The sequence below is a fragment of the Rhizobium sp. WSM1328 genome, assembly GCF_057653715.1.
Genome location: NZ_CM172788.1, coordinates 57672 through 112492, shown reverse-complemented (window position 1 = coordinate 112492; position 54821 = coordinate 57672). Strand labels below are relative to the sequence as shown.

Here is a 54821-nt window from a genome sequence, read left to right as displayed (position 1 = left end):
TCGCCTTCCTGCTCTTGCTGAGCGGCGAGTGCGGCAAACAGATCAAAGGGCTCGCCATTCGTCTGCAACAGGCGCAACGAGTTCCAGCCGGTCCGCACGATGAAGTCTGCACCGGCGTCGATCACCGGCCGCAGGTCGCGCGGTCTTGCATAGTAGCGATCGGCCAGCACGATATCGCCGGGTGCGTAGGTAAGGCGCTGAAGGTTCTCGGCACCATGGATGTCGGTCAACTCAAGCTGATCGACCTGAGCCGTTGCCAGATCGTAGCCGACATGCAACCGCCATGTCGTGCGGTCAGCGCCCGGATGGCAGATCGACGTTCCATCGAGCACACGCAAGCGATATCCCGCAAAGCGCCCCGTCGGCACTTTGGCCTGTTCGGCAATCAGCGCGGCCACGATGTCGCCAAGCCAAGGCGCCGCTTTGCACAGCCGCTCGAGCAGCGATGGGTCTGACAAACGGGCGATCCCGCCCGCTTCGGCCCATGCACAGGTCTCGCGTAGCGACATGCCAAGGCCGCCATAGGCAAGTGCCAGCCGCAACAGCGTCTCGGCATTCTTGATTTCCCGCACCCGCGTAAAAGCACCGCGCAACCGCGCCGTTGCTTCCAAGTCAAAACCCGCCGGAAGCCGCTCGCGCACTTCCGGCCAATGATCCAAAACCTCAGGACGAATCTTCATCCAAAGCTTGAATCACAACCAGATTCCTTATGTCCAGGGCTAAACCTAGCGCATATGAGGGTTAGGGTGAGGGGCAACCATCGGCGCGAACCATGCTCCTCGCAGTCAAATCTCCCCAGCCGATGGCCCCCACACATCCGTCAGCGCAAAACCGTTCGGATGCGGGTCAAAGGGGTCGAGTGCTACCTGGGTCAGGCCGAAGGTGAAGCCGCGGCCGGTGATGGTGGGGATGACGGCGGGGCGGCCGGCCACCTCGGTCACCGCCTGGAGGCCGACTTCGAATTCGGAGCCGATGATCGACTTCGAGGTGAAGGTGTCGCCGACCTTGGCCTTGCCGCGGGCATAAAGGGTGGCGAGATTGGCGGAATTGCCGGTGCCGCAGGGCGAGCGGTCGGCCCGGCCCGGCCACATGGTGGTGCAGGTGCGCACCGTGCCATCGGCTTCCGTGTCGCGGAACATCACATAGGCGACGCCCGAGATCGCCGGGATCTCGGGATGGACGACCTTGATGTCGCGGTTGATCAGCTCCTTGAGGATCATGCCGGCCTGGACGAGGCCGGCGGCATTGGCCTTCTCGATCGTCAGACCGATCTGGCCGACATCGACGAGCGCATAAAAGATGCCGCCATAGCTGATATCGGCCTTGATCCTTCCCCAATGCGGCGTGTCGATCGCGACATCGAGCTCATGCACGAAGGAGGGCACCATGGTGAGCTTGACCTTCTCGCAGCGCCCGTCTCGGCAGGTTGCCGTCGCCTTGACGAGGCCGGCGGCGGTTTCGAGCGTCACGATCGTCTCCGGCTCCTTCATCTCGACGATGCCGGATTCGAGCAGTGCCGTGGTGACGCAGATCGAGTTCGAGCCGGAGCTCGCATGCGCCTGATCGGGCTGCAGGATGATGAAGGCGGCGTCGGCCTCCGGGTGCCGTGCCGGCAGCAGCAGGTTGACCGAGCCGATCGGCGCGCCGCGCGGCTCCAGGCAAAGGAAGCGGCGCAGTTCGTCGCCCTTCGGATCGGTGTTCAGCCAATGCAGCTGGGCGGCGATGGTCTCGCCGGGGATCTTCGGCACGCCGCCGATCGCGACGCGGCCGATCTCACCTTCGGCGTGGACATCCAGCAGCTGGATCGTGCGCTTCCATCTCATATCGAAAACTCCAGATCAGACGTGACGGGTGACGCCGCCATCGACGCGGATATTCTGGCCGGTGATATAACCCGCGCCGTCGGAGAGCAGGAAGGCCGCGGTCTTGGCGATCTCCTCCACATGGCCGATGCGCTTCATCGGCACCTTCTCGGCGGTCTCGGGCTTGTGGTTGAGACTATCGATATAACCCGGCAGGATGCAGTTCATGCGGATATTATCGGCCGCATAACGATCGGAATAGAGCTTGGTGAAGGCGCCGGCAGCGGCGCGGTAGGTGCAGGAAACCGGGAAGACCAGCGTCGGCTCGTAGGCGGCGAAGGTGGTGATGTTGACGAAGGCGCCCTTGCCCTGTTTCAGCATAACCGGTGTGACCAGGCGGGCCATGCGCACCAGCGACAGGATCATCATGTCGGAACCGAGCGTCCAGTTCTCGTCTGAAATATCGAGCAGGTCGCCCTTCGGCGGATGGCCGCTCAGGTTGACGACGGCATCGATGCGGCCATAGGTCTTCATCGTCAGGTCGAAGATCGCCTTGAGATCCTCGGCCTTTTCGGCCACGCCGCGCGAAGCGACGCCGCCAAGTTCAGCCGCCAGCTTCTCGCAGCTTTCCGAAGGCGACATCAGCGCCAGCCGATAGCCCTGGGCCGAGAGCTCGCGGGCGATCGCCTCGCCCATGCCGCGGCCGCCGCCGGTGATCAGCGCTACGGGTTTGGCGGTATCGGACATCGGGGCCTCCTAATAACGGTCTATGCGGAACGGGGTCATATCGAGGGATGGTTTGAGCCCGGTCACCATATCGGCGATCACCAGCGCTGTCGTTGCCGAAAAGGTCAGGCCGAGATGGCCGTGGCCGGTCGCATAAAAAACGCCGGGCAGTTTCGACGACGGCGAAATGATCGGGATCGTATCGGGCAGCGCCGGACGGTGCCCCATCCATTCCGTCGTCTCCTCGACCTTCAGGCCGGGCAGCGCGCGCTGGGCATGGCGCACCAGCACCCGCGGACGGCGGAAATCGGGCGCGGCATCGAGGCCGGCGAGCTCGACATTGCCGCCAACCCGGATGCCGCCCGCCGTCGGCGTCACCATGAAGGCGCGATGCGGCCAGATCACCGAATAACGCATCGCGATGCCGGGCTTCATGATCTGCGTGTGATAGCCGCGCTCAGTTTCGAGCGGGATCGGCTCGCCGAGCTTTTCGGCGAGGAAACGGGTGTGGACGCCGGCGGCAAGCACGACCGAACCGGCCTCGATCCGCCTGCCATCCTCGAGGAGAACGACGGCCGTGCCATCGCCCCTGCGCTCGATATTCCTGACAGTGCCGGAGACGAAGGTCGTGCCCGCAGCCTTTGCGGCATCGGCGAGTTTGACCACCAGCTTGTAGGGGTCGCGGATCGACTTGTTGTCGGGGAGCAGTACGGCTTTGGCGATCGCCGGTGACAAAGTGGGTTCGTAATGTTGGATGGCGCCGTTGCTCAAAACCTCGAATTCGAGGCCGTAGCGCTGCATCATGGCGAGATGGCCACGGTCGGCGGCAAATTCCGCCTCGGTCTCGTAGATCGCGAGACAACCCTCCTCGGTCATCAACTCGGGTGCGCCAATCGCCTGGAGCATCTGCCTGAAATCGCCGAGCGCCCGGTTCGACAGGCGCATGCCGGCATCCTCGATCTCTCGGAGGCGCGAGGGCCGGCCGGCAGCGAGGAAGCGCAGGAACCAGGGCAGCATCCTGGCGGCATAGGAGGGCCGCAGCCAGACGGGACCTTCCGGATCGAGCAGCCAGCCGGGGATCTTCTTCCAGGTCGAAGGGCCGGAACCGGCGGCAAAATCGAGCGCGATGCTTGCCATATTGCCGAAAGAGGTGCCGCGACCCGGCTCGCCCTTGTCGATCAGCGTCACATCAAACCCGCGCCGCTGCAGCTCGAAAGCGATCGAAGCGCCGATCACGCCTGCGCCGACGACCGCTACCGTCTTCTTCGTCTCATCCGCCATGCCATCAACCCATCGCACGGCAGACAAAATTGCCGTCGTGAATCTGATATATCACATCAAGATGCGATGCCTAGAGAATTTCCGTTTTTTCCGAATCACGGAAATTCTCTATTTCTTTGTTTTTTTCGCAATTCCGAAACGCAAAACCGCTGTGCACTTTTGCTGGAATTGCTCTGTGGAATTTTTACTGGCTTGCCGGCAGGCCGGCGCCGACGCTGTCGCCGACCGAACCGACGGTATTGTTCATCGACTGGCCGAGACGTTTCAGCTGGGCATCGTAGTTGCGCCGGGTGCGCGGATCGAAGATCGCAATCGGCGTGCTGACGGCGACGCTGACGGCACTTCCGGCGGTCTGGGCAGCGCCCATCGCCACGGCGCCGACGGCCTCGCCGAGGCCGACATTGGAATCGGTGATCGTCTGGCCGGCAATCAGCCGGTCGCCGATCAGCTTCACCACTTCGGGGCTTTCGGCGAATTTGCCGTGGTTCAGCCGGTCGCCGCCCTTGAGCTTGGTGAGGTCGAGCACGGTGATGCCGGCCGCTTCGAGCTTGCTGCGATAGGGTTCGACGGAAGGATCGATCTGGCCGAGCCGGTCGACATTGCCGGAGATGCGCCGCGACAGCGCCAAAGCGCGATCGTCCTGCGAGACGAAGATGGTGAAGTGCGGCCTTTCCTTGCCGAGGCTGGCGAACTGGCGGCCGAAAACGTCGACATCGAGATCCGGCGAAGCGAGGATGACATTGTTGATCTTCGAGGCGACATGACCGTTGCGGATCGCCATCTGCCGCAGCGCTTCGACGGTGAGCCAGGTGCCCATCGAATGGGCCATGATGGTGACGTCGCTAACGGCGGGATTGGCGGCGGTGCGGGTCAACAATTCCTCCAGCGCGTCGCGGGAATAGTTGGTGCTTTCCTTGTCGTAATTATAATCGAAGATGCTGCCGCGCGAAGGCCAGGTGAAGACGACGGGCGCAACGTCGGCATGCGAATCGTGGACGATCTGCGCGAAGCGGTAGACGGCATCCTCATAACGATTGTTGAAGCCGTGGACGAAGACCAGTACGCGGCGGCTCTTCGGCATATGGGACTTCAGCCACGTCTCGCCGGCCCGCTCGCCTTCCAGCGGATCGACAGAAACTGTGACGAAATCGCGCAGCGGATCGGCCGGCAGGCGGCTTGGCCATTGCACCTGGCCGACCTTGCGATTGGCTTCCGGCGGAATGGAGACGTCGACGGCATTGACGGCAAGCCCGGTGCCGCGTTCGCCGGAGAAAAGCACGGCGGGATTGTCGTCGGCAGCGCGCGTCGTCGCGACGAGCAGGTCGACCTTGGAGGTGCCGGGGGCCGCGGTGCCGGCCGCCTGCATGACACCGACCGGCCTGCCGCCGCAGCCGGCGAGCGCCATCGTTGCAATCAGAAGACCTGTCAGAGCCGCGGGCAAGCCGCCTCTTTTGCCGATCATGACCAAACTCCAATCGGTTCACGCACCGGACAGGCGGCGCCCGTTCAAATAGTCCGACGAGGCTTGCCGAGTCAAACCGCGGGCGGTGGAAGCCTTTGTTTTGCGCAATCCCTCGTGAAAACGCAGGACTGGCGTTGCGCGGATCGGCAACCGATCGATTTCGATTTAGGGCGGAAGATTTGGGGGGGAAAAGAAAAAAGCCCGACGCGGGAGGAGGTGCGCCGGGCTCTTGATCCTGACTGACAACTGGGAGGAGGAGTGTTGTCAGTCCGATGTAAGAGCACTGGGAGGAGGAGTGCGCTGCTTACGAAGATAGTAATAGCCAATTCTTTTGATTCGGAATAGCGAAAATACCGCAATGCAGCAATGCGCTAGATGCAAAGCTTGCCCTCAAAATAACAGGTATCCGCCTCATTTTGCAGCATGTTTGACCAGATGGTCAAAATTATGCCGAAAATTGTGGCCCTCTCGGATCGCCGATAGACTCGCCCCTCATCCGCCTGCCGGCACCTTCTCCCCGCTCGCGGGGCGAAGGGGATATGCCGCACCCTCTCCGTTCCCCACCACCGATCGCACCATCGCAGGGCACGTCCCCTCGCCCCGTTTTTACGGGGAGAGGGTGAGGGTGAGGGGCTGCCATCGGCACAGACATCTTTCGCCGGTTTGCCCGTCAAGCAGCCTTGAAGACTTTGCTGCCCTCGGCGTCGAGGGCGGAGAATTCCTCGTCTGACAGCGCGATATCAACCGCCGCCACGTTTTCCTCAAGATGCTTGACCTTGGAGGTGCCGGGGATCGGCAGCATGACCGGGCTGCGCTTCAGCACCCAGGCGAGCGCGATCTGGCTGGGTGCGGCATTGTGCTTTTTGGCGATCGTATCGAGCAGCGAGCCGGGCTTGGCGAGATCGCCCGCGGCGAGCGGGTACCAGGGGATGAAGCCGATATTGTGCTTGGTGCAATAATCGAGCACGTCCTCGCTGGTGCGATCGACGAGATTGTAGCGGTTCTGGACGGTCGCGACCTTGAAGTGCTTCGAGGCGGCCTCGATGTCGGCAACGGACACTTCGCTGAGACCCGCATGGCGGATGAGGCCGGTATCGAGCAGCGATTTGATCGCATCGAACTGTTCCTTGGCCGGCACCTTCTGATCGATCCTGTGCAGCTGCCAGAGATCGATCTGCTCGACGCCGAGATTGCGCAGGCTCTTATGCGCCTGCTGGATCAGGTATTCCGGACGTCCCACAGGCAGCCAGATATCGGGTCCGTGGCGGGTCAGGCCGCCCTTGGTGGCGATGACCGACTTGCCGCCATAGGGATGCAGCGCTTCCTTGATCAGCCATTCGGAGACATCGGGGCCGTAGGAATCGGCCGTATCGATAAAGTTCACGCCGAGTTCCGGCAGGCGCTTCAGCGTACGGATGGATTCGGCATGATCGGAAGGCTCGCCCCAGATGCCCTTGCCGGTGACGCGCATGGCGCCGAAACCGAGACGATTGATCTCGATATTGCCGCCGATCTTGAAGGTGCCTGACTTTGCTGCGTTGTAATTGGACATGGTCTTTCCTCTCTTATCAATCAATCATTGAAATTCGGTGGAACGGTCGGAGGCGGTTAAACAGCGGCGGCACGAATGCCGAGGCTTTCGGAGATGCCTTCGAGCGCGAATGTCTGCCCTGATCGAAAGCGATGCCCGGCATGGTGATGATCCGCCTATCGCGGGATCAGCAGAATGTGGCCGCTACGACGCTTGCAGATATAGGACGGCCCAGTCCCGATAACAGGGCCCGATGACAGGGATGAGTGGAAACATCGACATCGAACCGACGCATCGGGCGAGCGCAGTGATCCTCAGGCGGGCTGGGTCAAAGCCTGGTCTTCGCCTCGTCGCCGAATTCCGCCAGCATCTTCCAGAGGTCGGCGAAGATCTCCCGGGCGAAATCCTCAAGCGAGGCGCCCGGCGGGCGCTGCTGCCAGAGTTCCGCCCCGACGCGCAGCGCACCGATGACGACGGCCGCAAGGACGCGCATGCGGGGCCGCTCAAGCGGATCACCTCCCTTGCGCAGCAGCAGCGCCTCGGCGAGCTTCTGTTCGAGCCTGGCGTATTTCAGCTGGTCGCGGGCCTTCAGCGCCGGCGTGCGATGGATGAGTTCGCCAAGCGCCAGGCCAGGCTCGTCGACGGCAGCGATGACGGTTGCCGTGATCGCCGCCTCGACGGCGGCGACCGAGGATTCTGCCGCCGGCCTTGCGGCGACCGCCGCCATCAAGCGATCGGCGAAGGCATCCTGCCAGGCGAAAACCACCTCTTCCTTGGAGGGGAAATAATCGAAGAAACTGCGCTTGGATACATCGGCCGCCTCGGTGATGTCCTCGATCGTCGTGCCCTCAAAGCCGCGCTGCAGAAAGAGGGACATCGCCGCATGCTCAATGCGCTCGCGCGTCTGCCGCCGCTTGCGTTCCCGCCTGCCTTCGGTTGTCTCCGTCCGCTTGTTCTCAGCCATTCCGGCCCGGCATCATCGTTCAGCCGCCGGTTTCGTTGGAAAAGGCGGCGACGTCGTCGATTTCAGTCTCGCTCTGGCGATAGCTGATGCGCTCGCGCGACAGTTCCAGCGGCTTGCGGCGTGAAATCCTGTAGACGGAGGCCGGCGGCAGGTTGCGCACCGTGCCGCCGATGCGCACCGCCTTCAGGCCGAGACGATCGAGGATCGGCCGCGGCACCGGGCAGCGCGGACCATAGGTAAACTGATAAATGGCCCCGCCCGGGCGCATATAGGCGAAGGCGCCGGCCATGATCGAGGCGATCTTGCGGGGCGACATGGAGAGCAGAGGCAGGCCGCTGACGACTGCGCCGACCGGTTCGCCCTCGAAAATATCGGCATGGGCGAGATGGGCGGCATCCATCTGCAACACGCGCGCCGTCGGGAACCGTGCCTGCAGCGAGGTGATGAACTCCGGGCCGTACTCGATCAGGGTCAGATCCGCTTCGCTGACGCCGCGCGCCAGCAGCGCCCGGGTGAAGACGCCGGTTCCCGGGCCGAGTTCGATGATCGGACCGTCGAGTGCGGCAATTTCACTGGTCATGATCCTGGCAAGCGAATCCCCCGACGGCGCGATGGCCGCGACCCGAAGCGGGTTGCTGATCCAGGAGCGGAAAAAATGCAGGAAATCGGAGCATGCGGCCTTTGCAGTCATGACTATCCCACCTGTCTGAAATTCGATTGATTATAAAATGCGACCATCGCGGCGAGCATGGCAATTCCAAGGCAGACGCGTCAATCGCTCTTGGCTGCGGCTTTTCGCAACACCCACTGTCACCAGTTTGCATGATTCTGTACTTATTGCATTTTTGCATTCGATGCAACATTTTCCAAACGGGCGACAATGGACCCAGCGCAACCAGTCACCCCGCATGCGAAAGGGCGACCCTGAGGCCGCCCCTTCAGCCCATTGCGGGCCGCTCACGATCGCGAAAACGCCGAAGCGCCTTGTCAGTAGTTGCAGCTAGAGCTGCTCGTCGGGTTGAAGCCGAGCTTGCAATCCTGGTTGAGCGGCTTCTTCGGGTTCATCATATAATGTGTCGAGCCCGTGGTTTCCGAGGCGCGCTCGCCGATCGAACCGGTGGTGCGCCTGTCGTGCTCAACCTTGGTTTCCTGTTGGGCAACCGGACGCGTCGTCGCACCCTGCTCCGTCGCGCTCGACTGAAGGGGAGCTGCCGTTGCCGAGAAGGCCGAGAGGCCGAGAATTGTGCCGAAGGCAGCGGCCATCAGGCCGTTCTTGAAAGTCGTGGTCATCATCGTCTCCTTGGGAGGATTCGGGGAATTTACGCCCCGGAGTTAGGAAGGCGATCTGTCACATACTACGGTGCGAAAGCAGAGGTCACGGACATGTGAGCGGCGGCCCGATCGAGAAAAAGGCGGCTCATCGCCGCCTTTTTCATTTGCCGGCTCAATAGCCGTTATCGCAAGGCATGCTACCGGGACCGATCGATCCAGAAAACGTAGGGTTGCACATTTCCGGAGCTGCCGGCCTGTTCACCGGCGGGCGGACGATGGAGCCTGTGGTGCCGGCCTCGACGCCGAAAGCAGCAAGCGGATACCAGTAGCCATCGGAATGGCGGCGGGTGCCGGGGCGCTCGGTGCGGAAACCTTGATAGCCATGCCAGGACCCGGGATGTGGTTTATATTGCACCATTTTCACGCCCGAGACAGCAGGCGGCCGAACCGCCTGGGCGGGCGCCGCCTGCGCGGGGATGATCGATGTGAGGGCGAGAAGGGCGCTAAGCGCGACGGTGGAAGGGGCAAGTCTGAGCATTTTCATGATAAACCCTCCTTACTGGATTTATCTCGAGAGAATGCCTTTCCCGCGTGCGGAGTTCCGCCGTTGCCTGCAGCTTCCAAAACTCGTGATTGCAGGCGATCCGGCGTGACTAAATCGCCGAAAAACGTGAAAAGTCGCGATCAGGAAGAGGGCTCAAACGGCGCTGGTGAGGAAAGCTGAATTCTCTGTTCTCAATTCGCGTATAATGTCCGGTAGCCCTGGCCGGAGAGGCAGGCGACATATTGGCGATGGGCGGCGGCGCGCGCTATCGTTTCGGCCTCCAGCTCATCGGCCCCGGCATATCCGGTCAGTTGGGCGCGCAGCTGATACTGCTTCCTTGCCTCGTCATACATGGCGTTGCCGTCGGTCATGCAAATGCCGTGCGCAACAACAGGCGGATTGACCGGCACGCCGACCGCCAGGAGTACGGGATCATTGGCATGGTCGATGCAGCCGCCAAGGGCCGTCATCATCGCCAGGGCAGCCAGAGCCCGAAAAATTCCCACCGTCATGCATTCCTCCGGCTGAAGCGCCTCAAAGATCATCAAACCTGCGGATACATCAGGAAGGTTGCGCGAAACTAGGCTGACGGCTTGCCTCAATTCCGGCCGGACGGCGCCGCCCGTCCCAGAGATGTTTAAAATATTTCTAAAATAGTATATTAATGCTTACTTATAGTCGTAGACGTTAATCTTTCAGGAGGGAAGGATTATGGCTTCGCCGTGGGTAAACGACGCGCTGTCGCACGCACAATCTGCGTTTTCCGGCAACAGCAACACAGATATCCTTGAGGTTGGAGGCGGCTCCCGCACGCATATCCCCTTGAAAGGTGCGAGATATACCGTCGTTGATATCTCCAAGGAGCAGCTGGAGAAGAACAGGGACGCGGCCGAGCGGATCCTCGGCGATGCTCAAACCATCGACTATGGAGATCGTCACTTCGACGCCTGCGTCTTCTGGGACGTTCTCGAGCATTTGGAAAGCCCGCGCTCTGCCTTGTTGAGAGCCCATGACACCCTGTCTCCCGGTGGTCTGGTGTTCGTCAAGGGTCCGATCCTGAACTCAGCCAAGGGGATCTTCACCGATCTGACGCCCTGGTGGACCCACGTCTTGTTTTATCGCTACGTTCTCAGGCAGAAAAACGCCGGAAAGCCGGGCTACGCCCCATTCCGCGTCGAGCACGCCGCAGAGGCATCCCATTCGGAGATTGCCGGGACATTGAAGGACCTCGGCATGGATGTCGTCTTCGTCGGCGAATATGTGTCGACACAGGTGCACGCGCTCAAGGACCGAATTCCCCCACTTTATTGGCTCTATGAAGCTTTCGGCCTTCTGCTTCGCACGACTTCGGCTGGGAAGATCGGGGGGCGGGAGACGGAGTTCCTGATCGTGGCAAAGTGCCTTCGTTAGGGACAGCCCCACCAAGATCTATATAGCACTTCGGAATCCCGAAATTGGTTGCGGCATTGAAATCATTGCCTGTTTCTTCACCTGCGCAGCTCACGAAGCGCGGCGAATTTCGGAATCCCGAAGCGGGGGGATTTCGGGATTCCGAAGTGGGGTTTTTTTCTTCCTGCCGACGCGTCCGCGTTTGTCGGCGGCAATCTTGCGGTCGGTCTCGGACCATTTCCGGCACCTTTCCGCCGTGCATCGCTTCCACTCGTCGGTGGGCGGCGCACCTTCATGGTCACCGACAAAAGTCAGCGTGAACCGGTTGGGATGCGCGACACCGCTGCCCGCCCGGCCGCGGCGAACTTTTATCAGCCCCTTATATTCGAGCTCATCGATCGCATCGGCCACATATTCGCCGGTCACGCCGTAAGACACGAACTGAGGATGGGTCACGACAAGCTTGCCGTTTTCCAAGGCGGCGTGCGACGTGTGCTCGATGACGATGCGGAAGAAGGCGCGGCAGGCATTCGCACTCAATGTCGTGAAGGCCGCAGATTCCAGCAACTGAATGGTGAACCATTGCCAGCGAAGACTGCCGTCATCCATGCCGCTCGGCGGAGCGGTATGCCTGCGCACCATCGCCCGCGTCTTTCCTTGACTGGTTCGGCTTTTGTCGCGAGGGTTGAATTCCGCCATCAGCCCCTCGCCCGTGTTGTCGATCGGTATCCGCCCGCCCTCCGGAGCCTGTTGCGGGAACTCCGTTCATGCCGCGCGTGACGGCCAAAGCTCGTCCACACCATCACCTGACCTCGGAGAAAAAATTTGCTCAACATCTAACAGTCCGTGGTTGCAATTGCGGCAAACCTAGCGCAAGAACGATCCGTGAACTAGGAAAATATTCTTAGTTATGATCTTCTATTATCCAGTCCCTTCTGATAGGATCCCTGCAATGAATCTCGGGGGTAGAAGCGCGATGCGAATAAGCTGTATGGGGGAGAAGAGCGTGGCCGTTTGCGTCCGGCGATTGTTGGCATTGATTTCGATCGTGCTGGGAAGCGCCGTCCAGGCTTTTTCCTGCGATCAGCCGATTGTCATATCCAATTGGTCGTTCTGTGCGCTCGCCAACGTGAGCGAAGAGGGCGGCGACGCTGATTGGAAAGTCGTTCCTGCCTGGACTCGCGAGAAAGCCATAAGCGCGTATTTCGGAAACGATCCGCGGCTCCTAGCAAACCACGGACTTTGCAACGCCAAATTCCATCACGTCGTACTCTGCCAGCCGGGATGGCAAACGGGCAACCCGGATGAGTGCTCATATCTGGTTTGCAGCGGCTATTACTCATCTTTGGTCGGGAAGGAAGAAAGGGAAGACTATTTGAGAGACCACCCGACCGCTCAATAGTTTTTCCCTTCGCTGCCTTGGTGAGACTGGAGCGGCCGACGAGAAGTGCTTATCGTTGATCTCCCGATCTCCATCTTGAAAACCTGAAGCAGTTTCGCGCAAAACGATTATCACAGTGTCGGTACTACCCATCCTCTTCGTCAGCCAATCAGCTCGCGGCCGGCAGCCGGAAGGCGCCGCTGGCGGAACAGTTGAGAGTTCCCGGGGCGAAGATTCTCGTCCGGTTACGCCCATGAGGGCGCCAGCTGTGTAAAGGCGGGCTTCAATCTTTCACTTCAGAAATCAGACGTATCAGAGTTCCATCATTCGCCGCAGCGCTAATTGCCGTTGCGATCTGCCGGAGCGGTCCACGCGCGACGAGCATCTCTGGCGGAGGAGGTTTTCCGGGACCCGGATCGATAAAGGCCGAACACAGGTGATCCGAGTCGCGCATCGCCATGAATGATGTGGCGACAATCGCTTCGCCGCAGGCGGCGCATCGGAGAATGTAGGAACCGCGGTGGACGATCGATTCTGTTTTGTCCAATCCGCAGGACGGGCAGGCCAACATATCGGTCATTGCTTCACCCCAGCCTGAGCACGCAGCTTATGAGGCAGCCGCCAGAACCACTGCGATCGCGAGCAGCAAGGGACCCATCCACTTGAAATGGCGAATCAACGGTGGCCGGCTGGCCGGCTTGCCTGGATATGGCAGATAACCAAAGCCGACTGATGTCATCCACAGGCCGGCGCAAAACATGATGATTTCATCAATATAGGCTGCGATCATGACTTTCCTGCCTTCGGAAGGGCTCGACGATATCTCCGTCTCCGCGCCCGATGCCACTCATCCTACCCATCAGCACGGCCAGACGGAAGAGAAGAGTGGAGCTGAGAGATTAAACTTGGGGTAGCATAATTACTTCGAATCCCCTAGGCATTCGAAACTCGCAACGCGCCAATCCGCGACAGCCACTCTCTCGGGAAAATATTCCATGCACAACGCCAAATTCATTCGCCACGCTGCCGTCTCCGCATGCGTCGCTTTTGCGGCATTTCAGGCCGGGCAGGTTCTGGCCGATTCGGCCAATGACAAATTCTTTGACGCAGCCCTTTGCAAACCACCCTATACGATGACATCGGCAATGAAGGTCTATGATGTCGTGGAAGCTTTGGCCAAGCCGGACACGTCATCCTTGGGCGCGGCGATCTACAAACTCCCGAACCAGATAGGCCGCGACGGCTTTAAATCGACCGAGATTTTCTTTGCTAACAACGCTGTTGGCGTCTTGGTCGAGGGCGAACGCGCCGACGATCTGGCCGTAAAATACGGTTTGAAGCCGGAGACCTCGGATCTACTGGGCACATCCACCAAGGGCTATTCGCGCGAGCTGCCGGCAGATCTGCAGCCGGAACCCGGAATGGCCGGGCCTGGAAAGGTCTCCATCGTTGCCCGCCAAGGCAACGCCTTGCCAGGAAAGACATTGCTGGCGTGTGAATTCGTTCAGGAGTTCTAGGCGTCGCATGCAAATGCGCGGTTATATTCGACTGCGGGTTTCATTGCTTCGAGGGCTCACACAGAGACTGTCGTGGGGGCGGCCATGAGTTTCCGGGCAAGACATGGGTCCTATAAGGCGGGCGACGATGTCCTCGCTGCTGGAGAAACTATCTCGTTCACCCGCTCACCTCGCCACGCTGGATGAACCGCGCTATGTGAGCAGCCTATAGAGAGCACGCAGCGGAGGTGCTGAGATCATGCAAACCATTTGGAAGAAGCCGGTGACGCTTGCCCTTGAAGGGCCGGATCAGTGGGTGGTGATCCAGACGACCCAAGCCGCGACATGGGCGCTGGTCGAAGACTGGCCGACCGAAGAGGGTCCTGCCCTGGATAGAGCCTGTGCGGTTTGCGCCGATGTGATGTCGGGCAAACGAAACCGGGAAGAGGCGCGGCAGGCGTTCATCGACGCTGCGATCGAAGCCGGAATCCCGATTAAGGAATGAGGCCACGACCCGTGCGGCGCCTATCTGGCGCTGGAAGGCGAGCGATCATCTCGGCCCGCCATCCAGCGTGATGATGCAGAGATTATGCGCGATCAGCCATCATAATGGCCCGACAATGCCGCGTCCGCAGACTTGACCACCACGGCCAGATTGACGCCCTTTGTCACGATTGCCCCGGTTGCTCGAAGGTCGGTTACCGCTTTCAGCCCGCCCGACTTGGGAGACGGAAGAGGCACCACCGTGCCGGCGTCCAGATCAGCGACCCAGAGATCATCGTCGCCTTCAACACTAATAACAACAACTCTAGCCATGCTTTTTCCCTCTTCTAATGATTGGTGTTTAAAATCCAGCTTTCTTCAGGCCTTCTCGGTAAAGATCCTTATGCCATTGCTCCTTACTCGGAACCGCAGACAGCCATTTGTCCACGTCGAAGTCCGGATTGACTTCGCGAAACCTCCTGACGAAGATCCGCGCCTTGTCCTGGTGGCCCAACATGGCCCAGCTTGCGGCCGCTAGCCTGTCGGCCAAACTGGCATCGGCCATCTGCCCAATGTAATCCAGCGAAGCTTCGAATTCGCCAAGGGCATAATTTGCGCCGGCAGCGGTCCAGAAATAGGTGTCGGGGCTGAGCGGGTTCAGCTCGATTGCCCGCTCGATCTTTCGCAAGGCGATGGCAGGGAGCGAACAATGAACCAAAGTGTCGGCGTAGTCGGCAATAACATCCGCATAGTGCGGGGCAAGGCTCTCCGCCACTTCCATTGCCTCGGCGCTTTCGTCAAATGCACCCTGCAACAATTTCGCCACGCCGAACTCGCGATATCCATCGGCAAAATCTGGACGCGTTTCGGTGGCCTGCTTTGCCAAGATCTCTGCCGTTTTCAACAGATCGATATCACCCCGCGCGGTCAACAACCATTCCTTGGAGTAAGTCCGCGCCATTGAACTCAGCGCCGGTGCGAAATCGGGGCTGAGGCTGAGCGCGGCTTTCATCTCCTTGCGCGCACGCCGTAGATTCGGAAGTGTCAGCCGCGCCAGATGCCGCCTGCCAACGAGATATCGATGGTAGGCAGCCGGGTTCAAATCCTCGCGCAACGCCTCATGGCGCTCGATTTCGCTGGATATGGAAAGAGCAATCCGTCGAGAGACAGTCCTCCTGTCTTTGACAAGATCCCGATGATCAAGGCTGAACCTCTCTGCCCAGACAATTTGATTCTGGTCAAAAAAGATCAGTTGGGCGAACAGGGTGACGTCATCGCCCGCATTGCTGATCCGAGTGTCGAGAATGTAATTGACGTGATGTCGTTCAAAGAAGGCCTTCTGGGTCTCCATGTGGTGGCCAATTTGCACCGCCGAATATGGGGCTATGACCTGCAGGCTGTTGAAGGCGCAAAATCCAATCGTGATATCCTCCACCAAAGACGCAGCTAAAAAACCGGCTTGGGGATGAATGGATTGATTTCTGGGTGGAAGCAGCACCAGGCGAGGAATTGCAATGCTGACGTCCTCGGGCTCAAGGGAAGCAGCGGTTACGTGTTTTTCCCTTGACGGCACTAACGCCGGGCGAACGGGTTTTGTGTCAGCGCCGTCGGATGCGCCGCGTACCGCGATCCCTCGCGAAATCGAATTACGCCGCTGTTCGAAATAGGTCCGAAGCGATTCAACCTCTTCCTCCGCCTTGAATATCTCTATCAGCAACTGCAGCGTATCCGGATCCTTCGGTTCCGTCCGAAACAGGATAATGGCGGCCTTTCGCAGGAGTTCTGATTCCGCTCTCGACTGCGCTCGTCGCGATACCGTTTTCAATGTATTTGCGAGAAGGTCGATATGGCATTTTTCGCGCTCGGCAAGCCACTGTTGAAACTCGCGGCTGTGGCAGTGAACCGGCCCCAGAAAGGGTTGGTTCAGCAGCTTCACAAGATGTTTAAGCAGAGAGAACGACGCGACCGCTTCGTCGGTCTCGGATAGCAGGAGGTCGGAAGACAAGGACTTTCGGTCGAGAGAGACCATGTTGCCCTGGGATGAGAGAATGTTTATTCCGAGTTCGGCTTGACGGGCCTTCACTCTCGAAATCAGCTTACGCAACGTCGAAAGCGCAACGTCCCTATCGGCATCGCCCCACAGAAAACGCGCCAAGGTCGTTCGATCCGCCGAACCTTCACCGGTCGTCAACAAATAGACGAGAAGCAGCAAACCTTTCTCGGGAAAGGCGACGAGGCTCCCCTCCCCGTCAACGAGCTGCAACCTGCCAAAGGTGTTTAGAACAAAAGCCATTTTGCCTTTACGTCACCACGTACCCGGGTATTCACATGAAAAGTGAAATGCACGCACTGCAATAATAAAGTCGCGAATTCGTTATGCGGCGGGCACTTTGTCCCAATGTCCTACGAAATTCAATATGCGCGAGAGACGCAAAGGTTGCGCTATGCTTGAGATCCTCGCCATTACGAATAGATTTTTCGCAAACCAGCTTATTGCCGGTTAGCTTTAGAATAATTCTATATGTAATATCGTTTTCCGAAACACCTGCGATAGCGGTGTTTAGGCATTTTCCGCGGGGTTGAAGATATCCTTAGGCAAATTACTGCAAAGCCAAAAACCCAAATCAATCAATCGAGCAGCGCTGCTCGCTCTGTTGCTAATGAAACTTCCACCTGATCGCCCGAACGAAGGATAGCGTCGGCAAAGCACCTGGAACGGCAAATTTCTTCCCGCGGTTCAACAGGTCGTGGCAGACTTTCGATGAAAAGAGAAATGGCGCACCCGAAGAGATTCGAACTCCTGACCCCCAGATTCGTAGTCTGGTGCTCTATCCAGCTGAGCTACGGGTGCGTGCAAAATGCGGCGGAGCCGCTTGCGTGGCGATCCTCTAAAACGTCCTTCGGGACAATGCAAGAGCATTTCTGAAAAAATCGCGTCTTTGTCTGCCAGCAGCCGCACCTTGCGAAACCCCGTCACTTTTCAATGTGCGCCCGGCTGCGGTAATCCTCCAGCGAAACCGGGCGATCGGGGATCTCGATGCGGAACTGCGTGCCGACCGTCGGTTTTTCCACCAGCGCGATCGTGCCGCCATGGGCGAGCACCAGCTCGCGGGCGATGGTGAGGCCGAGGCCGGTGCCGCCGGAGCGGGCCGAGCCGCGGAAGGCGGCAAAGAGGTTCTGGCGCGCCTTCAGCGGCATGCCGGGACCGGTATCATCCACGGTGATGCTGACGACGCTGCCGACACGCTGGGCGGAAACGGTGATGCGCCTGACGGAGCCCGGGCCGCCCTCGCCCGGCGAGGTCAGCGCCTGCAGCGCGTTGCGGCAGAGATTGTGGATGACGCGGAAAAGCTGTTCGCCATCGGCATCAACCTCAAGCTCGGCGCCGATCTGCTCGGCGAATTCGATGCCGCTTTGCGGATCGATCGCCAGCATGTCCTTGACGTCCTGGGTCAGTTCCAACAGGCGGATATGGCGGCGGCGCGGTGCGGATTCGCTCGCCTTGCCGTAGGACAGCACCTCGGTGGTGTAGCCGACGGCGCGGTCGATGGTGCGCAAGAGCTTCGGGGCGAAGCTTTTCACCATCGGGTCATCGACATCGACCAGCCGGTCCGACATCAGCTGCGCAGACGCCAGGATATTGCGCATGTCGTGATTGATCTTGGAAACGGCGAGGCCGAGCGCTGCCAGGTTCTTCTGCTGCTTCAGCGTCTTTTGCAGCTCCATCTGCATCGAGGTGAGGTTGCGGCCGGCGACCGCCAGTTCGTCGCGGCCGCCGTCGCCGATATAGATATGGGCCGGGTTGTCGGGATCGGAGGAGAATTGCTGCATGCTGCCGGTCAGCCGGCGGATCGGGCCGATGAGGATGCGGTTAATCGCAAAGAAGATCAGCGTCGCCGTGAACAACGAGATCAGCACCGACAGCAACAGGACATTGCGGGAATAGACGAACATCGCCCTACGCAGCGGCCTGTCCTTCATCACCACCTCGACGCCGGTATTGGTGTCGCCGACGGGACCATAGACGCGGATCATCCTGCCGCCGCCGAAAACCAGCGTGTCGAGCGCATCGCGGATTGCCGTTACCGGCGGCACGTCGGTCAGATCGTAGGCCTCATCGACGGAGGTCGGCATATCGGTCGTCGCCAGCAGCCGCGAGGTGCCGTCCTTGCGCAGTACGATCGCCTTGGTGCCGGTCGCCTCCAGCGTCTCTTTCTGCAGCGCGCGCGGCAGCTCGACCGGCTGCAGGCCATCGATGACGATGGCGGCGGCAGCGGCCGTATTCAGCCTGTCCTGCAGCCAGCGCACGCGCATGCTGGCGACCGAGGGAAAGAAGATCAGGATTTCGGCGAGCATGATGAAGAAGACGGTGAGCCAGAGCAGCTTGCCGGAAAGGCCGCCGAACAGGCCGGCAGACGGGCACGGCGCCCTTGCAGCCTCGCCGGCGGCCGGGCTTTCCGCCGAAGGATTATCGCCCTGATCTTGAATCGGCATTCTGGTCTCGCCCGATCGGCAGCACCCAGGCCGCCCTTACCGTTGAGCTCTATATTAGACCAAGATGCTCCGCTTTCAAATCTTTGCGAGCAGCGTCATGTCGCCACAAGAAAACGCCGCCCGGAGGCGGCGTTTGAAGGCACGTGATCAGGAAAGATCAGAACTCTTCCCAGCTCTGTTCGGCTGCGGCGGCATTGCCGCCGAAGGCGCGTGCGACCTTGGCGATTGCGCGGCGGGCGGGCGAGGCGACCGGCCGATGCGGCTCGTTGCGGACGAGCGCCGCGGGTGCCGGCGCATCATCCGACAGTTTGAAGCGGGCAATGAGGCGCACCAGGCCACCGGCTTCGGCCGAAAGCCTGTGCGTGGCGGCGGAGGTCTCTTCCACCATCGCAGCGTTCTGCTGTGTCACCTGGTCCATCTGGTTGACGGCGGTATTGACTTCCTTGAGGCCGGTCGACTGTTCGGTCGCAGCCGTCGCGATCGAATGGATATGGTCATTGATGGCGATAACGCGGGTGCCGATTTCGGCCAGCGCCTCGCCAGTCGCCTGGACCAGCTTGACGCCGACCTGCACCTCGTTGCCGGATTTGGTGATCAGCGCCTTGATGTCCTTGGCAGCCGTCGCCGAACGCTGGGCGAGTTCGCGCACTTCCTGCGCCACCACCGCAAAACCCTTTCCGGCATCGCCGGCGCGTGCCGCCTCGACACCGGCATTCAGCGCCAGCAAGTTGGTCTGGAAGGCGATCTCATCGATGACGTTGATGATCTGGCTGATTTCGCGCGAGGCCTGCTCGATCCGGCCCATGGCCTCGACGGCATTGCGAACGACGACGCCGGAGCGGCCGGCATTCTCCTTGGCTTCGGATACCATGATGGTGGCTTCATGCGCCCGCTCGGTGGAATTCTGGACGACGGCGGTGATCTCGTCGAGTGCCGCCGAGGTCTCTTCGAGGGCGGCTGCCTGCTGCTCGGTGCGCTTCGACAGGTCGTCGCTGGCATTGCGCAGCTCGGCGGTGTTGCCGTTCATCGCCTCCGTCGTCTCGCGCACTTCGCGCATCGTCGCCTGCAGGGTAACGAAGGTATTGTTGACGTTCTGCTGCAGCTCGGCGAAGGCGCCCTGGAAGTTGCCGCTCATCGTCTGGGTGAGGTCGCCTTCGGCAAGGCTTGCGATGACGCGGCGGGTCTCACCGATGCCGGCATCGACGCTCGATAGCAGCATGTTGATGTTGCCGGCGAACTGATTGAGGTTATCGTCCTCGTAATCCTTGCTGATGCGGTGGCCGAAATCGCCGGCTGCTGCCGCTGCCACGACGACAGACATGCTCGACTGCAGGTCGTCGCTCTTGGCGCGCATCGCCGCCTCCTGGGCGTTCAGGCGCTTGATGGCCAGGCCGTTCGCCTTGAAGACCGCAACCGCTGCGGCCATCTCGCCGATTTCATCCGGACGGCCGGCAAAGGGGACCTCGGCGTCGAAATTGCCGTCGGCAACTTCCTTGATCGCATGGGTGACGCGCTTGATCGGGCGGCTGAGATGGCTGGTGCCGATATAGAAGCCCATGCCGACGCCGACCGCGATGCCGATGCCGGTGATGCTGAGTACAAGCATCAGCACCCAGGAGCGGAAGCTCTCGATCTCGGCGTTGACGGTCTCCAGCGCTGCCTTGTCGGTGGCGACGACCGCATCGATTTCCGCCTGGAACGCCTTGCGGTTGGCGCGGTTGGCGTCATTGTTGCCCTGTTGGCCAGCGGCTTCGGGGCCGACTTCCGTGCCGAGACGGACCGTTTCCGTGCGGAAGGTGCGGAATTCCGCGGCGCGGGCGACGAGCTTGGCAAAGTCGGCCTTCTGGCTCTCGGGAACGAGCGGCGCCCAGCCCGAGATGACCTTGTCGATCTCGTCGAGATCGGCCATCAGGCCCTTGGCGAAGTTCGGCGTATCCTTGATCGTTTTGGCGGCATAGATGCCGCGCGCTTCCATGACCACCGCCGTGACGAAACGGTTGAGGCGTTCGCCCGCATAGGCACGGGCTGCGGCATGCTCGTAAGCCGTCAGGTTGCGACTGTATTCGTGCATGGCGGACAACGCCGTTGCGCCGATCAAAAGCGCCACCGCGCCCATCACGCAAACCAGCAGATTAATTTTGCCCCGGATCTTCAATGCAATGCCTCCTAGCTACGCTACTGCCTGGAAAGCAAATTCCCAGTCGATGCGTTGAATATCGGCGAAATTTATTAAAGTTCGATTTCTAATATTTACGATTGTGGCTTCGGAAATGATCCATGCCGAATACGGTTGTCCGACCTAAGCGCCTGAAAACAGGGGCAATCGATCTGCCACGACGAAAACTACAACCACTCGGGGCATGCCTCATTTCTTAACACCAGAGTGCGAAATTACTTTAGGGGCCGGCAGCGCAGAGCGAAATTATCCGGCATAATTGACTTTTACAGGCTTCATCCTTATAAGCCCGCGCACGTTCGGTCACTTAAGCCTTTCATGGCCCGCCCGTTCGAAAAACAACGCTCCTTGCATTATGCAAATTCAAGAAGGGCCGCACTCCGCGGTGTTTAAAATAAATGAAGCGTACCTACCAACCATCCAAGCTTGTTCGCAAGCGTCGCCACGGTTTCCGTGCGCGCATGTCCACGAAGGGTGGCCGCAAGGTCATCGCAGCCCGCCGCGCGCAGGGCCGCAATCGTCTGTCGGCGTAAGCCGGGCTGCCCGGTAAGAGATGGCGGGCGAATTGACGATCAGTGAGAAAAAACACACTGTCGGGCGGCTGAAGAGCCGCCCGCAGTTTCTTGCCGCGCGCGAGGGCGAAAAACGCCGGGGCGGCCTCTTCCTTCTCGAAGTCCTCGACCGGAAGGAACCCGACAGCCAGGCACGCGTCGGTTTTACAGTCACCAAAAAACATGGCAACGCGGTCGAACGGAACCGCATGCGCCGCCGCCTGAAAGAGGCGGTGCGGCTTCATGCGGGGTTTGCAATGCAGCCCGGACACGACTATGTGGTTGTCGCGCGCAGGGACGTGCTAGACGCGTCCTTCCAGGAATTGGCCGCGGAACTGAAATCCCGCGTGGAAACCAGGCCGAAACACCGGCGCTCCGGAGACGGACGCCCCAGGAACGTATGATGGAAAACAACCGCAATTACTTCATTGCGATCGCTCTCTCGGTGCTGATCGTCCTCGGCTGGCAATTTCTCTATATGAATCCACGCATCGAGGCCCAGCGCAAGGTGCAGGAAGCCCAGAAGGCGCAGCAGCAGACCGAGCAGGTGCAGCAGCCGGCAGCAGGCGGTCAGACGCCGGCCCAGCCGAGCGGTGCGGCACCTACCAGCCAGGCGGCCGCAACGGCGACGCTCGAGCAGGCGCTGGCAAAGAGCCCGCGCGTCGTCATCGACACTGCTGCCCTCTCCGGCTCGATCAATCTTGCCGGCGCCCGCCTCGACGACCTGAAGCTCAAGGGCTACCACGAGACCGTCGACGACTCGAGCCCGATCATCACGCTGTTCAGCCCGGCCGAAACCAAGGACGGTTACTTCACCGAGCTCGGCTATATCGGTAGTGACGCGACAGGCAGCGTTCCCGGTCCCTCGACGCTCTGGACGGCTCCGGAGGGCGCCAAGCTCACCGAAAAGACGCCGGTGACGCTTTCCTACACCAATGACAAGGGTCTGACCTTCACCCGCACCATCTCCGTCGACGAACGCTACATGTTCACCGTCGCCGACAAGATCGAGAATGCCGGCCAGGCTCCCGCCTCGCTCAATTCTTACGGCCGTGTCACGCGTTACAACAAGCCGACGACGCCCTCGGTCTACGTGCTGCATGAAGGCTTCATCGGCGTCATCGGCGACGACGGCCTCGTCGAAACCAAATATACCGCCGCCGAAAAGGAAGCCGTCAAGCCGGCCAAATCCACCGGTGGCTGGCTCGGCATCACCGACAAATACTGGGCCGCGACGATCGTTCCACCGCAGAGCGCTCCCTATGAGGCAAGCTTCTCGCATTTTGCCGACGGTCAGCCGCGCTATCAGGCCGACTACAAGGAAGATGCCTTCACCGTTGCGCCTGGCCAATCGATCGAGCTGAAGAACCTCGTCTTCGCCGGCGCCAAGGAAGTGCCCGTCATCGACGGTTATGAGGCCAGCTACTCGATCCCGAAGTTCGACCGGCTGATCGACTGGGGCTGGTTTTATTTCATCACCAAGCCGATGTTCAAGCTGATGGACTTCTTCTTCCGCTACTTCGGCAATTTCGGCGTGGCGATCCTGTGCACCACCATCGTCGTCAAGCTCCTGTTCTTCCCGCTCGCCAGCAAGCAGTACGCTTCGATGGCGAACATGAAGCGCATGCAGCCGAAGATGGAGGAACTGAAGGCGAAATTCGCAGACGACCGCATGGGGCTGCAGCAAGCGACGATGCAGCTCTACAAGGAAGAGAAGATCAATCCGATCGCCGGCTGCTGGCCGGTGGCGCTGCAGATCCCGATCTTCTTCTCGCTCTATAAGGTGATCTACATCACCATCGAGATGCGGCATGCGCCGTTCTTCGGCTGGATCAAGGACCTTTCGGCGCCCGATCCGACGACGATCGTCAATCTGTTCGGCCTGCTGCCCTTCGAGGCGCCGACCATTCTGCATCTCGGCGTCTGGCCGCTGATCATGGGCGTCACGATGTTCCTGCAGATGCGCATGAACCCGACGCCGCCCGATCCGACGCAGGCGATGATCTTCACTTGGATGCCGCTGGTGTTCATGTTCATGCTGGCAAGCTTCCCGGCCGGCCTGGTCATCTACTGGGCCTGGAACAACACGCTCTCGGTGGCGCAGCAGTCGGTGATCATGAAGCGCCACGGCGTCAAGGTCGAACTCTTCGACAATCTGAAGGGTCTGTTCCGACGAAAAACGGCACCGTCGAAATGATGCCTGCCAAGCCCCGCTCCGGCGGGGCTTTTCTTTTGCGGCAGCGGAAGAAGGAGGCAAAGCCATAGCCTGCAAACGGCCTCGAAGCTTGACATCCGCCTGCAAAACCACGAAGCCCGGTAAAAGACCCAACCCAGAGATTGCAGAGCCCGCATGCCCGAAACCGAAAAGCCGCTCTTCGGCCACCCGTGGATCTTCATCCGCGGCGTACCGTCCCTGAACTTCCTGCCGCCGGAAGGGCCGTTGGAAGTGGCCTTTGCCGGTCGCTCGAATGTCGGCAAATCCTCGCTGATCAATGCGCTGGTCGGTCAGAAGGGCCTGGCGCGCACCTCGAACACGCCGGGACGCACGCAGGAACTGAACTATTTCGTTCCGGACGGTTATTCCGGCGAAGGCCAAGACCTGCCGCCGACGGCGATCGTCGACATGCCGGGCTATGGTTATGCGCAGGCGCCGAAAGAGCAGGTCGACAAATGGACCAAGCTCGTCTTCGATTACCTGCGCGGCCGCGCGACGCTGAAGCGCGTCTATGTGCTGATCGACAGCCGCCACGGCATCAAGAAGAACGACGACGACGTGCTCGATCTGCTCGACAAGGCCGCCGTCTCCTACCAGATCGTGCTGACCAAGACCGACAAGATCAAGGCGGCTGGCGTGCCGAAGCTGCTTGCCGAAACGGCAGAAAAGATCCGCAAGCGCCCGGCCGCCTATCCCGGCGTGCTGTCCACCTCCTCGGAAAAGGGCGATGGACTGGACGAACTGCGCCAGGCGATCGCCGAAACCGTCGGTATCGCCCGCTGGAAGTAGAGGGCATACGCGCGCCGGACGCGGCGACTTGTCTGGTGTAAAGGCCTCAGCGACATCCAACAGTTGAATCTGCTTACAGTTGAAAACTAAAGGTTGACGAAGCAGCTTTGATGAGCTAGATAGCGAGCATCGAATTTTGCTTGCTGGCTTGGTTATCGCGCGATTGGCACCGCGCTCTGAACGAACTTCCTTTCAAAAATCGCTATCACCATCCGCATCGCCTTGGCGTTGCGGTTCTTCAATATTGCTATGAAAGGGTTCATCATCATGGCCACTGGCACAGTTAAATGGTTCAATTCCACCAAAGGCTTCGGCTTCATTCAGCCTGATAATGGCGGCGACGACGCCTTCGTTCACATCTCCGCCGTCGAGCGCGCCGGAATGCGCGAACTCGTCGAAGGCCAGAAGATCGGCTTCGACCTCGAGCGCGACAACAAGTCGGGCAAGATGTCCGCTTGCAATCTCCAGAACGCTTAAATCGGTATCTGCTTCCCTTTGACCACGGATGTACTGGCACTGCCGGAAGCACGTTATCAATCCAAGGCCAGGCGATTTGCCTGGCCTTTTTTGTTTTCGCTCGCGCGTCGAGCCCACCCGTATCGGAGCCAACATGACAGAGACATACAGCAAATCTCGACAGCGGGCGGAGATTGCCTTCGGCAACGTCCAGACCCAGTTCTTCGCGAAGAACCAGGCGGCCGAAGAGCTCGAATCCGACGCCCAGTCGCAACAGGCAAAGACGTTGCGGCTTCGGGAGGCCCGGCTTGCCAGGGAACAGAGTGACCGGGTGTCGGCAACCTCTGCCCTCATTGCAAAACGCGCCAGGGCCCGCTGAGATCACAACCCGATCGCCAAGGCTCGAGACTTAAAACGCGTCTGAAATGACGGGCTTACAGATCGCGCGCTGCACACGACCCAAAGCGTGCTGATATTCACTCGCATCAAGGAAGCATCAATGGCAGAGACTCCGCAGGAACTTCAGTCGATCAATACGGCCTGGCAGATCGCCATTCAGGAAATTCTGCGCATGGTGATCAGAGACATGTATCACGGCGGCGGCGAGGCTTCGTTCAAGACGCATATCAAGCGTATCGAAGAAGCGGCCGTCGACAGTATTTACACGGATTTGCGGCTGCGCGGGACTGATGAATGGACGGAAGTGCTGGTCAAGGAAAGGGCGAGCAATTTCGTCACGACCCTGCTGACGTCATTTACCTATGACCGGGCTTAAATCACCCTGTGGCCGGAAATCGATGGACGCGCCGCCGATCAACGCTTGCGTCCCAGCAGTTTTTAAAGCAACCCTAGTTCTCCTGCTGTGCGGGAAAAGCCGCGTCCAAGAGTAATATTTGATGACCGATAGCAAAGACCAGCCGATTTCGCCCGAAGGCGTCGGCAACTTGCCCCACCTTGCCGAAGCCCTTGACGATGACCGGTTTCGACACTTTCTCGATCATGTGCCATTCGCGGTGGCTGTCTCCGAACTCGGTGGGAACGAGCCGCTGATTTACGTCAACCTCGAATTCGAACGGCTGACGGCGCTTGGGGCAACCGAGGTCCAGGGGAAACCCTGGCCGGACATTGAATTGAATTCCACCGCCGTCTCCGGAGAGGTGCCGCTCACGGCAGCTGTGACCTCTGCTGAGGAATATATTGGTGCCTTCTCGCTGGTGGCCGAACCCGAGAGCACCGTCATTATCGATGTCTGGTCGAATACGATCGTCGACGATGATGACACGCCGCTTTTCCGATTGGTGGCCTTTGCTGCCCGCAGTGAGGCGACAGCCGCCGAGAGCTTCAGCGAACTGCTGACGGAGAAAGATGTCCTTCTGCGGGAACTACAGCATCGCGTGAAGAACAATCTCCAGATGATCACGGCGCTCATCCGAATGGAGGCGCGCAATGCTCAACAGAATGAGGAAAGCGAAAGATTTGCACGGCTTGCCGGGCGGATTGAAGCCTTGGCCCTGCTCTATCGCTCGCTGTCAGACGAAGAGAAAGGCGCCACTGTCGATCTTGGCACCTATGTCAGCCAGATTGCCGCCTCGGTGATGGCGGCCCATGCCGTGGAAGGGATCCGGCTGGACATGAAGGTCGATACCTGGCCGGTTTCGGTCGATGTCGCCATGCCGGCCGGCCTCGTCATCAACGAACTCCTCACCAATACGCTGAAGCATGCCTTCGTGGGGCGTGATGGCGGCGAAATCACACTCCGCTGTGTCGTCAGCGAAACCGGCTGCAGGATCACCGTTGCTGATAACGGGGTCGGTCTTCCCCAGGATGTGACCTGGCCGCAGCCGGGAAAGCTGAGCGCGATGATCGTACAGTCACTGAAACAGAATGCCCGCGCCGAGGTTGAAGTCAGCTCATCCCCTGACACCGGCATGAGTGTCTCCCTCGTCTTCCCGAGAGCTGAAGCGGCCCAATAGAGCGCCGCGCGCCTTTTCAGACGCACTAGGGACGCTCTATCATTTTGAATCTGCGCGTAATCCTTTCCGAAAATCGATTCCGATTTTCGGGGTTATGCGCTAGCCACCTCATCAATTTGTGTTTGGGGGGCCCTTAGAGCGTTCAGCTTTTTATGGAAGCGCAGAACCGCTCTAACCTTTTGTTTTTGCGCAATTCCGGACGGAAAACCGCTCTGCGCTTTTCCTGGAATGGCTCTAGGAGCGCCCCAATGCGTCTGGCGATACGAGCGGGCTTACATCTTCGGCAGCAGCACCTTGTCGACGACATGGATGACGCCGTTCGACTGTTTGACGTCGGCGATCGTCACATGGGAGACACCGCCGTTTTCATCGGTCAGGGTGATCTTGCCCATGTTTTCCTTGGCTTTCAGCACGCAGCCGCCGACGGTCTTGATGTCGTGCTCGCCGCCGTCATCCTTGATCATCTTGGCAACGGTCTTGGCCATCGCATCGGCGGCAACGACGTGGCAGGTCAGAACCTTGGTCAGCGTCGCCTTGTTTTCCGGCTTCAGCAGCGTATCGACGGTGCCCTTCGGCAGCGCGGCAAAAGCTTCGTTGGTCGGCGCAAAGACGGTGAAGGGGCCCTTGCCTTCGAGCGTGCCGACCAGGCCTGCCGCCTTGACGGCTGCGACCAGCGTCGTGTGATCTTTGGAATTCACGGCGTTCTCGATGATGTTCTTGCTATCGAACATCGCAGCGCCGCCGACCACTGGATTCTTGGCGGCGGCAAAGGCGACGGCGGACATGGCTGTGGCGAGCGCGACGCCGCGCAATACGGACTTGATCATGATTTTCTCCTCACCGGACACCATCCGCGGGCTTTATGCCTGAGCGTCGTCCGGACATTTCGAACTACGGAGGGCCGCGCCGAAGAGTTTCAGTGAGGAGACATGATTTATGGCCGAGACGGTTATGGTCGGTGCAGGGGACCGCTTGCGATCACCGGACCGGTCGCCTGGCCGGTCGGCGAACCGCCGAAGGGTTCGAGGCTGACGGCAAGCGTTGCGCCATCGGCGACCTGGCTGCGCAGATCGGCGGGGATGACAAGTTCACCGCTCTCGCCCGGCTGGAAGACGCCGAGCGATCTCGTCATGCCGCTGCCCGGTACCAGCCAGAGTTCCAGCGACTTCTCCTCCGGCTTGCCGGCGGCGACCGGCACGATCTTCAGCCGGCCGCTCTGCAGCTCATAGGAGGCGAGAAGATTGATGGTGCTGTTCTGGCCCGAAAGCGAGGCTACCAGTGGTGCCGGCCCCTGCGGCTCCGGCACCACGCCGGAGGCGAAGATGACAGCGCTGACGGCGACGACGATGCAGGCGAAGCTCAGCGAGCGCCAGAAAACGGCGGAATTCCAGAGCCCCTGCGAAAAGGATGGGGGCTTTTGGCCATCGCCGAACAGCCGTGCCTCGATCTGCTTGAAGGTTTCCCGGTTCGGAGCAACGCCTTCATACTCGTCGTTGAAGGCGGAGAGGTTGGTTTCCCAGCGGCTGACGATCGCAGCGAAGGGGCGGTCGTGGCGCATGCGCTCTTCCACCACCCGGCGATCCTGCAACGACAGGACGCCAAGCACATATTCGCCGGCGAGAACCTCGTCGCGGGAGCGGTCTCCCTTGCTTTTATCGGGCGATGTCATCGTTCCATGCACTCTCTCAGTTTCAAGAGGCTGCGCCTGAGCCAGGTCCGCATCGTGTTCAGCGGAATACCAAACTGATCGGCCAGTTCCTGATAGCTCAGCCCTTCGACATAAGCCCGTTTCACGGCGACCGCACGATCAGCTTCCAACTCTTCCATGCAGGTGTCAATCCGCCTTCCTTCATCCTTGGTCACCGTCTGCATTTCCGGGTCGGCTCCGGCATCGGCCAGATCATAGACCGTGTCCAATTCGTCGGCGACGGGCTTGCGCGCCCGCAGCGCATCGATCGACCGGTTGCGGGCAATTGCAGCCAGCCATGCCGAGGACGAACCCGAGGCGACGGAGAAGCTGCGAGCGCGTTGCCAGATGCTGATATAGGCTTCCTGCAGGGCTTCCTCGGCTTCCGTGCGATCCTTCAAGATACGCAGGCAGATCGAGAAAAGTTTCGGTCCGGTCTGATTGTAGAGGGCCACGAAAGCCCTGCGATCGCCGAGTGCGACGCGGCCGATCAGGTCTGCGATGTCATCGCCTTGCATGCCGTTCCTCATCTCAAGCTTACGTGCGCCAGACGGTAACGGCGTCCGGCTCCGCGCCAGATACGAAAAACTATTGCCCTCTGGATTATTCCCTCGGTCAGAAACTTGCGATAAAAGGCCGCGAACAATTCTGCGGGGTTCCCATGAACGAAACCGAAAGCGAAATGCAGGCACGGCTTCTGGCCAAAGCTCTGCCCTTCATGCAGCGTTACGAGAACAAAACGATTGTCGTGAAATATGGCGGTCACGCCATGGGCAATCCCGAGCTCGGCAAGGCCTTTGCCAGCGACATCGCGCTGTTGAAGCAATCGGGCGTCAACCCGATCGTCGTTCACGGCGGCGGCCCGCAGATCGGCGCCATGCTGAGCAAGATGGGCATCGAATCGAAATTCGAGGGCGGCCTTCGCGTCACCGACCAGAAAACGGTCGAGATCGTCGAAATGGTGCTCGCCGGCTCGATCAACAAGGAAATCGTCGCGCTCATCAATCAGACCGGCGAATGGGCGATCGGCCTTTGCGGCAAGGACGGCAACATGGTCTTCGCCGAAAAGGCGCGCAAGACCATCAAAGATCCGGATTCGAACATCGAGCGCGTGCTCGATCTCGGTTTCGTCGGCGAAGTGGTCGAGGTCGACCGGACGCTGCTCGATCTGCTTGCCCGCTCCGAGATGATCCCGGTCATCGCCCCCGTGGCGCCTGGCCGCGACGGCGCCACCTACAATATCAATGCAGATACCTTCGCCGGCGCCATTGCCGGTGCGCTGAACGCCACCCGGCTGCTGTTCCTGACCGATGTGCCGGGCGTGCTCGACAAGAACGGCCAGCTCATCAAGGAGCTTTCTGTCGCCGAAGCACATGCGCTGATCGCCGATGGCACGATTTCGGGTGGCATGATCCCCAAGGTCGAGACCTGCATCGATGCGATCAAGGCCGGCGTGCAGGGCGTCGTCATCCTGAACGGCAAGACCGCCCATTCCGTGCTGCTCGAGATCTTCACCGAGCACGGCGTCGGAACGCTGATCGTTCCCTGAACCAGGCTGCGCCCTTCACTTGCGAAGGGCGGATCTTCCTGACGCGGAAACAGGGTATCGAGGAAACAAATGCGCCTGACAGACTGCTATAATTTTCACGATTTCCGGCGCATGGCCAAACGGCGTCTTCCCGGACCGATATTCGACTATATTGACGGCGGTGCCGACGACGAGGTGACGTACCGGCGCAATACCGCGGCCTTCGAGGCCTGCGATCTGGTGCCCGACGTTTTGCGCGGTGTGGCCGATGTCGACATGTCGGTAACTGTCATGGGCCAGAAGCTCGCAATGCCGGTCTATTGCTCGCCGACGGCGTTGCAGCGGCTTTTTCACCACCAGGGGGAGCGGGCGGTCGCGGCGGCGGCGGCAAAACATGGCACGATGTTCGGCGTCTCCTCGCTCGGCACGATCAGCCTGGAGGAAGCCAGACAGATCAGCAACGGGCCGCAGGTCTATCAGTTCTATTTCCACAAGGACCGTGGCCTCAACCGCGAGATGATGGCGCGAGCGAAAAATGCCGGCGTGCAGGCGATGATGCTGACGGTCGACAGCATCACCGGCGGCAACCGCGAGCGCGACAAGCGCACGGGCTTTGCCATTCCCTTCAAGCTCAATCTTGCCGGCATGACCCAGTTCGCGATCAAGCCTTCCTGGGCGATCGACTGGCTGACGCATGAGCGCTTCCGGCTGCCGCAGCTCGAAAACCACGTCAAGATGGATGGCGGCGCGCTGTCGATCAGCCGATACTTCACCGAGATGCTGGACCCCTCGATGTCGTGGGACGACGTGGCGGAGATGGTGCGCGAATGGGGCGGGCCATTCTGCCTGAAGGGCATCATGTCGGTCGAAGACGCCAAGCGCGCGGCCGAGATCGGCTGCAGCGGCATCGTGCTTTCCAATCATGGCGGGCGCCAGCTCGACGGCTCGCGCAGCGCTTTCGACCAGTTGGCCGAGATCGTCGACGCCGTGGGCGACCGGGTCGACGTGATGATGGATGGCGGCGTGCAGCGGGGAACGCATGTTCTTAAAGCGCTGTCGCTGGGGGCGAAGGCCGTCGGGCTCGGGCGCTACTATCTCTTCCCGCTTGCCGCGGCCGGACAGCCCGGCGTCGAACGGGCGCTGGAGACGATGCGCACCGAGATCGAGCGCGGCATGAAGCTGATGGGCTGCACCTCGGTCAGCCAGCTCAGCCGGCGGAATCTGCGCTTCCGTTCCTGAGCGGAACGGGATTTCATTGCGGGCCGCAGCTTCGCACCACATCTGCGGCCCTCGGACATTCGACGTCAGAGCGGGCTATAAATCGCCGCCGCCTCCTGTTTCAACTTTTCCATCATCGATCGGTAAGGCCCCGGACCATAACTGATGCGGCCGACGCCGAGCTTGGCGAGCGTCTTCACGTCAGGGGCGCCTGTCCGCATCATGATGTTGACCGGCAGCGGCGATGCGGCGCAGATCTTCTCGATCAAGGCGGGATCAATCAAGCCAGGAACGAAGAAGCCGCTGCCGCCGGCGGCCGCATAGGCCTTGCCCCGCTCGATCGCCTCTTCCACCAGACCGGCATGTTTGGAAAGATCGCTCTCCGCCAGGAAGAGATCGGTGCGAGCGTTGATGAAGAAGGGAATGCCCTCGCCTTCCGCCATGGCGCGAATGGCGCGGATGCGGGCCGCCTGCCTCTCGGCCGGATAAAGCCCGCCACCGCCGACCACCTGATCCTCGAAATTGATGCCGATAGCGCCGACCTCCACCAGCTTGGCGACGTTGGCGGCGGCACCCTCAGGCTCAGCCGAATAAGCGCCTTCGAAATCGACCGAAAGCGGCAGATTGACGACAGCGGTGATGGATTTTGCCGTCTCGACCAGCACCGACATCGGCAGCTTCTCACCGTCGGCATAACCATGGGCAGCGGCGACCGACCAGCTTCCTGTTGCAAGCGCCTTGGCGCCGGCATCGGTCACCGCCTTGGCCGTGCCGGCATCCCAGATATTGTAAAGAACAACCGGGTCGCCCTTGCGGTGCAATGCTCCGAATGCCTTGGCCTTTTCACTCTGGTTCATGCCGTCTCCTCCACGTTAGGTGCTTGTGCTCTGATCTTCTCTTCATGCCGCAACAGCCATTGCTTGCGCCAGAGCCCGCCGCCATAGCCGGTCAGCGAACCATCCGCGCCGAGGATGCGATGGCAGGGCACGATGATGGCAAGCTGGTTGGCGCCATTGGCGCGGCCGACGGCACGCACGACCTCCGGCCTTTCCATCTCCCTTGCAAGATCGCCATAGGCGCGCGTCTGGCCGGCAGTGATGTCCATGAGCTTTGCCCAGACATGTTTTTCGAAGGGCGTGCCGCCAAGCGCCAATGGCGTCTTGAAGACGGTGAGCCGCCCTTCGAAATAATCCCGGATTTCTGCCTCGATCTGGTCGATCGCCGGCGTGCGGCCGATTGCGACCGAAGAGCGGACACGCTTCTGCAGTGCCTCGAGTTCGGTGGGCAGCGCTTTGCGGTCGTGGAATTCGAGAAGGTGCAGATGCGTCCGGTCGGCAACGGCCACCATCGGTCCGAGCGGCGTCTCGAACCAGTCGGCAAACAGAAGTTCACGGTTTTGCGACAGCGCCGGCGCCTTGCCGACGAGCCGCTGAAAAGCCGTCCGGAAACCACTTGGGGAGTCATATCCGGCCTCAAGCTGAGCATCGATAACGCGCGCGCCATCGGCCAGTTGCCGGGCCGCCTCGCCCAGTCGGCGATAGCGGACGATATCGTGGAAGGTCATGCCGAGCCCGCGTTTGAAGGCGCGGCGCACGGTCGAGGGATCGTGGCCCCGGCGCACAAGCTCATCCTCGCTCCAGCGCAACTGCGGCTCGCGGTCGAGCGCGGCAAGCAGCTCGTCGACGATCGGCTCCCTGCCCGGCTGCTCCAGCGGCCTGCAGCGCTGGCACGGGCGGAAGCCGGAATGCATGCAGGCGGCGATCGTATCGAAAAAGAGCGTGTTTTCCCGCTTCGGCTTGCGCGCCGGGCAGGTCAGGCGGCAGAAGATGCCTGTCGTCTTGACGCAGACATAGGCCTGGCCCTCATAATCGGCGCTGCGCGCGATCAGGGCATCATAGAGCGTATCGTCATTGGGGCGTTCGAAAAGCATGAGCGCTTTCTAGCATTCCGTGCCTGCGCCGTCCGCCGAAAATCGGGCGTCTATTCTTTCTTGCCGATTTCCTTGGCGGATAAGCCGTGCCATAAGACCGCCATGACCAAGATCGACCGTACGCCTGATAAAGCCGATTTCGAGCACGTTACAGATTGGGTCTTCGACCTCGACAACACGCTCTATCCGCATCATGTCAATCTCTTCGCGCAGATCGACAAGAACATGACTGCCTATGTCGCGGCACTCTTGCAGATGGAGCGGGAAGAGGCGCGCAAGCTGCAGAAGCAATATTATCTCGAGCATGGCACGACATTGCAGGGCCTGATGATCCATCACGGCATCGACCCGAACGACTTTCTCGAAAAGGCGCATGCGATCGACTACACGGCGCTGACGCCGCAGCCGGAACTCGGCGAGGCGATCAAGGCGCTGCCGGGGCGCAAGTTCATCTTCACCAATGGCAGCGTCAAACATGCAGAGATGACGGCGGAGGCGCTCGGCATTCTCGAGCATTTCGACGACATTTTCGATATCGTCGCCGCCGACTACGTGCCGAAGCCGGCGCAGGCGACCTACGACAAGTTCATGGCGCTGAAGCGGGTCGAAACCACCAAGGCCGCCATGTTCGAAGATCTACCGCGCAACCTGACGGTGCCGAAGGCGCTCGGCATGCAGACTGTGCTGCTGGTGCCGCGCAATCTGGAAGAGACGGTCGTCGAATGGTGGGAAAAGACCAGCGGCGATGAGGATCACATCGATTTTGTCACCGACGACCTTGCCGCTTTTCTCGGCAAGATTACCGGCTGAAGCATTACCAAGTTTTCACTTAGCTTACCGATGTTTAACTGGGTCTTGCGGGCCTGCTGCCATAGCTTCTTTCGTGAGGGGACACCTTACGAAAGGCAAACACGATGTACCGCAACAAGCTGATACTGGCAGCGCTTTCCTCCACCCTCATCTTCGGCGCAGCCGCCGGAGCCGGCTATGCAGCGCCCGGTGACGGGCCGCGTCAACACCCCGGCAGGCACGGTCCCATGCACGGTCCGGGGCCTGCCGCCTTCCGCGAAATCACCTATGTCCGCATGCTCAAGCAGTTCGACACCAACAAGGACGGACAGATCTCCAAGGACGAGGCGACCGCCGGCATCGACAAGATCTTCGCTGCGATCGACACCAACAAGGACGGCTCGCTGACCCCAGGCGAAATCGGCGCATACCAGAAAGCGCAGATGCAGGCGATGAGAGATCAGCGCAAGCAGGATGCCAGCAATAACAAGGATGCGAAGACCGCAGACGCGACGCCTGATAATAACGACCAGGGCCGGCCGCCTCAGGGTGGTCACGAGGGTCGTGACGGACATCGCTGGATGCGCCATGGCGGCAACATCATGCGTGCCTCGATCATGATGCACCGGGTCGACACCGACCAGAACGGCCGGATTTCCAAACAGGAAGCCGAAGCCGGCATGGACAAGCTGTTCACTCGGATGGACCGCAACAAGGACGGCGTCATCTCGATCGATGACATGCCGGACCGGCCGCTTCTGTAAGGCCGGACGAGCCGATGTATCTCCACTCTTTCCCTGCTCCAGCGGGGAAAGAGTGGGAGATTCGTCGAAACGCCGCGTTCTGGCTCCTATTCGCGGTGTTCGTAGAAGTCCTGGACGATCTTCCAAGCAGCTTCAGCCGTATCGACGAAGCTGATCAGCTTGACGTCGTCGGGCGCGATCGTGCCGAATTCGGCCAATGCCTCGAAATTGATAATGCTCCTCCAGAAGGTCTCGCCGAAAAGGATCAGCGGCAGGCGCTCCATGCGGCCGGTCTGGATCAGCGTCAGGCATTCGAAGAATTCGTCGAGCGTGCCGAAGCCGCCGGGAAAGACCGCGATCGCCTTGGCGCGCACCATGAAATGCATCTTGCGGATGGCGAAATAGTGGAAGTTGAAGCTGAGCTCCGGCGTCACATAGGCGTTCGGCGCCTGCTCATGCGGCAGCACGATGTTGAGGCCGATCGAAGGGGCGCCCTCGTCGGCCGCGCCGCGATTGCCGGCCTCCATCACGCCCGGCCCGCCGCCGGTGACGATGACATATTCGTGGAAATTGAAGGTGGCTGAATATTTCGAGCAGAGCCGGGCAAATTTGCGCGCCTCGTCATAATAGACCGAGGCCGCCTCCAGGTTGACGCGCTGGATATCGTTGCGGGCTGCCCAGGCGCTCTGGCCGGGGGCGGGAATGCGGGCGCCGCCGAACATGACGACGGTCGACTTGATGCCGCGTTCGGTCAGCATCATTTCCGTCTTCAACAGCTCCAGCTGCAGACGGATCGGCCGCAACTCCTCGCGGCAGAGGAAATCCTGGTCGACATAGGCCAGGCGGTAGGCAGGCGACATCGTCTGCGGCGTCTTCGGCACGGCTTCGGCGCGCTGCTTGTCGGTCGAACTGCTCTTCAGCGGGTCCCATACGCCATCCTTGCGCCTCGAACCGCCGTTTCGTCCCTTCGCCATGTCGAAATGCCTTTCGGTATTGCCGGCTACGAAGCCGGATATGTCGCTATAACGCCTTGAATCCAGGTATGATCTTGTCGGAAAAATCATTCCGTTCTACGGCTTCATGCTGTAGAGCAGGGTAAACCCCGCCAACCGCAATTCCGGAGACACCCCGTCTCCACGATAAAGATCGAAGTTTAAGGAATTCTCATGAGCGCCACCGACCTCGCATCCCTCGAAAAGATCATCGAATCCGCCTTCGACAATCGCGACAATGTGAACACGTCGACGAAGGGCGAGGTTCGCGATGCGGTCGAAGCAGCGCTCGATCTGCTCGATGCCGGCAAGGCCCGTGTCGCCGAACGCTCCGCCGACGGCGCCTGGACGGTCAATCAGTGGCTGAAGAAGGCCGTGCTCTTGTCCTTCCGCCTCAACGACATGGACGTGGTGGAGGGCGGCTCGGGCAACTCGACCTGGTGGGACAAGGTTCCCTCGAAGTTCGAAAACTGGGGCGAGAACCATTTCCGCGCCGCCGGCTTCCGCGCCGTGCCGAACTGCGTCGTGCGCCGCTCGGCCTATATCGCCCCGAACGCCATCCTGATGCCCTCCTTCGTCAATCTCGGCGCCTATGTCGGCGAAGGCACGATGGTCGATACCTGGGCGACGGTCGGCTCCTGTGCGCAGATCGGCAAGCATGTGCATCTCTCCGGCGGTGTCGGCATCGGCGGCGTGTTGGAACCGATGCAGGCGGGCCCGACGATCATCGAGGACAATTGCTTCATCGGCGCCCGTTCCGAGGTGGTCGAAGGCTGCATCATCCGCGAAGGCTCGGTGCTCGGCATGGGCGTCTTTATCGGCAAGTCGACCAAGATCGTCGACCGCGCCACGGGCGAGGTGAGCTACGGCGAAGTGCCGCCCTATTCCGTCGTCGTCGCCGGCTCGATGCCGTCGGGTAATGCGACGATGGGCAACGGCCAGCCGGCGCCGCATCTCTACTGCGCCGTCATCGTCAAGCGCGTCGATGAAAAGACCCGCTCGAAGACCGGCATCAACGAGCTGCTCAGAGATTGATGACACCGGGACATTGATCCGGTAAACAGACGGCGTCTTTTTACGCGAGGCGGCCCCGCCTTGCCATGTCTTTGCCATTCCCGCCGGATAGTTCGACCGCCATGACCGCTACCGACCCCGTCGCCAATCTCCAGACGCTGATTCGCTGCCCGTCCGTGACGCCCGCCGAAGGCGGCGCGCTCACGGCGCTGGAGGCGATGCTTGCGCCGCTCGGCTTTGCGCTCGACAGGGTGAAGGCGAGCGAAGAGGGAACACCCGAGATCGAAAACCTCTATGCCCGCCTCGGCAAGGACGGCCCGCATCTGATGTTTGCCGGCCATACCGATGTCGTGCCGGTCGGCGACGAAGCTGCCTGGACGCATCCACCGTTTGAGGCCCAGATTTCGAAGGGCGAGCTTTTCGGCCGCGGCGCCGTCGACATGAAGGGCGGCATCGCCTGTTTCGTCGCCGCCGTCGCCCGCCATATCGAGAAAAACGGGCCGCCCAACGGCTCGATTTCCTTTTTGATCACCGGCGACGAAGAGGGCCCGGCGATCAACGGCACGATCAAGCTGCTGCAATGGGCGGCCGAGCGCGGCGAGCGCTGGGATGCCTGCCTTGTCGGCGAGCCGACCAATCCGGACAGGCTCGGCGACATGATCAAGATCGGCCGGCGCGGCTCGCTGTCGGGTAAAATCACCGTGCACGGCGTGCAGGGCCATGCCGCCTATCCGCATCTTGCCGACAATCCGGTGCGCGGCATGCTGCAGCTGACGCAGGCGCTGATGGACCCGCCGTTTGACGCCGGCACCGGCGATTTCCAGCCTTCGAACCTCGAAGTGACCACGGTCGACGTCGGCAACCCGGCGACCAACGTCATTCCGGCCAAGGCATCGGCAAGCTTCAACATCCGCTTCAACGATAGCTGGACCGTCGAAACGCTGCGGGCCGAAATCCTGCGCCGTCTGGAAGCCGCCGCCGGCAACGGCGCATTGCGGCCGGGCCGCGATCCGGTGGCCTATGATATCGTCTGGGCCGACCGGCCGAGCCATGTCTTCCTGACGCGCAACAATGCGCTGATCGCCTCACTGTCTTCAGCCGTCGAAAGTGTTGCCGGCCAGTCGCCGCGGCTTTCGACCACCGGCGGCACATCGGATGCGCGCTTCATCAAGGATTATTGCCCGGTCGTCGAGTTCGGCCTCGTTGGCCAGACCATGCACATGGTCGACGAGCGCGTCGCTGTCGCTGATCTGGAGACGCTGACGGCAATCTACGAAACTTTCATCGCCCGCTGGTTCGCCAATGCCGGGCTTTAGGGAGGTTCAATATTACCTGGCCGGCCTCTGGCTGCTGATCCGGCTGGATCCGCGCGGCTTCCGCTACCTCGATATGTCCGAGCGCGGCGTCAATCGCTCGTTCTGGGCGATGCTCTGGTGCCTGCCGCCGATGGGTATTTCCTGGCTCTGGTGGCGGCAGGCCTTCCTGCGGTCGATGCCGCCGGAAGCCGATGTCGATTTTCCCTTCTATATCAGGCTCGGCCTCGTCGAGGTCGCCAACTGGTTCGTGCCGCTGGTCTTTGCAGGGGTTCTGCTGCTTGCCTTCCGGATGGGCGAGCGTTTCGCGCCCGTCGTCGTCAGCGTCAACTGGCTCGGCGTGCCGCTCTCCTATATCAACGGGCTGCTGCTGGCGCTGGTGTTCTTCCTGCCTGGATCCATCGGCCTCGTCTCGCTGCTGCTGCTCGCCTTCATGCTGGCGCAGGTCTTCGTGCTGGCCCGCATTATCCGGATGATCTGCCACGGTCACGCGCTGATGACCGGGGCGCTGACACTGGTGCTGCTCGTGCCATCGATGATCCTTTCGGAATATCTGCAGCACTTCCTCGGCATCTATCCCGTCTGACCAAGTTTACGAGGGATCGTCAGCATCCCCGTCATTGGCATCGGTATCGGTGACCGGCCTTCGGCGATCGGGGATCACGTCGGGATAATCCACCTGCATGAAATAGAGCCCGTCCGGCGGCGCCACTGGGCCGCAGGCCTTGCGGTCGCGCGCTTCAAGCGCCGCCTCGACATCATCAGGCGTCCATTTGCCTTCGCCGGCGAGCTTCAGCGTGCCGGCGAAGGAGCGGATCTGGTTGTGAAGAAAACTCTGCGCCGTGGCACGGATCTCGATCAGTTCGCCGTTGCGCGTCACATCCAGCCGGTCGAGGGTGCGCACCGGGCTGTTTGCCTGGCAATGGGCGGCGCGGAAGGTGGAGAAATCGTGCTTGCCGACCAGCCTCTGGGCGGCGGCATGCATGACCTCGTGGTCGAGCACCTTCGGCACCCACCAGGCCTTGCCGGCTTCGAGCGCCAGCGGCGCCCGGCGGCTGACGATGCGATAGAGGTAATGGCGCCGCAGCGCCGAAAAACGGGCGTCGAAGAACTCGGGAGCCGCCTCGACCTCGAGAATGGAGACCCGCTCGCCGGCGAGCCTCAGATGCGCGTTCAAGGCATTCTGCAACTGGTAGGGCGACCACTCCTTCGAAAGATCGGCATGGATCACCTGCCCCATGGCGTGGACGCCGGAATCGGTACGGCCCGCGCCGCGCACCAAGACCGTCTCACCGGTCAGCGACAGCACCGCCGCCTCGATCGCGCCCTGCACCGAGTGGCCGTTTTCCTGCCGCTGCCAGCCGACATAGGGGCCGCCGTCATATTCGACGGTCATGCGGAAACGCGGCATCAGGTGAGCCTCGTGCCCGCCGCAAGCGGCGTGCCCCTGAGGAAATCGGCCGCCGCCAGCGGCTTGCCGCCGGCCTTCTGCAGCCTGGTCAGCCGCAGCGCGCCCGAGCCGCAGGCGATCACGAGATCGTCCGTCAGCAATAGCCCGGCAGCACCCTGCCCTTCAGCCAGCTCGGACGCCAGCACCTTGACCCGCTCCGGCTTGCCGCCGATTTCGAGCTCGAACCAGGCACCCGGAAACGGCGCCAGGCCGCGAATGTGATTGTGCACGTCGCCGGCGTTCCTGGAAAAATCGATGCGCGTCTCGGCCTTGTCGATCTTGGCGGCATAGAGCACGCCGTCTTCCGGCTGCGGCGTCAGCGGAAGGTCGTTCATTTCGAGTTTCACCATGGCTTCCGCCATCGCCTTGGCGCCGACCAGCATCAGCCGGTCGTGCAACTCGCCAGCCGTCATGTTCGGGCCGATCTCGACCTCGCGGGTGAGTGCCACGGCGCCGGTATCCAGACCCTTGTCCATCTTCATCACCATCATGCCGGTCTTTGCGTCGCCGGCCATGATCGCCCGCTGGATGGGTGCCGCACCGCGCCAGCGCGGTAGCAGCGAGGCATGACCGTTGTAGCAGCCATCGCGGGTGCCGTTCAAAATCGCCTCCGGCAGCAGCAACCCGTAGGCAACGACGACGCCGACATCGGCATTCAAGCCACGAAACCTCTCGCGCTCCTCGGGGTCCTTAAAATTGACCGGGGTGAAGACCGGCAGGCCGAGCAGTTCGGCGGCCTGATGCACCGGCGATTTCTGCAGATCGAGGCCGCGCCGCCCGCCCGGCCGCGGCGGCTGCGTATAGACCGCAACGATCCTGTGGCCGGCATCGACGAGCAGGCGCAGGGTCGGAACCGAGAACTCCGGCGTTCCCATGAAGATGATGCGAAGAGACATTTTATCTCGCCAATTGAGGATCAACCGTCTTCAAACGGGTTTACGAGCTTGAGATCAAGCCCTTCGAAATCTCTGGTGTTGCGGGTCGCAAGCGTCGCGCCGTTTGCAAGGCAGATGGCGGCAATCATGGCATCCTTGGTTTCCATCGGTCGTCCCGCCTTTCTACGCTCGGCCGCCAGCAGGCCGTAGCGATGCGCTGCACTGAGGGCAAAACCGAGTATGCGGCCGGCAAATTCAGACTCGATCCGGTTGAAGTCGGACACCAGTGCTGTCTTTCGCCTGCCATCATCAAGGAGTTCAAGACCGTAACGCATTTCCGCGACGGCAATCGTCGTCAGGAAAAGCGTCTCGACGTCATAGGCGTCCAGCCAGTTCAATATCCGATCGCTGTGGATCCTCCCCTGCATTTCTGAAATCACATTCGTATCGAGAACGATCATGTGTCGAAACGCGGCGGTTCACGGTCCCGTTCATGGCGGGATGCGGCAATGGCCTCCACCTCATCTTCGCTCAATCTTTCCTCACTCATCAGGGAACGCAGGCGCTGCCCGGCGGAATCCCTCGAGCGCTCCACCGCAATCTGTCGGCGCATGATTTCAATCGCCTCTTCCGAAAGGCTGCGGCCGTTGCGTTGTGCGCTTTCCTGAAGCTGCCGCTTCATCGCATCCGGAACGTCTCGAATAAGCAAGTCGCCCAATTCGGCACCTCCATCATGATATCAGTGATATCATAGTGCGTCGCCGCTGGATTTTCAACGCAGTGTCAGAGCGCCTTCGACTTCGCCGCCTTGGTGAATTTCTTGATCACCATCTCCCGCTTCAGCCGCGAGATGTAATCGATGAACAGCACGCCGTTCAGGTGGTCGATCTCGTGCTGCAGGCAGGTGGCGAGCAGGCCGTCGGCTTCCACGGTCTGTTCCTTGCCGTTCCGGTCGAGATACTTGACCGAGACGACAGCCGGGCGCTCCACCTCGGCATAATAATCCGGAATCGAAAGACAGCCTTCCTCATAGACGGAGCGCTCGTCGGAGGATTTGACGACCTCCGGGTTGATGAAGACCTGCGGCTGCTTTTCCTCGCCCTCGCGAGCGATGTCGATGACGAGCATGCGGCGCGGCACGCCGATCTGGATGGCAGCGAGGCCGATGCCCGGCGCGTCATACATGGTTTCCAGCATATCGTCGGCAAGACGCTGCAGGTCGGAATCCACCCGCTCGATCGGCTTGGACAGCTGGCGGAGAACGGGATCGGGAAGAATGATGAGTGGCTTGATGGTCATGGCGTTCCCATAACCCATCTTTTCCGACTATGGAATTATCCGGCAGCCGGGGAATACGCTTTTTTGCATCCCCGCCTGGAATTTCGCCATATTCGCCTCAGGCCGCCCGGCGGGCAGCACCCGCGGAACGGCCCTCCGGCCGGGCACGGAAGTGCTGCAGCAGCTCGATCAGGGTCTCCACCTCGTCCTTGAGGCGGCGGGTTTCCGCCGAAGAGTGCTCGACCATGTCCGAATTCTGCTGGGTGATCGCACCCATGTTGCGGACGGCGAGGCTGACCTCGTTGACGCCGGTCGCCTGATCACGGGCGGCGGCGGCGATATCGGCGACGAAACGGTTGATGATGTCGATGCGGCTGATCATGTCGTTCAGCGCCTCGCCGGTGCTGGAAACGATGCCGACACCCTGATTGACCTGGGTCGAGCTCTGCGAGATCAGGTTCTTGATCTCCTTGGCTGCTTCCACGGTACGCTGGGCGAGCTGGCGAACTTCCTGGGCGACGACGGCAAAACCCTTGCCGGCATCGCCGGCACGGGCCGCCTCGACACCGGCGTTTAGCGCCAGCAGATTGGTCTGGAAGGCGATCTCATCGATGACGCCGATGATCTTGGAGATCCCGGTCGAGGATTTCTCGATGCCGGCCATCGCCGAGACGGCGCTGGTGACGAGTTCGCCGGAGTTCTTCGCCTTCTGCTGTGTCTCGCGCACGGCATCCGACGCCTTCTCGGCATTGGCGGCCGTCTGGCCGACGCTGACGGACAGCTGCTGCAGCGCGGCCGAGCTCTCCTCGACGCCTGCCGCCTGCTGGGCGGTGCGCAGCGCCAGATCGTTGGTCGCGTTGGAGATGACGTCGGCGCCGGTCTTGATATGGCCGGAGGTCTCGCGCACGGAGGCGAAGGATTGGCGAAGGGCGCTGACGGCGCGATTATAGTCCTCGGCCATCTGCCGGAAATTGCCCGGCAGATCGGACGGTAAAGTGGCTTCGAGATCGCCGTTCGACAGCGCTTCTAGACCGCGGCGCAGCTGCTCCAGCGCGATCGCCTGGTCGGATTGGGCCTCAGCGCGCTGCTCTTCCAAGGCGCGGCGCTTGGCTTCCAGCGTCTCGAGATAGACCGAGATGGAATAATCCATGTCGAGCATGCCCGATTTGACGACCGCCGATAGCTTCTCGGCCAACAGCTTGCCTTGCTGGCGCGCGAAGATCGAAGGCCACTGCTTTTCCATGATGCCCTTGACGAGTTCGGACATGACGATGGCGTAACCGCCGATAGACCAGCGCGGTTCCAGCCCCATGCGCTCATGCATGCGGCCGACGGCGGTCACGCCGTCGACATAGCTCTCGTCGAACGTGCCGCCAGTAAGATTGACCCAATGATCCTGCTGACGCTTCTTGGCATGGCCCAGTTGGGACTTGTCGGCGACAGCGGGGGTCTTGGCGATCTTGGCGTAGAATTTATCGAGGGCGCCGCCGATCAGCTCTGATATGACAGGGCGCAGATCCCGCATCGACTTGCGCGCCGCTTCATCCAGCTCGATGAAATCGAGGCGCTGCCTGAGGGCATTGTCGGTCTGCTGGGCGGTCATGGGGATCTCTGTACTTGGCGCGACGCGCGCGGGAGGGGATTTCAGCGCCGCAGGTTTTGGCCAATATGGTTGAGCAATCGTTAAGCCGCGGCGACATTTCTTTTCGGTGGACGCGGAAGAGCAACGGCTTGCGAAGATATTGAGGATCGTCCATTCTGTTCACGTTTTGATCTATAAATCGCCGCTTCTTCTGTTATGCTTGCGGCATGACCGTCCATTCCGAATCGCTCGCCCTTTCCCTTGCCTCGATCAGCCCGGCCATGCTGGCGCTTGTCGGCGGGGGTCTCGCCGTCCTCGTCCTGCTGGTGATCGTGCTTCTGCTGCGCGGCTCCGGCCTTCGCCGCGAGCAGGCGGAGGAAGCGAACTTTCGCGCTGAGGAAAACGAAGCGCGCATGGGCGAGCTTTTGAAGATTCAGGCAGAGATGCAGGGCCGCATCGCGGCGATGACCGAGGTCTTCGGCGCGCGGCAGAGCGAACTCAACCAGACGATCAGCCAACGCCTCGACGGCATGTCGCAGCGAGTCAGCTCGACGATCACCGAGCAGACCAAATCGACGCATGAGAACCTGCAGCGGCTGCAGGAGCGGCTGGCGGTCATCGATGCCGCGCAGAACAATATCCAGACGCTCGCCAAGGATGTCGTCGGGCTGCAGGCCATTCTGTCCAACAAGCAGACGCGCGGCGCCTTCGGCCAGTCGAGAATGGAAACGATCGTCGCCGACGGTCTGCCGATGGGCGCCTACGCCTTCCAGCAGACGCTGTCCAACGGTTCGCGGCCGGACTGCACGATCCGCATGCCGAACGGCGCGCCGCCGCTGGTGATCGACGCAAAATTTCCGCTCGAAGCCTGGAACGCTATCCGAGACGCCGGCAGCCCCGAGGCCGGCAAGATCGCCGGCCAGCAATTCCGCCGCGACATGGAGGTCCATATAAGGGATATTTCCGAGAAATATCTGATCCAGGGGGAAACCCAGGATACGGCCTTTCTCTTCGTGCCGTCCGAATCGATCTTCGCCGAGATCCATGAGCACTTCGAGCCGGTGGTGCAGAAGGCGCACCGTGCGCGCATCGTCATCGTCTCACCGTCGCTGCTGATGCTGTCGATCCAGGTCATCCAGGCCGTGCTCAAGGATCAGCGCATGCGGGCGCAGGCGCATCTGATCCAGGGCGAAGTGGCGATCCTGATGGACGATCTCAGCCGCCTCGACGAGCGGGTGCGCAAGCTGCAGGGCCATTTCGCCATGGCGCAGAAGGATATCGACATGGTGGTCACATCAGCCGACAAGCTCACCAGGCGCGGCGCCAGGATCGAAGCGCTGGAATTCGAGGCCGGCGGCGATGCCAAGCCTGCCCGCGACAGCGAAGCCGCAGCCAAATCGGTGGAGAGCCGCACTGGTCTTCTGAAGCTGCGGGTGGTTGACGAGGAGTGACCGCTTCGGGCAGTGTCGCGCCCGCATGAAACAGTAGGAGCATGATGTCGTCAGCATGCTCCAGAAGACGGGACACATTCATGATCACAGTTTTCGGGTCCATCAACATGGATCTCATCGCCACGACCGAGCGCCTGCCGAAGCCCGGCGAGACGGTGGCCGGCAACGGCTTTGCCACGGCCGCCGGCGGCAAGGGCGCCAACCAGGCGCTGGCAGCGCGCCGCGCCGGCCGGTACGTGCATATGGCCGGCGCCGTCGGCAAGGATGCTTTTGCTGCGGAAGCGCTGGCCCTGCTCGATGATGCAGGCACCGACCTTTCTCTGATCAAACATGTCGACGGTCCAACAGGCACGGCGCTGATCCTCGTCGGCGGCGACGGAGAAAACATGATCGCCGTCGTTCCCGGCGCCAATGGCCAGGTCACGCCTGCCGATGCCGAGACCGCGATCGGCCGCATGGACGAAGGCGATGTCCTGATGCTGCAGCTCGAAGTGCCGGCTGCTGCCGTCGAAGGCGCGCTGTCGGCCGCCCGCGCCAAGGGCGTCACCAGCATCCTCAACCTTGCGCCGCTGATCCCCGATGCCCCGCGTCTCGGCCGGCTCGCCGATATCGTCATTGCCAACGAGACCGAGTTCGAGCGGCTCGCCGGACAAGAGGGCATGGACGCCCAAGCGCGGGAGGCAGCCCTTGTGCGTCTGCATGCGGAGACGGGGCAGACGCTGATCGTGACGCTCGGCGCCGACGGTGTCATCGCCATTCGCGACGGGTCGATTTCGAGGGCGCAGGGTCTCAAAATCCAACCTGTCGATACGGTCGGTGCGGGAGACACTTTCTGCGGCTATTTCGCCGCCAGCCTCGACGACGGCCTCGATTTTGTCTCGGCGTTGCGCCGTGCGGCAGTCGCCGGTTCGCTCGCCTGCCTCAAGGCCGGAGCGCAACCGTCGATCCCCTTGAGCGAGGAAGTCGCAGACAGGATATAAATCTTGAAGGATAGACGGCGGCAGCCCCCTCATACGCCTGCCGGCACCGTCTTCTCGAGGGGAGAAGAGATTTGCGGCAACGTCTCGATTCCCCCTTCTCCCCAGCGGGGAGACGGTGGCCCGAAGGGTCGATGAGTGGACTTCCAGCACCGAGTTTGCTCAACAAGTTCCGCTCAGGCTCTTCATCGTCGTTGGCTTGAAGAAAATCAACCAGGCCATGATGCAGATGGGCCAGGGGGCACAGCAGAATGCGGCGATGGTGGAGGAAGCGACCGCTGCGAGCGTCGCACTCAACGACGAGGCACAAACGCTGAAGGCGCTGGCCACGCGTTTCAGCGTCTCGGGTTCGGGCAACGCCGTAGTCCTCGCCTCTGTCGCCCGAAAGATGCGGGCACCGGCGACTTCAGCCCCTTCGCCTCGATCTTTCCGCCCCTCATAATGCAGAAGGCGCCTGGGAGATCAGGCGCCTTTTTGCATTTCGGGAAGGAATTAATGCCGCTCAGGCAGCGTTCGACGTCTGCTCTTCGTTGAGGAAGGCGTAGATCGCCGAGGCGGACTCGGTGGCGCGCAGCTTGGCGACCAGATCGTGATCGCGTAGCACGCGGGCGATACGCGACAGAGCCTTGAGATGATCGGCGCCCGCGCCCTCCGGCGCAAGCAGCAGGAACACGAGATCAACAGGCTGGTCGTCCAGCGCCTCGAAATCGACCGGCTGCTCCAGCCGGGCGAAGATGCCGACGATCGAATGGATGTTTCCCAGCTTGCCGTGGGGAATGGCTATGCCGTTGCCGACTCCGGTCGAGCCCAGGCGTTCGCGCTGCAGGATGACGTCGAAGACCTCCCGTTCGGAAAGCCCGGTGATCCTGGAGGCTCTTGCAGCCAATTCCTGAAGCAACTGTTTCTTGGAATTTACTCTGAGGGCGGGAATGATCGCATCCTGATGGAGCAAATCTGCCAATGCCATTTCTTTTTCCTTCTGTCGCCGGGATCAAATGCAAGGAGCGGCGGCAATACCGCCGCTCACCACCCTGATCTCAGCCTTTGATACTGGCTGAATCGATCCAGCCAATATTTCCGTCGTGCCGACGGTAAACGATGTTCAGATGTTCCTTGCCGGGGCTGCGGAACAGGAGAAGCGGCTCGTCGGTCATGTCGAGCGCCATCACTGCGGTGGCGACCGACATGGTCTTCAGCTGCTTCGTGCTTTCAGCGACGATCGCCGGAGCGAAATCGTCAGCGATTTCATCATCGTGATCAGGAACGGAATCCATAACCGTGTAGGAGACCTCTGCAAAACCATTCAGATGGTTTCCGGCGTGATGGTCCTTCAGCTTGCGCTTGTAACGCCGCAGCCGTTTTTCGATCCGCTGGGAGGCGGCGTCGAAAGCCAATTGCGGGTCGGTCGCCTCGCCGGCCGCATGCAGCACCACCCCGCTGTCGAGATGAAGCTTGCAATCCGCCGAGTAACGAGAACTCGCCTTTTCCACGGTCACCTGGCCGGAATATCCCCCGTCGAAGTATTTCGTGATGGCCATACCAATTTGGTCCTCGATCCTTTGACGGAAAGATTCACCAATTTCCATATGTTTCCCGGATACACGCACACTCATGGAGTTTCCCTTCTTATGGTCGTTTGCGGGTATCAGTTTACGCCAAGCCTCAGGTTCATCCAAGCACTTCGCACAATCTCAAGCAAGATCGGCTTAGGCCTGCGGGTCCTTAGTGCCCTTCTGATGCTGGGGATAACTCCAGACGCCGTTCACGGCATCGATTGCGGCGGGCTTCTAGCCAGAGCTTGCCGAAAAGTCAATAGGGCGCCGAATCACCGTCGGCGGCACTCGGTCAACGTGTGGCGGATACCCAGTCGGGCAAGGCATGCCGCCGATCGCCACCCCATACAGTTTAGGCGTTTCGTGCCTGCGTTGTGCCCCTCCTTGCAGGGATCGTCATGGCGGCGACACCTGCTATGACGCAGACGAGCCCGATCCAGGCCGTCGGGCTCAGCCTTTCGCCGAGAAAAACGATGCCGATCGCAACCCCGATCGGCACTCTGAGATAGGCTTGCGCGGTGGTTCCGACCGAACCCAGCGTCTGGACGAGACGGAAATAGATCACAAAGGCGAGCGCCGTCGAAAAGGCGGAGAGGGCCAGCAGCGCCAGCATCGATGCCGGCGAAGGATCGATTTCCCACGGCCGATCGACGACGAGGCTCATCGGCAAGAGAACAACCGCGCCTGAGATCAACGAGCCGGCCGCCGGCACCGCGGGGTCGAGCCCCTTGAAGTTCTTGCTGAAAATCGCGGCACCTGCATAGCAGATGGTCGCCAGGATGATGGCAAGCTGCGCCATCAGGCTTTCGCCGAGACCGCCGAGCGCTTCGACGCCGATGACGAGGCAGATGCCGGCAAGCCCGGCCATGACGCCAAAAAGCCTTCGCAACGTCACCTGCTCATGGCGGGTGATCAGCACGGTCAGCAGGAAGGTGAAGATCGGCGTTGCCGAATTCAGGATCACCGCCAGTCCGGCATCGACGGACTGTTCCGCCCAGGCGATCAGAGTGAAGGGGACGACGCTGTTCAGACAGGCCTGAACGAAAAACCGCCGCCAGGTGGCGAGATCGCGCGGCAGGCGGACACGCCGGTGGCGCAGGACGGCCAGCAGAATGCCGCCGGCAATCAGCGTGCGAGCGGCGATCAACGTTATCGGCGGGATCGTCTCGACGCCGATCTTGATGAAGCTATAGGAGGAACCCCAAAGGGTCGCCAGCACCAGCAGCAGGAAAAGCTCCCTGGCAAGGTTGGAATTTTGCCGCATCATGGTCGGCATTTCGATATTCGTTGAAGACAATTCACAGGGTTTCGGCGCCGTTTGCATGTCTAAGACGCAGGGCGCTGGAGAGGAACAACGGGATTTGCGGGCCGGATGCTTCGATCGAGGCCGAAGCGTTGCCGCGTTAGAAACCGGCGACCTTGGCGAGCGCCCGCTTCTCGCGGCGGCGCTGGACCGAAGAGGCAATGTTCATCGCCTCCCTGTATTTCGCAACCGTGCGGCGGGCGAGATCGACCCCGCCCTTCTTCAGCATGTCGACGATATCGTCGTCGGAAAGCACCGCCTCCGGGCTCTCCTGCAGGATCAGCGCGCGGATCTTGTGACGCACGGCTTCGGCCGAATGGCTGTCGCCGCCTGCGACGGCGCTGATCGAGACGGTGAAGAAATATTTGAGTTCGAAGAGGCCGCGCGGCGTCAGCATATATTTGTTCGACGTGACCCGGCTGACGGTGGATTCATGCATCTTGATCGCTTCGGCGACCGTCTTCAGGTTCAGCGGGCGCAGATAGTCGACGCCGTGCAGCAGGAAGGCGTCCTGCTGGCGGACGATTTCGCTTGCCACCTTCATGATGGTTTTAGCCCGCTGATCGAGGCTGCGCGTCAGCCAGTTGGCGGTCTGCAGGCAATCGGAGAGGAAGGCGTGATCCTCGCCGTTCTTTGTCACCCGGGAAAAATAAGACTGGTTGACCAGCACTCGCGGCAGCGTATCCGGATTGAGCTCGACCAGCCAGCCGCCATCCGAGGAGGCTCTGACGACCACATCGGGCATGATCGCTTCGGAAATACCCGCCTCGAAACCGCTGCCGGGCTTCGGATTGAGCTGGCGGATCTCGCCGAGCATGTCGAGAAGATCTTCCTCGTCGACGCCGCAAAGCCGCTTCAGCGTGGCAAAATCGCGCCGGGCAAGCAGTTCGAGATTTTCGACCAGAGCCTGCATGGCCGGGTCATATCGGTCCTTCTGCTTCAGCTGGATCGCCAGGCATTCGGCGAGGCTGCGGGCGAAAACACCCGGCGGATCGAGGCTCTGGAGGGTGGCGAGCACGCGCTCTGCCTGTGCGAGGCTCGTGCCCAGCCTCTCGCCCGCCTCGACGATATCGGCCTGCAGATAACCGCAGTCGTCGAGCTGGTCGACGAAATTCTGCGCGATCAGCCGGTCGGCCATGTCGGGCAGGACGAAGGGGATCTGCTGGGCGAGATGATCGCGCAGCGACACCTGGCCGGCGACGAAATCGTCGAGATCGTAGTCGGCGCCCTCGCCGCTGCCCGGCATCGACTTCCACTGGCTGACGAGCTCCGGCGCATCGAGGCGCTGCGGGGCACCGTCGTCAGGAAAGACATTGGTGTAATTGGCGTCGAGCTCGTCGTTCAGCCGGCTGGTGCTGGCGCTGCCGCCATTGTCATACCAGTCGCTGGAGAGCGCCTCGGTGCGGTTATCGTAACCGTCGTCCGACCCGGCATCCTCCGGCTGATGAGCATACTCTCCATCTTCGGCTTCGCCGCGTTCGCCGCCCGCCTCGCCGTCATTCGACGGAAATTCGAGCAGCGGGTTCTTCTCCACTTCCAGGGCGATGAACTGGTTGAGTTCGAAATGCGTCATCTGCAGCAACTGGATGGATTGCATCAGTTGCGGCGTCATCACCAAAGACTGAGTCTGGCGCAGGAAAAGATTGGCGGACAGTGCCATGACGGACGCAAAACTCCCCTCGATTCCTCCGGGAAACCGCGTCCGATCAAGGCTTCAGGCCACGGAAATCCAAGTTGGCCCAAAAATTGCTTTTTTATTGTATTTGGTCAAGCGGAACTATGCCGGCATAGTGAATTTCTGCCGATCCGGCCTAAAATCATCCGGATCTGACGTCAGAGGCTGAAATTGTCGCCGAGGTAGAGCCGGCGCACTTCCGGATTGTTGACGATGTCGTTCGCCCGGCCATGGGTCAGTACCTCACCGGCATGGATGATGTAGGCGCGGTCGATGAGACCCAGCGTCTCGCGGACATTGTGGTCGGTGATGAGAACGCCGATGCCGCGTGCCGTCAGGTGGTGAACGAGATTCTGGATGTCGGCGACCGAGATCGGGTCGACGCCGGCGAAGGGTTCGTCGAGCAGCATGAAGGTCGGGTCGGTCGCAAGCGCACGGGCGATTTCGAGGCGGCGGCGCTCACCGCCGGAAAGGGCGACGGCGGCACTCTTGCGCAGCTTCTGGATATGGAATTCCTCCAGCAGCTCGTTCAGCTTCTGCTCGCGCTCGGCCTTGTCCTTGACATGCACTTCGAGGACGGCGCGGATATTCTCTTCCACCGTCAACCCTCGGAAGATCGAGGCTTCCTGCGGCAGGTAACCGACGCCGAGGCGCGATCGGCGGTACATCGGCATGGTCGTGACGTCGTTGCCGTCGATCTCGATCGTGCCTTCATCGACCGGCACCAGGCCGGTGATCATGTAAAAACAGGTGGTCTTGCCGGCGCCGTTCGGGCCGAGCAGGCCGACGGCCTCGCCGCGGCGCACCACCAGCGAGACGCCGTTGACGACGCGCCGCGTCGCATAGGTCTTCGTCAGACCGCGTGCGATCAGCGTTCCCTGATAGCGGCTCTTGTCGGCGGCGCCCGCAGCTTGTGGCCCGGGCTTGCCGAACATGGTGGATAGCGATGTTAATTTCACGTGGGAGGCCGGCTTCTCAGTTCTGCTTCTGCTGCGGTGTATTCGGCTTCGACTTCGGATCGAGCTGAATCTGGACACGCCCGCCGCAGCTTTCAAGCTCCGCCTGGCCGGTCTGCATGTGAACCGTCAGCTTGCAGCCGGTAAAAACATTCGGCCCGTCCGACAGAATAACTTTTTTTCCCTCATCCGCGGTGAGGATGAATGTCTGCGAGGCCATGTCGAAATTGCCGTCATCGGCGGTCGCCGTCTGCGTGCCCGAGGTCAAAAAGACCTTGTCCGTCACCAGGATCTTGTCGATATCGGCACTCCCCGATGCAAGCGAGGCAGACTGCTGCGGCTGCGCTGCGGGTTGGGCCGCCGGTTGCGTCCCGTCAGTGGCCGGCTTTGCCGCCTTGTCCTTGTAATAGACGGTCATCTTGCCGGACTGCATCGTCGTCGCCCCTTGGACGACCTTGACGTTGCCGGTAAAGAGAGCGGTGTGTTCCTGGTCGTGGATCTCCAGCTTGTCGCTTTCGATCTGGATCGGCTGGTCGTTGGACAGCTTCATGCCCGGCATCGTGGCCGTCGCCTGCTGCGCGCCCGCGCCCGAGGCCGTCAGAATAAGGGCAAATGCGCCGGCAATGAATGCCATGCCTGTCTTGCAAGTGGAAAAGCGACAATCTTTTGTCATGGATGACCCGGCTGGTTAAGTGCCCTGTTTATGGATGGTGGATGGATCGACATTCATGCGAACATTCCCCTCGAATGTGATCACCCGCCCCTTATCGGTTATCTGAAGCGTCTTCGCAACAATGGAGGCATTGTCCTTGGTGATGGTGACGGGGTCGTCGCTCCGCATGTTTCCGCCCTTGATGTCGAGCTGTGCCGACTGGAAATTCGCATTGAGGCCGCTGCTCAGCACCAGGGTGAAGGGGGCCGTCATATGCAGATTGTCGGTGGCACGATTGTAATCGGCGGTCGAGGCGACGACACGGGCGATCAGGCCGTCATTCATCGGCACGGCGGCCTTGATGGTCTCGAGCGTGATGAGATCGGGATTGCGGATATCCTGCAGCGCCCTTTCGGCCAGCATCGAATAATTGATGCCGTCGGAATTGCGACCTGATATCGCCGGCTTTTCCATCACGACCTTGCCGTTCTCGATCTTGGCGCCTTCCATCTTGATGTTTTCGGGCAGATAGATGCTGACTAACGCCACCGCGGTGAGGCTCGCCGCGACGATGAGGGCCGCCACCGGCAGCAATATCTTCAGCCGCCGCACGCGGGCGGAATGGAACAACGCATCGCCATAGGCATTCTTGCCGGACCCTGAATAGGCGGCATGTCCGTTGTTCTTCAGGGTATCGAGCATAGGCCTCGTCCATGTGCGGTGATCGCCGCGCCTTCATAACAAAGCCGGCCGCCAATCACAGTTCGTTTCGCATTATTACATTGGCTTGCCAATATGGAATTTTTTCTGCAACAAGCAACAAAACGGAAAAACATTCAAAAGTGGCATTCGTACGGGCCGCTGCCACCCTATTTCACCGGATCGATCGGCGGCATGCCGAAGCTGGTGCCAGCGCTGGAGGTTTCTATGGACAGTTCGATCATCGCCGATCGCCGGCGGCTGCGTCGTAAGCTCGGCTTCTGGCGCGTCATCGCGGTGGCCCTCATCGTGGCACTTGGTTTCGCCTTCTACCGCTTTGCCCTCGGCGATGCCGGGACGGAGCGCCCGCACATCGCCCATGTGACGATATCCGGGCTGATCGTCGATGACGACGAGCTTCTGGAGCGGCTGAAGAAGGTCGAGATCAGCGATCAGGTGAAGGCAGTGGTGATTTCGATCTCCTCGCCCGGCGGCACGACCTATGGCGGCGAAAAAATCTTCAAGGCGATCCGTGCAATCTCTGCCAAGAAGCCTGTCGTCTCCGACGTGCGCACGCTTGCCGCCTCCGCCGGCTACATGATCGCCACCGCCGGCGATACGATCATTGCCGGCGACAGCTCGATCACCGGCTCGATCGGCGTCATCTTCCAGTATCCGCAGATCCAGCCGCTGCTCGACAAGATCGGCGTCTCGCTGCAGGAAATCAAGTCCTCGCCGCTGAAGGCCGAGCCCTCGCCCTTCCACGAGGCAAGCGAGGAAGCCAAGGCGATGATCCGCAACATGGTGGTCGACAGCTATAACTGGTTCGTCGACCTGGTCGCCGACCGGCGCAAGCTGCCGCGCGACGAGGTGCTGAAACTGGCCGACGGCACGATCTATACCGGCCGCCAGGCGCTGAAGGTGAAACTTGTCGATGCAATCGGCGGCGAGGCTGAGATCCGCGCCTATCTGACGTCACGCGGCGTCGACAGTGATCTGCCCATGGTGGACTGGGACAAGAAGAGCAATACGCCCTTTCTGCTCGCTGGGGCTGTTTCTCGGTTGATTACGATCTTCGGTTATGATGATCTCATGAAAACCCAGGATATCAATGGAATCCTGCCCCCAAAGTTGCTTCTTGACGGGCTGCTTTCAGTTTGGCAGGTTGGCCACGATTGATAAGAAATCAATAATTTAAGGGGGCGAAAGTGATCAAGTCTGAATTGGTGCAGATTGTTGCGGCACGCAACCCGCATCTCTATCATCGCGACGTCGAGAATATCGTCAACGCGGTTCTCGACGAGATCACGGATGCACTGGCTGCGGGTAACCGAGTCGAATTGCGCGGGTTTGGCGCCTTTTCGGTCAAGAACCGCCCGTCGCGCTCCGGCCGCAACCCGCGGACCGGCGATACCGTCTTCGTCGAGGAGAAGTGGGTTCCCTTCTTCAAGACCGGCAAGGAGCTGCGCGAGCGGCTCAATCCCGGCCAGGCCGACGAAGAGGATTGAACCGTCGCTGCCTGCGGCGAAACCGCACTTGAACTCGAGGGCCGTTTTCCTATTCTGGTAACGCATCGTGCTTTGCGTGTCCTATCAAGGACACATAGCGCTGCAAGCATGAAACGCGCCCCTCAAAAAGACCGGCGCAATCTGCCGCGTGGAGACCTCAAATGGCCAAGAAGATCGTCAACCTGTTGATTCTGCTGCCGCTCGGCGTCATCCTCATCGTCTTCTGCGTCGCCAACCGGCAGAGCGTCACGCTCGCCTTCAATCCGTTCCGGCCTGATGATCAGGTGCTGGCGGTTTCTGCGCCCTTCTTCGTCTTCCTGGTCGTCGTGCTGATCGCCGGCATGCTGATCGGGGCGGCCGCGACCTGGTTCAGCCAGGGCAAACACCGCAGGCGCGCCCGCACCGAGGCCAAGGAAGCCATCCGCTGGCAAAGCGAGGCCGACCGCCACAAGAACCGCGCCGAGGAAATCGCCGGGCAGCTGCCGGCGCGGTAAAACCGGTCAATATTCGATTGGCTCGGATTCGGCGGCCGGCTTTCGGCGGCTGTCAAGCCGGAAAAAAGCTCAGTTCCTCGTAGTCGCCCTCCGGCGAGGTGCCGTTGCCGGTCACGTGGAAACCGTGGGAAAGGTAGAACGCCTTTGCCCGCCGGTTCTTCACCAGGCA

The 54821-nt window shown here is 60.9% G+C and carries 62 protein-coding genes, 1 tRNA gene and 1 pseudogene (2 of these 64 cut by a window edge); 25 read left to right on the top strand and 39 right to left on the bottom strand.

All coding sequences use genetic code 11. The annotated features are described in order from the left end of the window. The 11 genes from AC2444_RS00600 to AC2444_RS00550 form a co-directional block, all read right to left on the bottom strand. Positions 1–680, bottom strand: the 5' portion of a protein-coding gene (locus tag AC2444_RS00600) for an IS4 family transposase (protein ID WP_012755854.1). It extends 439 nt beyond the left edge of the window; only the first 680 of its 1119 coding nucleotides appear in the window; it begins with the start codon at positions 678–680; its stop codon lies off the left edge, out of view. Positions 681–785: 105 nt separating this feature from the next. Further along, a complete protein-coding gene (locus tag AC2444_RS00595) occupies positions 786–1823 on the bottom strand; it encodes a 4-hydroxyproline epimerase (protein WP_012755853.1) in 1038 nt (345 codons plus the stop codon). A gap of 15 nt (positions 1824–1838) precedes the next feature. Then, on the bottom strand, positions 1839–2549 hold the full coding sequence (locus tag AC2444_RS00590; RefSeq protein ID WP_012755852.1) for an SDR family oxidoreductase: 711 nt from the start codon (positions 2547–2549) through the stop codon (positions 1839–1841). A gap of 9 nt (positions 2550–2558) precedes the next feature. Next, complete coding sequence (locus AC2444_RS00585; protein ID WP_012755851.1) at positions 2559–3809, bottom strand: NAD(P)/FAD-dependent oxidoreductase; 1251 nt, start codon at positions 3807–3809, stop codon at positions 2559–2561. Positions 3810–3993: 184 nt separating this feature from the next. Next, positions 3994–5271: an alpha/beta hydrolase gene (locus tag AC2444_RS00580; RefSeq protein WP_012755850.1), complete on the bottom strand. Its 1278-nt coding sequence runs from the start codon at positions 5269–5271 to the stop codon at positions 3994–3996. Between the two features lie 670 nt (positions 5272–5941). Next, complete coding sequence (locus tag AC2444_RS00575) at positions 5942–6823, bottom strand: aldo/keto reductase (protein WP_017995906.1); 882 nt, start codon at positions 6821–6823, stop codon at positions 5942–5944. 307 nt (positions 6824–7130) lie between these two features. Then, a complete protein-coding gene (locus AC2444_RS00570) occupies positions 7131–7766 on the bottom strand; it encodes a TetR family transcriptional regulator (protein WP_012755848.1) in 636 nt (211 codons plus the stop codon). A 19-nt stretch (positions 7767–7785) separates the two neighbouring features. Then, positions 7786–8457, bottom strand: coding sequence for a class I SAM-dependent methyltransferase (locus AC2444_RS00565; protein WP_012755847.1), 672 nt, complete (start codon positions 8455–8457; stop codon positions 7786–7788). 296 nt (positions 8458–8753) lie between these two features. Continuing rightward, positions 8754–9056 carry a hypothetical protein gene (locus AC2444_RS00560; protein ID WP_012755846.1) on the bottom strand — a complete coding sequence of 101 codons (303 nt, stop codon included), beginning with the start codon at positions 9054–9056 and terminating at the stop codon, positions 8754–8756. A 154-nt stretch (positions 9057–9210) separates the two neighbouring features. Then, positions 9211–9582 carry a hypothetical protein gene (locus AC2444_RS00555; protein WP_012755845.1) on the bottom strand — a complete coding sequence of 124 codons (372 nt, stop codon included), beginning with the start codon at positions 9580–9582 and terminating at the stop codon, positions 9211–9213. 191 nt (positions 9583–9773) lie between these two features. Then, positions 9774–10094 carry a hypothetical protein gene (locus AC2444_RS00550; protein WP_012755844.1) on the bottom strand — a complete coding sequence of 107 codons (321 nt, stop codon included), beginning with the start codon at positions 10092–10094 and terminating at the stop codon, positions 9774–9776. A gap of 199 nt (positions 10095–10293) precedes the next feature. On the opposite strand from AC2444_RS00550, the gene AC2444_RS00545 reads away from it, so the two are divergent. Beyond that, a complete protein-coding gene (locus AC2444_RS00545; RefSeq protein WP_012755843.1) occupies positions 10294–10992 on the top strand; it encodes a class I SAM-dependent methyltransferase in 699 nt (232 codons plus the stop codon). A 90-nt stretch (positions 10993–11082) separates the two neighbouring features. On the opposite strand, the gene AC2444_RS00540 is transcribed toward AC2444_RS00545, so the two are convergent. Next, on the bottom strand, positions 11083–11670 hold the full coding sequence (locus AC2444_RS00540) for a hypothetical protein (RefSeq protein WP_012755842.1): 588 nt from the start codon (positions 11668–11670) through the stop codon (positions 11083–11085). A gap of 211 nt (positions 11671–11881) precedes the next feature. Here AC2444_RS00540 and AC2444_RS00535 point away from each other — a divergent pair, with 211 nt between their 5' ends. Next, positions 11882–12373, top strand: coding sequence for a hypothetical protein (locus tag AC2444_RS00535; protein WP_017995903.1), 492 nt, complete (start codon positions 11882–11884; stop codon positions 12371–12373). Between the two features lie 262 nt (positions 12374–12635). Here AC2444_RS00535 and AC2444_RS00530 read toward each other — a convergent pair whose 3' ends face one another. Beyond that, positions 12636–12932 (bottom strand): hypothetical protein, encoded by a 297-nt coding sequence (locus tag AC2444_RS00530; RefSeq protein ID WP_017995902.1) that lies wholly within the window; start codon positions 12930–12932, stop codon positions 12636–12638. A gap of 27 nt (positions 12933–12959) precedes the next feature. Next, on the bottom strand, positions 12960–13142 hold the full coding sequence (locus AC2444_RS00525) for a hypothetical protein (RefSeq protein ID WP_012755839.1): 183 nt from the start codon (positions 13140–13142) through the stop codon (positions 12960–12962). 205 nt (positions 13143–13347) lie between these two features. On the opposite strand from AC2444_RS00525, the gene AC2444_RS00520 reads away from it, so the two are divergent. Both AC2444_RS00520 and AC2444_RS00515 read left to right on the top strand, forming a co-directional pair. After that, positions 13348–13869, top strand: a complete 522-nt coding sequence (locus AC2444_RS00520; protein WP_012755838.1) for a hypothetical protein — start codon at positions 13348–13350, stop codon at positions 13867–13869. A gap of 238 nt (positions 13870–14107) precedes the next feature. Then, positions 14108–14353, top strand: coding sequence for a DUF982 domain-containing protein (locus AC2444_RS00515; protein WP_012755837.1), 246 nt, complete (start codon positions 14108–14110; stop codon positions 14351–14353). A 92-nt stretch (positions 14354–14445) separates the two neighbouring features. Here AC2444_RS00515 and AC2444_RS00510 read toward each other — a convergent pair whose 3' ends face one another. The 5 genes from AC2444_RS00510 to AC2444_RS00490 form a co-directional block, all read right to left on the bottom strand. Then, positions 14446–14664 (bottom strand): hypothetical protein, encoded by a 219-nt coding sequence (locus AC2444_RS00510; protein ID WP_012755836.1) that lies wholly within the window; start codon positions 14662–14664, stop codon positions 14446–14448. A gap of 28 nt (positions 14665–14692) precedes the next feature. After that, complete coding sequence (locus AC2444_RS00505; RefSeq protein ID WP_012755835.1) at positions 14693–16624, bottom strand: membrane protein; 1932 nt, start codon at positions 16622–16624, stop codon at positions 14693–14695. Positions 16625–17105: 481 nt separating this feature from the next. Further along, a tRNA-Arg gene (locus AC2444_RS00500) sits at positions 17106–17182 on the bottom strand. A 122-nt stretch (positions 17183–17304) separates the two neighbouring features. Then, positions 17305–18825 carry an ATP-binding protein gene (locus AC2444_RS00495; protein WP_012755834.1) on the bottom strand — a complete coding sequence of 507 codons (1521 nt, stop codon included), beginning with the start codon at positions 18823–18825 and terminating at the stop codon, positions 17305–17307. 157 nt (positions 18826–18982) lie between these two features. After that, positions 18983–20980, bottom strand: a complete 1998-nt coding sequence (locus tag AC2444_RS00490; RefSeq protein WP_012755833.1) for a methyl-accepting chemotaxis protein — start codon at positions 20978–20980, stop codon at positions 18983–18985. 419 nt (positions 20981–21399) lie between these two features. Between AC2444_RS00490 and rpmH the strand changes: the two genes are divergently transcribed. From rpmH to AC2444_RS00450, 8 genes are all read left to right on the top strand, one after another. After that, positions 21400–21534: a 50S ribosomal protein L34 gene (gene rpmH / locus AC2444_RS00485; protein ID WP_003545006.1), complete on the top strand. Its 135-nt coding sequence runs from the start codon at positions 21400–21402 to the stop codon at positions 21532–21534. Between the two features lie 20 nt (positions 21535–21554). Then, positions 21555–21956 carry a ribonuclease P protein component gene (gene rnpA, locus AC2444_RS00480; protein ID WP_003545005.1) on the top strand — a complete coding sequence of 134 codons (402 nt, stop codon included), beginning with the start codon at positions 21555–21557 and terminating at the stop codon, positions 21954–21956. Beyond that, positions 21956–23749: a membrane protein insertase YidC gene (gene yidC / locus AC2444_RS00475; RefSeq protein ID WP_012755832.1), complete on the top strand. Its 1794-nt coding sequence runs from the start codon at positions 21956–21958 to the stop codon at positions 23747–23749. Before rnpA ends, yidC begins: the two co-directional genes overlap by 1 nt. 153 nt (positions 23750–23902) lie before the next feature. After that, a complete protein-coding gene (yihA, locus tag AC2444_RS00470) occupies positions 23903–24556 on the top strand; it encodes a ribosome biogenesis GTP-binding protein YihA/YsxC (RefSeq protein ID WP_012755831.1) in 654 nt (217 codons plus the stop codon). Between the two features lie 267 nt (positions 24557–24823). Further along, positions 24824–25033, top strand: a complete 210-nt coding sequence (locus AC2444_RS00465; RefSeq protein ID WP_003545000.1) for a cold-shock protein — start codon at positions 24824–24826, stop codon at positions 25031–25033. A gap of 133 nt (positions 25034–25166) precedes the next feature. Beyond that, positions 25167–25391 carry a hypothetical protein gene (locus tag AC2444_RS00460; RefSeq protein ID WP_003556111.1) on the top strand — a complete coding sequence of 75 codons (225 nt, stop codon included), beginning with the start codon at positions 25167–25169 and terminating at the stop codon, positions 25389–25391. A 120-nt stretch (positions 25392–25511) separates the two neighbouring features. Then, on the top strand, positions 25512–25787 hold the full coding sequence (locus AC2444_RS00455) for a hypothetical protein (RefSeq protein WP_003556110.1): 276 nt from the start codon (positions 25512–25514) through the stop codon (positions 25785–25787). Positions 25788–25908: 121 nt separating this feature from the next. After that, positions 25909–26985, top strand: coding sequence for a sensor histidine kinase (locus AC2444_RS00450; RefSeq protein WP_012755830.1), 1077 nt, complete (start codon positions 25909–25911; stop codon positions 26983–26985). Between the two features lie 272 nt (positions 26986–27257). Here AC2444_RS00450 and AC2444_RS00445 read toward each other — a convergent pair whose 3' ends face one another. The 3 genes from AC2444_RS00445 to AC2444_RS00435 all read right to left on the bottom strand — a co-directional run bounded on the left by AC2444_RS00445 (position 27258) and on the right by AC2444_RS00435 (position 29190). Beyond that, positions 27258–27812 carry a fasciclin domain-containing protein gene (locus tag AC2444_RS00445; RefSeq protein ID WP_012755829.1) on the bottom strand — a complete coding sequence of 185 codons (555 nt, stop codon included), beginning with the start codon at positions 27810–27812 and terminating at the stop codon, positions 27258–27260. 122 nt (positions 27813–27934) lie between these two features. After that, the gene (locus tag AC2444_RS00440; protein ID WP_012755828.1) at positions 27935–28654 is read right to left on the bottom strand and encodes an anti-sigma factor; all 720 of its coding nucleotides are present in this window, start codon (positions 28652–28654) and stop codon (positions 27935–27937) included. Next, positions 28651–29190, bottom strand: coding sequence for a sigma-70 family RNA polymerase sigma factor (locus AC2444_RS00435; RefSeq protein ID WP_012755827.1), 540 nt, complete (start codon positions 29188–29190; stop codon positions 28651–28653). Before AC2444_RS00435 ends, AC2444_RS00440 begins: the two co-directional genes overlap by 4 nt. Positions 29191–29333: 143 nt before the next feature. On the opposite strand from AC2444_RS00435, the gene argB reads away from it, so the two are divergent. Together argB and AC2444_RS00425 are read left to right on the top strand one after the other, a co-directional pair. Beyond that, positions 29334–30221: an acetylglutamate kinase gene (gene argB, locus AC2444_RS00430; protein WP_003556104.1), complete on the top strand. Its 888-nt coding sequence runs from the start codon at positions 29334–29336 to the stop codon at positions 30219–30221. Positions 30222–30290: 69 nt separating this feature from the next. Further along, positions 30291–31439, top strand: coding sequence for an alpha-hydroxy acid oxidase (locus AC2444_RS00425; protein ID WP_012755826.1), 1149 nt, complete (start codon positions 30291–30293; stop codon positions 31437–31439). A 65-nt stretch (positions 31440–31504) separates the two neighbouring features. Here the strand turns inward: AC2444_RS00425 and AC2444_RS00420 are convergent, their stop codons facing one another. Beyond that, positions 31505–32275, bottom strand: coding sequence for an isocitrate lyase/PEP mutase family protein (locus AC2444_RS00420; protein ID WP_012755825.1), 771 nt, complete (start codon positions 32273–32275; stop codon positions 31505–31507). Next, positions 32272–33348, bottom strand: coding sequence for a bifunctional transcriptional activator/DNA repair enzyme AdaA (locus tag AC2444_RS00415; RefSeq protein WP_012755824.1), 1077 nt, complete (start codon positions 33346–33348; stop codon positions 32272–32274). Before AC2444_RS00415 ends, AC2444_RS00420 begins: the two co-directional genes overlap by 4 nt. A 102-nt stretch (positions 33349–33450) precedes the next feature. Between AC2444_RS00415 and AC2444_RS00410 the strand changes: the two genes are divergently transcribed. Together AC2444_RS00410 and AC2444_RS00405 are read left to right on the top strand one after the other, a co-directional pair. Continuing rightward, positions 33451–34158 (top strand): pyrimidine 5'-nucleotidase, encoded by a 708-nt coding sequence (locus AC2444_RS00410; RefSeq protein ID WP_012755823.1) that lies wholly within the window; start codon positions 33451–33453, stop codon positions 34156–34158. A gap of 104 nt (positions 34159–34262) precedes the next feature. Beyond that, positions 34263–34901: an EF-hand domain-containing protein gene (locus tag AC2444_RS00405; protein WP_012755822.1), complete on the top strand. Its 639-nt coding sequence runs from the start codon at positions 34263–34265 to the stop codon at positions 34899–34901. A gap of 86 nt (positions 34902–34987) precedes the next feature. Here AC2444_RS00405 and AC2444_RS00400 read toward each other — a convergent pair whose 3' ends face one another. Then, on the bottom strand, positions 34988–35854 hold the full coding sequence (locus tag AC2444_RS00400; protein ID WP_012755821.1) for an LOG family protein: 867 nt from the start codon (positions 35852–35854) through the stop codon (positions 34988–34990). Between the two features lie 192 nt (positions 35855–36046). On the opposite strand from AC2444_RS00400, the gene dapD reads away from it, so the two are divergent. The 3 genes from dapD (at position 36047) to AC2444_RS00385 (ending at position 38785) form a co-directional block, all read left to right on the top strand. Continuing rightward, positions 36047–36907, top strand: a complete 861-nt coding sequence (gene dapD, locus AC2444_RS00395; RefSeq protein WP_012755820.1) for a 2,3,4,5-tetrahydropyridine-2,6-dicarboxylate N-succinyltransferase — start codon at positions 36047–36049, stop codon at positions 36905–36907. A 101-nt stretch (positions 36908–37008) separates the two neighbouring features. Beyond that, complete coding sequence (gene dapE, locus AC2444_RS00390) at positions 37009–38202, top strand: succinyl-diaminopimelate desuccinylase (protein ID WP_012755819.1); 1194 nt, start codon at positions 37009–37011, stop codon at positions 38200–38202. Next, positions 38189–38785 (top strand): hypothetical protein, encoded by a 597-nt coding sequence (locus AC2444_RS00385; protein ID WP_012755818.1) that lies wholly within the window; start codon positions 38189–38191, stop codon positions 38783–38785. The genes dapE and AC2444_RS00385 overlap by 14 nt, the downstream gene beginning before the upstream one ends. 6 nt (positions 38786–38791) lie before the next feature. Here AC2444_RS00385 and truA read toward each other — a convergent pair whose 3' ends face one another. The 6 genes from truA to AC2444_RS00355 form a co-directional block, all read right to left on the bottom strand. After that, positions 38792–39610: a tRNA pseudouridine(38-40) synthase TruA gene (truA, locus tag AC2444_RS00380; RefSeq protein WP_012755817.1), complete on the bottom strand. Its 819-nt coding sequence runs from the start codon at positions 39608–39610 to the stop codon at positions 38792–38794. Then, the gene (fmt, locus tag AC2444_RS00375; RefSeq protein WP_012755816.1) at positions 39610–40545 is read right to left on the bottom strand and encodes a methionyl-tRNA formyltransferase; all 936 of its coding nucleotides are present in this window, start codon (positions 40543–40545) and stop codon (positions 39610–39612) included. The genes truA and fmt overlap by 1 nt, the downstream gene beginning before the upstream one ends. A 20-nt stretch (positions 40546–40565) precedes the next feature. After that, complete coding sequence (locus AC2444_RS00370) at positions 40566–40985, bottom strand: type II toxin-antitoxin system VapC family toxin (RefSeq protein ID WP_012755815.1); 420 nt, start codon at positions 40983–40985, stop codon at positions 40566–40568. Further along, positions 40982–41242, bottom strand: a complete 261-nt coding sequence (locus AC2444_RS00365; protein WP_012755814.1) for a FitA-like ribbon-helix-helix domain-containing protein — start codon at positions 41240–41242, stop codon at positions 40982–40984. The genes AC2444_RS00370 and AC2444_RS00365 overlap by 4 nt, the downstream gene beginning before the upstream one ends. A gap of 65 nt (positions 41243–41307) precedes the next feature. Further along, positions 41308–41823 carry a peptide deformylase gene (gene def / locus AC2444_RS00360; protein WP_012755813.1) on the bottom strand — a complete coding sequence of 172 codons (516 nt, stop codon included), beginning with the start codon at positions 41821–41823 and terminating at the stop codon, positions 41308–41310. A 97-nt stretch (positions 41824–41920) separates the two neighbouring features. Then, entirely contained in the window at positions 41921–43405 is a 1485-nt protein-coding gene (locus AC2444_RS00355) for a globin-coupled sensor protein (RefSeq protein WP_012755812.1), read from the bottom strand. A 206-nt stretch (positions 43406–43611) separates the two neighbouring features. Between AC2444_RS00355 and AC2444_RS00350 the strand changes: the two genes are divergently transcribed. From AC2444_RS00350 to AC2444_RS00340, 3 genes and pseudogenes are all read left to right on the top strand, one after another. Then, positions 43612–44835 (top strand): DNA recombination protein RmuC, encoded by a 1224-nt coding sequence (locus AC2444_RS00350; protein ID WP_012755811.1) that lies wholly within the window; start codon positions 43612–43614, stop codon positions 44833–44835. An 80-nt stretch (positions 44836–44915) separates the two neighbouring features. Continuing rightward, entirely contained in the window at positions 44916–45815 is a 900-nt protein-coding gene (locus AC2444_RS00345; protein ID WP_012755810.1) for a ribokinase, read from the top strand. Between the two features lie 190 nt (positions 45816–46005). Beyond that, positions 46006–46254: pseudogene (locus tag AC2444_RS00340) on the top strand (methyl-accepting chemotaxis protein); the annotation flags it as partial. Positions 46255–46314: 60 nt separating this feature from the next. On the opposite strand, the gene ptsN reads toward AC2444_RS00340, so the two are convergent. The 7 genes from ptsN to lptC form a co-directional block, all read right to left on the bottom strand. Beyond that, positions 46315–46779, bottom strand: coding sequence for a PTS IIA-like nitrogen regulatory protein PtsN (gene ptsN / locus AC2444_RS00335; protein WP_012755808.1), 465 nt, complete (start codon positions 46777–46779; stop codon positions 46315–46317). Between the two features lie 70 nt (positions 46780–46849). Then, entirely contained in the window at positions 46850–47425 is a 576-nt protein-coding gene (hpf, locus tag AC2444_RS00330; RefSeq protein WP_012755807.1) for a ribosome hibernation-promoting factor, HPF/YfiA family, read from the bottom strand. A 292-nt stretch (positions 47426–47717) separates the two neighbouring features. Next, positions 47718–48641 carry a DMT family transporter gene (locus AC2444_RS00325; protein ID WP_012755806.1) on the bottom strand — a complete coding sequence of 308 codons (924 nt, stop codon included), beginning with the start codon at positions 48639–48641 and terminating at the stop codon, positions 47718–47720. 127 nt (positions 48642–48768) lie between these two features. Then, a complete protein-coding gene (rpoN, locus tag AC2444_RS00320) occupies positions 48769–50328 on the bottom strand; it encodes an RNA polymerase factor sigma-54 (RefSeq protein ID WP_012755805.1) in 1560 nt (519 codons plus the stop codon). A 173-nt stretch (positions 50329–50501) separates the two neighbouring features. Then, positions 50502–51278, bottom strand: coding sequence for an LPS export ABC transporter ATP-binding protein (gene lptB, locus AC2444_RS00315; RefSeq protein WP_003556077.1), 777 nt, complete (start codon positions 51276–51278; stop codon positions 50502–50504). A gap of 40 nt (positions 51279–51318) precedes the next feature. Continuing rightward, complete coding sequence (locus AC2444_RS00310; protein WP_041935452.1) at positions 51319–51972, bottom strand: LptA/OstA family protein; 654 nt, start codon at positions 51970–51972, stop codon at positions 51319–51321. A gap of 15 nt (positions 51973–51987) precedes the next feature. Further along, positions 51988–52653 (bottom strand): LPS export ABC transporter periplasmic protein LptC, encoded by a 666-nt coding sequence (gene lptC / locus AC2444_RS00305; protein ID WP_012755803.1) that lies wholly within the window; start codon positions 52651–52653, stop codon positions 51988–51990. A 225-nt stretch (positions 52654–52878) separates the two neighbouring features. Between lptC and sppA the strand changes: the two genes are divergently transcribed. The 3 genes from sppA (at position 52879) to AC2444_RS00290 (ending at position 54652) form a co-directional block, all read left to right on the top strand. Continuing rightward, a complete protein-coding gene (sppA, locus tag AC2444_RS00300; protein ID WP_012755802.1) occupies positions 52879–53829 on the top strand; it encodes a signal peptide peptidase SppA in 951 nt (316 codons plus the stop codon). 29 nt (positions 53830–53858) lie between these two features. Further along, positions 53859–54158 (top strand): integration host factor subunit beta, encoded by a 300-nt coding sequence (locus AC2444_RS00295; protein WP_003544934.1) that lies wholly within the window; start codon positions 53859–53861, stop codon positions 54156–54158. Positions 54159–54319: 161 nt separating this feature from the next. After that, positions 54320–54652 carry a lipopolysaccharide assembly protein LapA domain-containing protein gene (locus AC2444_RS00290; RefSeq protein ID WP_012755801.1) on the top strand — a complete coding sequence of 111 codons (333 nt, stop codon included), beginning with the start codon at positions 54320–54322 and terminating at the stop codon, positions 54650–54652. Between the two features lie 52 nt (positions 54653–54704). Here the strand turns inward: AC2444_RS00290 and AC2444_RS00285 are convergent, their stop codons facing one another. Continuing rightward, on the bottom strand, positions 54705–54821 hold the end of the coding sequence (locus tag AC2444_RS00285) for a GNAT family N-acetyltransferase (RefSeq protein ID WP_026157554.1). 318 nt of this gene lie beyond the right edge of the window; 117 of the gene's 435 nt are visible here — the last part of the coding sequence; the start codon falls outside the window, past its right edge; it ends in the stop codon at positions 54705–54707.

Coding starts and splice junctions, on each gene's coding strand:
- AC2444_RS00420 (WP_012755825.1), bottom strand. CDS start 32,275: ATGAACCAGAGTGAAAAGGCCAAGGCATTCGGAGCATTGCACCGCAAG.
- AC2444_RS00325 (WP_012755806.1), bottom strand. CDS start 48,641: ATGCCGACCATGATGCGGCAAAATTCCAACCTTGCCAGGGAGCTTTTC.
- rpmH (WP_003545006.1), top strand. CDS start 21,400: ATGAAGCGTACCTACCAACCATCCAAGCTTGTTCGCAAGCGTCGCCAC.
- AC2444_RS00520 (WP_012755838.1), top strand. CDS start 13,348: ATGCACAACGCCAAATTCATTCGCCACGCTGCCGTCTCCGCATGCGTC.
- AC2444_RS00525 (WP_012755839.1), bottom strand. CDS start 13,142: ATGATCGCAGCCTATATTGATGAAATCATCATGTTTTGCGCCGGCCTG.
- AC2444_RS00455 (WP_003556110.1), top strand. CDS start 25,512: ATGGCAGAGACTCCGCAGGAACTTCAGTCGATCAATACGGCCTGGCAG.
- hpf (WP_012755807.1), bottom strand. CDS start 47,425: ATGAGTGTGCGTGTATCCGGGAAACATATGGAAATTGGTGAATCTTTC.
- lptC (WP_012755803.1), bottom strand. CDS start 52,653: ATGCTCGATACCCTGAAGAACAACGGACATGCCGCCTATTCAGGGTCC.
- AC2444_RS00570 (WP_012755848.1), bottom strand. CDS start 7,766: ATGGCTGAGAACAAGCGGACGGAGACAACCGAAGGCAGGCGGGAACGC.
- AC2444_RS00385 (WP_012755818.1), top strand. CDS start 38,189: ATGCCGGGCTTTAGGGAGGTTCAATATTACCTGGCCGGCCTCTGGCTG.
- argB (WP_003556104.1), top strand. CDS start 29,334: ATGAACGAAACCGAAAGCGAAATGCAGGCACGGCTTCTGGCCAAAGCT.
- AC2444_RS00435 (WP_012755827.1), bottom strand. CDS start 29,190: ATGCAAGGCGATGACATCGCAGACCTGATCGGCCGCGTCGCACTCGGC.
- AC2444_RS00450 (WP_012755830.1), top strand. CDS start 25,909: ATGACCGATAGCAAAGACCAGCCGATTTCGCCCGAAGGCGTCGGCAAC.
- AC2444_RS00405 (WP_012755822.1), top strand. CDS start 34,263: ATGTACCGCAACAAGCTGATACTGGCAGCGCTTTCCTCCACCCTCATC.
- AC2444_RS00510 (WP_012755836.1), bottom strand. CDS start 14,664: ATGGCTAGAGTTGTTGTTATTAGTGTTGAAGGCGACGATGATCTCTGG.
- AC2444_RS00535 (WP_017995903.1), top strand. CDS start 11,882: ATGATCTTCTATTATCCAGTCCCTTCTGATAGGATCCCTGCAATGAAT.
- AC2444_RS00290 (WP_012755801.1), top strand. CDS start 54,320: ATGGCCAAGAAGATCGTCAACCTGTTGATTCTGCTGCCGCTCGGCGTC.
- AC2444_RS00595 (WP_012755853.1), bottom strand. CDS start 1,823: ATGAGATGGAAGCGCACGATCCAGCTGCTGGATGTCCACGCCGAAGGT.
- AC2444_RS00370 (WP_012755815.1), bottom strand. CDS start 40,985: ATGATCGTTCTCGATACGAATGTGATTTCAGAAATGCAGGGGAGGATC.
- AC2444_RS00465 (WP_003545000.1), top strand. CDS start 24,824: ATGGCCACTGGCACAGTTAAATGGTTCAATTCCACCAAAGGCTTCGGC.
- AC2444_RS00440 (WP_012755828.1), bottom strand. CDS start 28,654: ATGACATCGCCCGATAAAAGCAAGGGAGACCGCTCCCGCGACGAGGTT.
- AC2444_RS00350 (WP_012755811.1), top strand. CDS start 43,612: ATGACCGTCCATTCCGAATCGCTCGCCCTTTCCCTTGCCTCGATCAGC.
- truA (WP_012755817.1), bottom strand. CDS start 39,610: ATGCCGCGTTTCCGCATGACCGTCGAATATGACGGCGGCCCCTATGTC.
- AC2444_RS00415 (WP_012755824.1), bottom strand. CDS start 33,348: ATGCTTTTCGAACGCCCCAATGACGATACGCTCTATGATGCCCTGATC.
- AC2444_RS00400 (WP_012755821.1), bottom strand. CDS start 35,854: ATGGCGAAGGGACGAAACGGCGGTTCGAGGCGCAAGGATGGCGTATGG.
- yihA (WP_012755831.1), top strand. CDS start 23,903: ATGCCCGAAACCGAAAAGCCGCTCTTCGGCCACCCGTGGATCTTCATC.
- AC2444_RS00585 (WP_012755851.1), bottom strand. CDS start 3,809: ATGGCGGATGAGACGAAGAAGACGGTAGCGGTCGTCGGCGCAGGCGTG.
- rnpA (WP_003545005.1), top strand. CDS start 21,555: ATGGCGGGCGAATTGACGATCAGTGAGAAAAAACACACTGTCGGGCGG.
- dapE (WP_012755819.1), top strand. CDS start 37,009: ATGACCGCTACCGACCCCGTCGCCAATCTCCAGACGCTGATTCGCTGC.
- AC2444_RS00590 (WP_012755852.1), bottom strand. CDS start 2,549: ATGTCCGATACCGCCAAACCCGTAGCGCTGATCACCGGCGGCGGCCGC.
- AC2444_RS00555 (WP_012755845.1), bottom strand. CDS start 9,582: ATGAAAATGCTCAGACTTGCCCCTTCCACCGTCGCGCTTAGCGCCCTT.
- dapD (WP_012755820.1), top strand. CDS start 36,047: ATGAGCGCCACCGACCTCGCATCCCTCGAAAAGATCATCGAATCCGCC.
- AC2444_RS00515 (WP_012755837.1), top strand. CDS start 14,108: ATGCAAACCATTTGGAAGAAGCCGGTGACGCTTGCCCTTGAAGGGCCG.
- def (WP_012755813.1), bottom strand. CDS start 41,823: ATGACCATCAAGCCACTCATCATTCTTCCCGATCCCGTTCTCCGCCAG.
- AC2444_RS00460 (WP_003556111.1), top strand. CDS start 25,167: ATGACAGAGACATACAGCAAATCTCGACAGCGGGCGGAGATTGCCTTC.
- AC2444_RS00575 (WP_017995906.1), bottom strand. CDS start 6,823: ATGTCCAATTACAACGCAGCAAAGTCAGGCACCTTCAAGATCGGCGGC.
- AC2444_RS00530 (WP_017995902.1), bottom strand. CDS start 12,932: ATGACCGATATGTTGGCCTGCCCGTCCTGCGGATTGGACAAAACAGAA.
- sppA (WP_012755802.1), top strand. CDS start 52,879: ATGGACAGTTCGATCATCGCCGATCGCCGGCGGCTGCGTCGTAAGCTC.
- ptsN (WP_012755808.1), bottom strand. CDS start 46,779: ATGGCATTGGCAGATTTGCTCCATCAGGATGCGATCATTCCCGCCCTC.
- AC2444_RS00540 (WP_012755842.1), bottom strand. CDS start 11,670: ATGGCGGAATTCAACCCTCGCGACAAAAGCCGAACCAGTCAAGGAAAG.
- AC2444_RS00445 (WP_012755829.1), bottom strand. CDS start 27,812: ATGATCAAGTCCGTATTGCGCGGCGTCGCGCTCGCCACAGCCATGTCC.
- AC2444_RS00310 (WP_041935452.1), bottom strand. CDS start 51,972: ATGACAAAAGATTGTCGCTTTTCCACTTGCAAGACAGGCATGGCATTC.
- yidC (WP_012755832.1), top strand. CDS start 21,956: ATGGAAAACAACCGCAATTACTTCATTGCGATCGCTCTCTCGGTGCTG.
- AC2444_RS00550 (WP_012755844.1), bottom strand. CDS start 10,094: ATGACGGTGGGAATTTTTCGGGCTCTGGCTGCCCTGGCGATGATGACG.
- AC2444_RS00355 (WP_012755812.1), bottom strand. CDS start 43,405: ATGACCGCCCAGCAGACCGACAATGCCCTCAGGCAGCGCCTCGATTTC.
- AC2444_RS00580 (WP_012755850.1), bottom strand. CDS start 5,271: ATGATCGGCAAAAGAGGCGGCTTGCCCGCGGCTCTGACAGGTCTTCTG.
- AC2444_RS00565 (WP_012755847.1), bottom strand. CDS start 8,457: ATGACTGCAAAGGCCGCATGCTCCGATTTCCTGCATTTTTTCCGCTCC.
- rpoN (WP_012755805.1), bottom strand. CDS start 50,328: ATGGCACTGTCCGCCAATCTTTTCCTGCGCCAGACTCAGTCTTTGGTG.
- AC2444_RS00505 (WP_012755835.1), bottom strand. CDS start 16,624: ATGGCTTTTGTTCTAAACACCTTTGGCAGGTTGCAGCTCGTTGACGGG.
- AC2444_RS00545 (WP_012755843.1), top strand. CDS start 10,294: ATGGCTTCGCCGTGGGTAAACGACGCGCTGTCGCACGCACAATCTGCG.
- fmt (WP_012755816.1), bottom strand. CDS start 40,545: ATGTCTCTTCGCATCATCTTCATGGGAACGCCGGAGTTCTCGGTTCCG.
- AC2444_RS00410 (WP_012755823.1), top strand. CDS start 33,451: ATGACCAAGATCGACCGTACGCCTGATAAAGCCGATTTCGAGCACGTT.
- AC2444_RS00345 (WP_012755810.1), top strand. CDS start 44,916: ATGATCACAGTTTTCGGGTCCATCAACATGGATCTCATCGCCACGACC.
- AC2444_RS00495 (WP_012755834.1), bottom strand. CDS start 18,825: ATGCCGATTCAAGATCAGGGCGATAATCCTTCGGCGGAAAGCCCGGCC.
- AC2444_RS00425 (WP_012755826.1), top strand. CDS start 30,291: ATGCGCCTGACAGACTGCTATAATTTTCACGATTTCCGGCGCATGGCC.
- AC2444_RS00560 (WP_012755846.1), bottom strand. CDS start 9,056: ATGACCACGACTTTCAAGAACGGCCTGATGGCCGCTGCCTTCGGCACA.
- lptB (WP_003556077.1), bottom strand. CDS start 51,278: ATGTTCGGCAAGCCCGGGCCACAAGCTGCGGGCGCCGCCGACAAGAGC.